The sequence below is a fragment of the Paraprevotella sp. genome (assembly GCF_986071375.1).
Genome location: NZ_CFQRNQ010000010.1, coordinates 57,672 through 115,342 on the forward strand (window position 1 = coordinate 57,672; position 57,671 = coordinate 115,342).

At 45.7% G+C, this 57,671-nt stretch carries 53 protein-coding genes and 1 pseudogene (2 of these 54 cut by a window edge); 26 read left to right on the plus strand and 28 right to left on the minus strand.

From position 1 onward, the window contains the following. Window positions 1-2,206 carry the 5' portion of a BT3233 family polysaccharide utilization protein gene (locus tag AC5RDV_RS06950; protein ID WP_282748584.1) on the minus strand. 116 nt of this gene lie to the left of the window's left edge, so only the first 2,206 of its 2,322 coding nucleotides appear in the window; the start codon lies at window positions 2,204-2,206; its stop codon lies beyond the left edge, outside the window. Window positions 2,207-2,370: 164 nt separating this feature from the next. Next, the gene (gene mnmL / locus AC5RDV_RS06955; protein ID WP_282748585.1) at window positions 2,371-3,300 is read right to left on the minus strand and encodes a tRNA modification radical SAM protein MnmL/YtqA; all 930 of its coding nucleotides are present in this window, start codon (window positions 3,298-3,300) and stop codon (window positions 2,371-2,373) included. Window positions 3,301-3,400: 100 nt separating this feature from the next. Here mnmL and AC5RDV_RS06960 point away from each other — a divergent pair, with 100 nt between their 5' ends. Next, window positions 3,401-5,608: a S9 family peptidase gene (locus tag AC5RDV_RS06960; RefSeq protein ID WP_282748586.1), complete on the plus strand. Its 2,208-nt coding sequence runs from the start codon at window positions 3,401-3,403 to the stop codon at window positions 5,606-5,608. A gap of 185 nt (window positions 5,609-5,793) precedes the next feature. Here the strand turns inward: AC5RDV_RS06960 and AC5RDV_RS06965 are convergent, their stop codons facing one another. The 8 genes from AC5RDV_RS06965 to mtaB all read right to left on the minus strand — a co-directional run bounded on the left by AC5RDV_RS06965 (window position 5,794) and on the right by mtaB (window position 16,213). Continuing rightward, window positions 5,794-5,952, minus strand: a complete 159-nt coding sequence (locus tag AC5RDV_RS06965; protein ID WP_172604675.1) for a hypothetical protein — start codon at window positions 5,950-5,952, stop codon at window positions 5,794-5,796. A gap of 1 nt (window position 5,953) precedes the next feature. Continuing rightward, entirely contained in the window at window positions 5,954-6,796 is an 843-nt protein-coding gene (locus AC5RDV_RS06970) for an InlB B-repeat-containing protein (protein WP_282748588.1), read from the minus strand. Then, window positions 6,793-10,410, minus strand: a complete 3,618-nt coding sequence (locus AC5RDV_RS06975) for a leucine-rich repeat domain-containing protein (RefSeq protein WP_282748589.1) — start codon at window positions 10,408-10,410, stop codon at window positions 6,793-6,795. The genes AC5RDV_RS06970 and AC5RDV_RS06975 overlap by 4 nt, the downstream gene beginning before the upstream one ends. A 19-nt stretch (window positions 10,411-10,429) precedes the next feature. After that, window positions 10,430-11,566 (minus strand): hypothetical protein, encoded by a 1,137-nt coding sequence (locus AC5RDV_RS06980; protein WP_282748590.1) that lies wholly within the window; start codon window positions 11,564-11,566, stop codon window positions 10,430-10,432. Between the two features lie 455 nt (window positions 11,567-12,021). Then, window positions 12,022-12,729, minus strand: coding sequence for an SAM-dependent methyltransferase (locus AC5RDV_RS06985; RefSeq protein WP_282748591.1), 708 nt, complete (start codon window positions 12,727-12,729; stop codon window positions 12,022-12,024). Beyond that, the gene (locus tag AC5RDV_RS06990; RefSeq protein ID WP_253271009.1) at window positions 12,729-13,748 is read right to left on the minus strand and encodes a gliding motility protein GldB-related protein; all 1,020 of its coding nucleotides are present in this window, start codon (window positions 13,746-13,748) and stop codon (window positions 12,729-12,731) included. Before AC5RDV_RS06990 ends, AC5RDV_RS06985 begins: the two co-directional genes overlap by 1 nt. A gap of 86 nt (window positions 13,749-13,834) precedes the next feature. Further along, the gene (locus AC5RDV_RS06995; protein WP_008625569.1) at window positions 13,835-14,851 is read right to left on the minus strand and encodes a glycosyltransferase family 2 protein; all 1,017 of its coding nucleotides are present in this window, start codon (window positions 14,849-14,851) and stop codon (window positions 13,835-13,837) included. A gap of 18 nt (window positions 14,852-14,869) precedes the next feature. Then, the gene (gene mtaB / locus AC5RDV_RS07000) at window positions 14,870-16,213 is read right to left on the minus strand and encodes a tRNA (N(6)-L-threonylcarbamoyladenosine(37)-C(2))-methylthiotransferase MtaB (protein ID WP_008625570.1); all 1,344 of its coding nucleotides are present in this window, start codon (window positions 16,211-16,213) and stop codon (window positions 14,870-14,872) included. A gap of 250 nt (window positions 16,214-16,463) precedes the next feature. Between mtaB and AC5RDV_RS07005 the strand changes: the two genes are divergently transcribed. Then, complete coding sequence (locus AC5RDV_RS07005; RefSeq protein WP_008620771.1) at window positions 16,464-16,679, plus strand: PG1828 family lipoprotein; 216 nt, start codon at window positions 16,464-16,466, stop codon at window positions 16,677-16,679. Between the two features lie 189 nt (window positions 16,680-16,868). Here the strand turns inward: AC5RDV_RS07005 and rplI are convergent, their stop codons facing one another. From rplI to rpsF, 3 genes are read right to left on the minus strand one after another with little or no spacing between them, the layout of a single operon-like run. Next, a complete protein-coding gene (gene rplI / locus AC5RDV_RS07010; RefSeq protein WP_008625573.1) occupies window positions 16,869-17,315 on the minus strand; it encodes a 50S ribosomal protein L9 in 447 nt (148 codons plus the stop codon). 18 nt (window positions 17,316-17,333) lie between these two features. Then, window positions 17,334-17,603 carry a 30S ribosomal protein S18 gene (gene rpsR / locus AC5RDV_RS07015; protein WP_172604765.1) on the minus strand — a complete coding sequence of 90 codons (270 nt, stop codon included), beginning with the start codon at window positions 17,601-17,603 and terminating at the stop codon, window positions 17,334-17,336. Beyond that, entirely contained in the window at window positions 17,604-17,945 is a 342-nt protein-coding gene (rpsF, locus tag AC5RDV_RS07020) for a 30S ribosomal protein S6 (RefSeq protein WP_008620765.1), read from the minus strand. 226 nt (window positions 17,946-18,171) lie between these two features. Here rpsF and AC5RDV_RS07025 point away from each other — a divergent pair, with 226 nt between their 5' ends. Together AC5RDV_RS07025 and AC5RDV_RS07030 are read left to right on the plus strand one after the other, a co-directional pair. Continuing rightward, a complete protein-coding gene (locus AC5RDV_RS07025) occupies window positions 18,172-18,618 on the plus strand; it encodes a MarR family winged helix-turn-helix transcriptional regulator (protein ID WP_008625574.1) in 447 nt (148 codons plus the stop codon). Window positions 18,619-18,742: 124 nt separating this feature from the next. Then, entirely contained in the window at window positions 18,743-18,898 is a 156-nt protein-coding gene (locus AC5RDV_RS07030) for a hypothetical protein (protein ID WP_276786410.1), read from the plus strand. Window positions 18,899-18,963: 65 nt separating this feature from the next. Here AC5RDV_RS07030 and rprY read toward each other — a convergent pair whose 3' ends face one another. From rprY to fusA2, 3 genes are all read right to left on the minus strand, one after another. Then, complete coding sequence (gene rprY, locus AC5RDV_RS07035; RefSeq protein WP_008620761.1) at window positions 18,964-19,668, minus strand: response regulator transcription factor RprY; 705 nt, start codon at window positions 19,666-19,668, stop codon at window positions 18,964-18,966. 5 nt (window positions 19,669-19,673) lie between these two features. Then, entirely contained in the window at window positions 19,674-21,227 is a 1,554-nt protein-coding gene (locus AC5RDV_RS07040; RefSeq protein WP_130893360.1) for a sensor histidine kinase, read from the minus strand. Window positions 21,228-21,534: 307 nt separating this feature from the next. After that, entirely contained in the window at window positions 21,535-23,694 is a 2,160-nt protein-coding gene (fusA2, locus tag AC5RDV_RS07045) for an elongation factor G2 (RefSeq protein WP_282748592.1), read from the minus strand. Window positions 23,695-23,869: 175 nt separating this feature from the next. Between fusA2 and hemW the strand changes: the two genes are divergently transcribed. Then, the gene (hemW, locus tag AC5RDV_RS07050) at window positions 23,870-25,060 is read left to right on the plus strand and encodes a radical SAM family heme chaperone HemW (protein WP_282748593.1); all 1,191 of its coding nucleotides are present in this window, start codon (window positions 23,870-23,872) and stop codon (window positions 25,058-25,060) included. On the opposite strand, the gene bamK is transcribed toward hemW, so the two are convergent. The 10 genes from bamK to nusB all read right to left on the minus strand — a co-directional run bounded on the left by bamK (window position 25,061) and on the right by nusB (window position 34,187). Next, entirely contained in the window at window positions 25,061-25,759 is a 699-nt protein-coding gene (gene bamK / locus AC5RDV_RS07055; RefSeq protein ID WP_008625581.1) for a BamK family beta-barrel-assembly machinery protein, read from the minus strand. A gap of 24 nt (window positions 25,760-25,783) precedes the next feature. Then, window positions 25,784-26,821 (minus strand): DHH family phosphoesterase, encoded by a 1,038-nt coding sequence (locus tag AC5RDV_RS07060; RefSeq protein ID WP_008625582.1) that lies wholly within the window; start codon window positions 26,819-26,821, stop codon window positions 25,784-25,786. Window positions 26,822-26,879: 58 nt separating this feature from the next. After that, the gene (locus AC5RDV_RS07065) at window positions 26,880-28,994 is read right to left on the minus strand and encodes a ComEC/Rec2 family competence protein (RefSeq protein ID WP_282748594.1); all 2,115 of its coding nucleotides are present in this window, start codon (window positions 28,992-28,994) and stop codon (window positions 26,880-26,882) included. Window positions 28,995-29,039: 45 nt separating this feature from the next. After that, window positions 29,040-29,690 carry a ribulose-phosphate 3-epimerase gene (gene rpe, locus AC5RDV_RS07070; protein WP_008625584.1) on the minus strand — a complete coding sequence of 217 codons (651 nt, stop codon included), beginning with the start codon at window positions 29,688-29,690 and terminating at the stop codon, window positions 29,040-29,042. 295 nt (window positions 29,691-29,985) lie between these two features. After that, entirely contained in the window at window positions 29,986-30,579 is a 594-nt protein-coding gene (locus AC5RDV_RS07075) for an RNA polymerase sigma factor (protein WP_282748595.1), read from the minus strand. 202 nt (window positions 30,580-30,781) lie between these two features. Next, a complete protein-coding gene (locus AC5RDV_RS07080; protein ID WP_008625587.1) occupies window positions 30,782-31,228 on the minus strand; it encodes a DUF5606 family protein in 447 nt (148 codons plus the stop codon). A gap of 85 nt (window positions 31,229-31,313) precedes the next feature. Further along, window positions 31,314-31,913 (minus strand): dephospho-CoA kinase, encoded by a 600-nt coding sequence (gene coaE / locus AC5RDV_RS07085; protein WP_008625588.1) that lies wholly within the window; start codon window positions 31,911-31,913, stop codon window positions 31,314-31,316. A gap of 1 nt (window position 31,914) precedes the next feature. Further along, on the minus strand, window positions 31,915-32,919 hold the full coding sequence (locus AC5RDV_RS07090) for a CdaR family protein (RefSeq protein WP_282748596.1): 1,005 nt from the start codon (window positions 32,917-32,919) through the stop codon (window positions 31,915-31,917). Between the two features lie 5 nt (window positions 32,920-32,924). Beyond that, window positions 32,925-33,242, minus strand: a complete 318-nt coding sequence (yajC, locus tag AC5RDV_RS07095; RefSeq protein WP_008625590.1) for a preprotein translocase subunit YajC — start codon at window positions 33,240-33,242, stop codon at window positions 32,925-32,927. 12 nt (window positions 33,243-33,254) lie between these two features. After that, complete coding sequence (gene nusB, locus AC5RDV_RS07100; protein WP_008625591.1) at window positions 33,255-34,187, minus strand: transcription antitermination factor NusB; 933 nt, start codon at window positions 34,185-34,187, stop codon at window positions 33,255-33,257. Between the two features lie 127 nt (window positions 34,188-34,314). Between nusB and AC5RDV_RS07105 the strand changes: the two genes are divergently transcribed. The 4 genes from AC5RDV_RS07105 (at window position 34,315) to AC5RDV_RS07120 (ending at window position 37,235) form a co-directional block, all read left to right on the plus strand. Next, entirely contained in the window at window positions 34,315-34,704 is a 390-nt protein-coding gene (locus AC5RDV_RS07105) for a DUF3276 family protein (RefSeq protein ID WP_232038520.1), read from the plus strand. A 914-nt stretch (window positions 34,705-35,618) separates the two neighbouring features. Further along, entirely contained in the window at window positions 35,619-36,212 is a 594-nt protein-coding gene (locus AC5RDV_RS07110; RefSeq protein WP_008625595.1) for a 50S ribosomal protein L25/general stress protein Ctc, read from the plus strand. 14 nt (window positions 36,213-36,226) lie between these two features. Next, window positions 36,227-36,790: an aminoacyl-tRNA hydrolase gene (gene pth / locus AC5RDV_RS07115; RefSeq protein ID WP_008625598.1), complete on the plus strand. Its 564-nt coding sequence runs from the start codon at window positions 36,227-36,229 to the stop codon at window positions 36,788-36,790. Between the two features lie 7 nt (window positions 36,791-36,797). After that, window positions 36,798-37,235 (plus strand): RNA-binding S4 domain-containing protein, encoded by a 438-nt coding sequence (locus tag AC5RDV_RS07120; protein ID WP_008625600.1) that lies wholly within the window; start codon window positions 36,798-36,800, stop codon window positions 37,233-37,235. On the opposite strand, the gene AC5RDV_RS07125 is transcribed toward AC5RDV_RS07120, so the two are convergent. Beyond that, window positions 37,232-39,481, minus strand: a complete 2,250-nt coding sequence (locus AC5RDV_RS07125) for a cation:proton antiporter (RefSeq protein WP_282748597.1) — start codon at window positions 39,479-39,481, stop codon at window positions 37,232-37,234. The genes AC5RDV_RS07120 and AC5RDV_RS07125 overlap by 4 nt on opposite strands. 6 nt (window positions 39,482-39,487) lie before the next feature. Next, window positions 39,488-40,711 carry a peptidase T gene (gene pepT / locus AC5RDV_RS07130; protein ID WP_130893363.1) on the minus strand — a complete coding sequence of 408 codons (1,224 nt, stop codon included), beginning with the start codon at window positions 40,709-40,711 and terminating at the stop codon, window positions 39,488-39,490. 204 nt (window positions 40,712-40,915) lie between these two features. On the opposite strand from pepT, the gene AC5RDV_RS07135 reads away from it, so the two are divergent. From AC5RDV_RS07135 to AC5RDV_RS07215, 17 genes and pseudogenes are all read left to right on the plus strand, one after another. After that, window positions 40,916-44,965 (plus strand): hypothetical protein, encoded by a 4,050-nt coding sequence (locus tag AC5RDV_RS07135; protein WP_282748598.1) that lies wholly within the window; start codon window positions 40,916-40,918, stop codon window positions 44,963-44,965. A gap of 143 nt (window positions 44,966-45,108) precedes the next feature. Further along, window positions 45,109-45,901, plus strand: a pseudogene (locus AC5RDV_RS07140) (UDP-2,3-diacylglucosamine diphosphatase). 680 nt (window positions 45,902-46,581) lie between these two features. Beyond that, complete coding sequence (locus AC5RDV_RS07145) at window positions 46,582-47,961, plus strand: site-specific integrase (RefSeq protein WP_282748599.1); 1,380 nt, start codon at window positions 46,582-46,584, stop codon at window positions 47,959-47,961. Between the two features lie 153 nt (window positions 47,962-48,114). Further along, complete coding sequence (locus tag AC5RDV_RS07150; RefSeq protein ID WP_282748600.1) at window positions 48,115-49,215, plus strand: DUF4417 domain-containing protein; 1,101 nt, start codon at window positions 48,115-48,117, stop codon at window positions 49,213-49,215. Next, on the plus strand, window positions 49,208-49,783 hold the full coding sequence (locus AC5RDV_RS07155) for a hypothetical protein (RefSeq protein ID WP_282748601.1): 576 nt from the start codon (window positions 49,208-49,210) through the stop codon (window positions 49,781-49,783). The genes AC5RDV_RS07150 and AC5RDV_RS07155 overlap by 8 nt, the downstream gene beginning before the upstream one ends. A 37-nt stretch (window positions 49,784-49,820) precedes the next feature. Then, window positions 49,821-50,021 carry a hypothetical protein gene (locus AC5RDV_RS07160; RefSeq protein WP_282748602.1) on the plus strand — a complete coding sequence of 67 codons (201 nt, stop codon included), beginning with the start codon at window positions 49,821-49,823 and terminating at the stop codon, window positions 50,019-50,021. Between the two features lie 2 nt (window positions 50,022-50,023). Then, complete coding sequence (locus tag AC5RDV_RS07165) at window positions 50,024-50,536, plus strand: hypothetical protein (protein WP_282748603.1); 513 nt, start codon at window positions 50,024-50,026, stop codon at window positions 50,534-50,536. Window positions 50,537-50,695: 159 nt separating this feature from the next. Next, window positions 50,696-51,088 (plus strand): hypothetical protein, encoded by a 393-nt coding sequence (locus AC5RDV_RS07170; protein ID WP_008626089.1) that lies wholly within the window; start codon window positions 50,696-50,698, stop codon window positions 51,086-51,088. Further along, the gene (locus AC5RDV_RS07175) at window positions 51,081-52,373 is read left to right on the plus strand and encodes a PBSX family phage terminase large subunit (protein WP_282748604.1); all 1,293 of its coding nucleotides are present in this window, start codon (window positions 51,081-51,083) and stop codon (window positions 52,371-52,373) included. Before AC5RDV_RS07170 ends, AC5RDV_RS07175 begins: the two co-directional genes overlap by 8 nt. Window positions 52,374-52,385: 12 nt before the next feature. Beyond that, window positions 52,386-53,900, plus strand: a complete 1,515-nt coding sequence (locus AC5RDV_RS07180) for a phage portal protein (protein WP_282748605.1) — start codon at window positions 52,386-52,388, stop codon at window positions 53,898-53,900. Between the two features lie 83 nt (window positions 53,901-53,983). Continuing rightward, on the plus strand, window positions 53,984-54,406 hold the full coding sequence (locus tag AC5RDV_RS07185) for a hypothetical protein (RefSeq protein WP_282748606.1): 423 nt from the start codon (window positions 53,984-53,986) through the stop codon (window positions 54,404-54,406). 172 nt (window positions 54,407-54,578) lie between these two features. Continuing rightward, window positions 54,579-55,208 carry a hypothetical protein gene (locus tag AC5RDV_RS07190; protein ID WP_282748607.1) on the plus strand — a complete coding sequence of 210 codons (630 nt, stop codon included), beginning with the start codon at window positions 54,579-54,581 and terminating at the stop codon, window positions 55,206-55,208. A 3-nt stretch (window positions 55,209-55,211) separates the two neighbouring features. Then, window positions 55,212-55,808: a head fiber protein gene (locus AC5RDV_RS07195; protein ID WP_282748608.1), complete on the plus strand. Its 597-nt coding sequence runs from the start codon at window positions 55,212-55,214 to the stop codon at window positions 55,806-55,808. A 57-nt stretch (window positions 55,809-55,865) separates the two neighbouring features. Next, window positions 55,866-56,930 carry a Z-ring associated ZapG family protein gene (locus AC5RDV_RS07200; RefSeq protein WP_282748609.1) on the plus strand — a complete coding sequence of 355 codons (1,065 nt, stop codon included), beginning with the start codon at window positions 55,866-55,868 and terminating at the stop codon, window positions 56,928-56,930. After that, entirely contained in the window at window positions 56,930-57,259 is a 330-nt protein-coding gene (locus tag AC5RDV_RS07205; protein WP_282748610.1) for a DUF6706 family protein, read from the plus strand. Before AC5RDV_RS07200 ends, AC5RDV_RS07205 begins: the two co-directional genes overlap by 1 nt. A gap of 1 nt (window position 57,260) precedes the next feature. Beyond that, a complete protein-coding gene (locus AC5RDV_RS07210) occupies window positions 57,261-57,599 on the plus strand; it encodes a hypothetical protein (protein ID WP_282748611.1) in 339 nt (112 codons plus the stop codon). Further along, window positions 57,596-57,671 carry the 5' portion of a hypothetical protein gene (locus AC5RDV_RS07215; RefSeq protein WP_232038509.1) on the plus strand. Its footprint extends 323 nt past the window's final position, so the window shows 76 of its 399 coding nt (coding positions 1-76); its start codon is at window positions 57,596-57,598; its stop codon lies beyond the right edge, outside the window. The genes AC5RDV_RS07210 and AC5RDV_RS07215 overlap by 4 nt, the downstream gene beginning before the upstream one ends.

Consider the following 57,671-nt stretch of genomic DNA (forward strand, 5'->3'; position numbering starts at 1 on the left):
AAGTAAAAGTATCCCCCGGTTCGTAGTTGCTGACTCCTACCACATGCCCCACGGCACCGGCCTCTTCTTTCGCCATCGGTACATATTCGACCGACTTCAAGCCTTCGGGGAACAAGCAAGCTATGTATATCAGCCCGTTCATCGCCTCCGGATGGTCCATCGCATCGGCATACGCCACATAACCGAGTTTTTTATTCATTACATACGCATCCGGTATACTCTTATGCACGGCAATACCGGCAGCCACCTTACGGGCTTCACTCAAATTAGCATAAGTCACTTCACATTTGTTCAGATGCGTACCCTTGTCCAATGTAATGACACGGGTTTCCACTACGTCCTTATCCTGACCGACTTGTACCGGTGCAAACGCCATACGGGCAGAAAAGCGCAACGGCCCCATGTCCAGGATTTCCACCTCCTTATAACATAAAGGATAGACAAAGTCCTTCCCTTCCATCAAAGCGGGCACACCGGCACCCATCGTCGGGCCTACCGTATAAGCATCCATTCCGTAACCGTGGTCGCGATGGTAAGTCAACGTACGATGCAAGGCGGCACACTCGCCTCCACGTCCGGCCTTGCGCAACTTGTCCTGCAGGCCGTACGAAGTCAACTCGCTATGGTAGAAAGTTTCGAGCATCGGACAAGGCACGTTCTTATTAAACACATCGAAACCATAAATGCGTTGTCCGCTTTTCTGGATGGCCGGACCGTATGTCCGCCAACCGTTCCGGTCGTTTTCCCAAGCCAAATCGTCTTCACGCGAAGCATACACACGCCCCCACGACGTGAAACGGTAGTCGGCCGGCTGTCCTTTCACAATCGTCAGTTCCGTGGAAGAAGCGGGACGCACGGAAGCCTGCAACAAGAGCTTGCCGTCATGGGTCAACTGATAAGGCACTTCCGTCCGGTCTCCGTCATACACCACGAACTGACGTCCGCCACCGATACCGAGTTTCTCAAATATCGTCTTGGCCTCCAGTTCCACCACATCATTACGGTTGTCTTTCGTCGTATTCTTTACCTCTACTTTTATAGAAGGAGAGTCCTTATCCTCCACGCTACCGTCCAGATAACGTACACGCTCACAAGCCGCCAACAGCCATGCACCGGTTCCGAAAGGAGCCTGCGACTTGGCATCCACCTTACGGGTCGGGTCGGGCTTCTCGCCAATGGGCTGCACATAACCGATGCTGCCATCCGGTTGGAGTGCCGTAGAAACCAGATAATTCCAGGCTTTTTCAATCACCGGAGCATACTCCGTCTTGTCCAGCAAACCATGGTTTACGCCCCACATCAGGCCGTAGGCAAAGAATGCCGTACCACTCGTCTCCGGTCCCGGAGCATCCTCTTCGCACAACATGCTGCGGCTCCAGTATCCTTCCGGCCTCTGGCAGCGTGCCACACCTTGTGCCAACTCCCTGAACCGCTTCAGGAAGAAAGCGCGGTGCTCATAGTCCTCCGGCATGTCGCCCAACACCTTGGCCAGACCGGCCAACACCCATCCGTCGCCACGCGCCCAGAAACTCTTTCCGCCACTGGCTGTCTTCACTTTGGGATAAATATACTTCGCGTCGCGGTAATACAACTGGGCCTCCGCATCATACATCAGGCTGTCGCTCCACAAGTAATTCTCATACATGCGGTCCAGGAACATGCGGTCGCCCGTCAACTTGTACATCTTCGTCATCAACGGCATCACCATGTAGAGTGCATCTGCCCACCACCAGAACTTGTTCTCATCCAAATGACAGGCGTACGTCATAACCTCCTTCGCACGGGCTACCTTATAATCGGCCGGGTTCAGGTTATACATGTCAATGTAGGTCTGGAAACAAATCTGCCAGTCGCCGAAGAGCACGAAATCCTGGCCCTCCCCGTAAGTCTTGTACTTCCAGTTCCGCTTGTCATCGCTGTTTGCGCCCCGCCAACGGTTATGTTCGCACCACTGTTGGCTGTAATTGTAATATGCCGCCTTGCCTGTCAGGCGGTAGGCTTCCATGTTTCCGGTGTAATAAGCGGCATTGTCCCAGAACGCACGCACCTTGGGCGAATTGTTCGCCTGCCAATAATCGTTTACTTTCTCTATCAGCTGCAAGACTTCAGCCGACCCCGCGCCGCCCTGTGCCGCCACCGGGAGAAGCACTCCCACGCACCACAAGACCATCCACACGCGCAAAAACTTGAAATCAAAGTGTTTCATGTAGAATGATATTAATAATTAATGATTTGGTTCTGCATGCTTCGCATGTTCCGCAAAAGTAAATAAAAAAAACATAACCACGAAGCTTTTTAAGGATTACCTTATTAAAAACGCTATATTTTGTGTCCGCAAACAAAAACCGCGCACGGGCGTTTCCCGCAGGTTTACCTACCGTCTGCAAACTTTCCTTGCCACGTGTTCCGCTCCCTCATCCTACGTTTCAGCCGTTCTGTAAACTCATAATTTTTCAGTCCCCAGTCGGGAGCTATCAAAAGTTCCTTGGGGGATTGCGAAACAAAACGCTCCAACACCAAATCGCCCCGCAAACGTTCGATGTAGTCGATGACCAGATCTATGTACTCATCCACCGTGTACAGATGGAACCACTCCGGATGCAATCCATACTCATGCGCCATCCGCGTCCCTTTTATCAATTGGAGTTGATGGATTTTCAAAGTTGTCAAAGGTAAACGGGATACCAATGCAGCCTGCCCGACCAGTTCCTCACGCTTTTCGCCGGGCAGCCCGAGGATGATATGCCCGCCGGTACGTATGCCTGCACCCGCCGTGCGCCGGAGGGCCTCTTCCGTCTCGGCAAATGTGTGCCCACGATTGATACGGACAAGCGTACCGTCATCCACGCTCTCTATCCCGTACTCCACCATCAGGAACGTGCGGCTGTTCAGTCCGGCCAGATAGTCCAGCAACGCCTGCGGCATGCAGTCGGGGCGCGTGCCGATGACGATTCCCACCACATCCGGCACAGCCAAAGCTTCTTCATACTTACGGATAACCTCCCCCACTTCCCCATACGTGTTCGTATAGGCTTGGAAATAAGCCAGAAACTTCATCTCCGGATACTTGCGTCCGAAAAAGCGTTTGCCTTCCTCCAACTGCTCCGTAATCGTTTTCTCCGTGCGGCAATAAGCCGGGTTAAACGTCTGGTTGTTGCAGTAAGTGCATCCGCCCCACCCTTTTTCCCCATTACGGTTAGGACAAGTGAAACCGGCATTGATGGAAATCTTCTGTACTTTGAAAGGAAACTCGCGGCGCAGGAAATCCCCGTAGTCCGTATATAAATAAGGTATAGCCATACTTTTTAAACCGTTATTGCCTCGCAAAGATAGAAAAAAAACTTATCTTTGCGACAAAATAGTTATAGGTTAAGATATTATCCATTACATCTGAAATAAAATGAAAAAGATTGCAACCTTTTTGGCCGGCTGCCTTTTAGCAGCCATTCCCGTACACTCGAATGCGGCGGGACTTTCATTAAAAGAGTTGTGCGCAGGCGAATATGCCGCCAAACGCATCTATGGCGTGAACCCGCTCAACGACGGGGAGAGCTATTCCCGGCTGAGCGACGACCACAAGCAAATCATCACCTATTCCTTCAAGGACGGACGGCAGAAAGACGTGCTGTTCGACGTGGCTACGGCAAGAGACGTGAAACTGGAAAAGATAGACGGTTACATCATGTCGCCGGATGAAAAGAAAATGCTGATACAAACGGAAACGAAACCCATCTACCGCCATTCCTTCACCGCCGTCTACTACTTGTACGACATTGCCAACCGCACCCTCACCCCCTTGTCGGACAACGGCCCTCAACAGTCGCCCAAGTTCTCGCCGGACGGGAACCTCGTGGGTTTCGTGCGCGACAATAATCTGTTCTTGGTCAAACTGCTGTTCAACAACAGCGAAAGCCAAATCACCAAAGACGGGAATTTCAACGAAGTCATCAACGGCATCCCCGATTGGGTGAACGAAGAGGAGTTCGGCACAAGCCGCTCTTTCGACTTCAATGCCGACAACACGATGATAGCCTGGATCCGCTACGATGAAAGCAAAGTGAATACGTTCTCATTCCCATGGTACAAAGGCAGCCATCCGGCCAAAGAACAATATGCGGAATATCCGGGCCGCTACGAATACAAGTACCCCATGGCCGGTACGACCAACTCTACTGTCAGCGTGCAGACGTTCGACATCAAGGCACGTGTCATCCGCACGATGAAACTTCCCCTTGAAGCCGACAGCTATATCCCGCGCATCCGTTTCACCAACGACCCGGCCAAACTGGCCGTCTTTACGTTGAACCGCCATCAGGACTGCCTGGAAGTGTACATGGCCAACCCGCGTTCCACGGAGTGCAAGAAAATCCTGCGCGACAACGTGGACAAGTACGTCAGTGAAAACGTCTTTAAGAATCTGGCATTCTACCCCAACCGTTTCGTGCTGACCAGCGAGCGTGACGGATACAACCACCTCTATCTCTACGACTTGAACGGCAGCCTGATAAAGAAGGCCGTAGACGGGAAGCTCATCGTCAAGAGCTTCTATGGATACGACACGGCGGACGGCAGCTTCTATTTTTCCGCCAACCCGGCAGACGACCCGATGCACACGGCCGTTTACAGGAGCGACAGCAAGGGCAAGATAGAAAAACTCTCCGCAGAAGAAGGCGACAACAGTGCCATATTCAGCAAAAACATGAAGTATTACATGAACGTCTATTCCAACATCCGTACTCCGTACGTGACCACCCTCTGCAACCGCAACGGCAAGACGCTGAAAGTGCTCGAAGACAACCAAGCATTGGTGGCCAAACTCGACGGACAGGATTTAGGAACGTGCGAGTTTTTCCAATTCACTACGGGAGAAGGCATAAAGCTGAACGGCTACATGGTCAAACCAGCCGACTTCGACGCGAACAAGAAATACCCCGTCGTCATGTTCCAATACAGCGGTCCCGGCTCGCAGCAAGTCCTCGACTCTTGGGGAACCGGCAGCATGGGCGGCACTTTGTATGAACAATACTTGGCCCAACAAGGATTCATCTGTGTCTGCGTGGACGGACGCGGCACGGGCGGACGTGGTGCAGAGTTCGAGAAATGCACCTACCTGAACTTAGGTTATTTAGAAGCGAAAGACCAAGTGGAAACCGCCCTTTATCTGGGCACGTTGCCCTACGTGGACAGTAAACGCATCGGCATCTGGGGTTGGAGCTACGGAGGCTTCAACACGCTGATGAGCATGAGCGAAGGCCGTCCCGTCTTCGCCGCCGGAGTGGCCGTTGCCCCTCCTACCTGTTGGCGTTACTACGACACGGTCTACACGGAACGCTTCATGCGCACCCCGAAGGAAAACGCCGCCGGATACGACCGCGGCCCGATAAGCCAAGCCGGCAAGCTACATGGCAAGCTCCTGATTTGCCACGGTACGGCCGACGACAACGTCCACTTCCGCAACTCCATGGAGTATGCCGAAGCACTGGTGCAAGCCGGCAAGCCGTTCATGATGCTTCCCTATAACAACCGCAACCATAACATCACCGGCGGCAACACCCGCAACCATCTTTATACGAGCATCACGAATTTCTTCATCGAAAACATGAAATAAGGAAACGAAACTGCCCAATGGGCTTTTCATGAAAGAACTTTACACTATATAATTCACATTATCAACATATTACAATCTGCGCCAAACGAAAAATCATTCTCTTGAGAGTAATTTTCCGTTTGGCGCAGATTGATTTTTCATTCTCTAAAGAATGATTTTACGGCTTCTGCAACATAGAATTATCTTCACAAGTTCCAAATATTCTTGTTGCACAAGGCTTCAAACTCCATGTCGGCTTCCACCGCATCATCAACAGGAATTCCCCTTCCCGGAGATTGGGCTATCAAGCCAGACAACTCCACATCGGCAATTTCCACCGAAGGACAAACATACTTCTTTTTCATCTCAGTTCTTTTTTATATACCAATTTACCACTTCTACGGCATCGCTCACGTCCACCTCGCCGTCACGGTTCATATCGGCCTTGTCAAGCGGCACTTCGGGCATCTTGCCCAAATACGCCCCCACAATGGCTACTGCGTCCGTCACATCGGCCAGCTTGTCTCCGTTCACATCGCCTTCCTCCCCGGTATCCACGTCGGGCTGTCCGCCTCCGGCCGGTTCGTCCGGGTTGTCCGGGGCGAATACATAACGCGCTTCCACCGTCACATCCTCCGTAGGCATGGAAAAATTAAACCCTTCCGCATCGCTCAGTTTCCGCCCTTCGCTGTACCATCCCCGGAAAACAAAACCTTGGTTGGCATAAGCTTGGAGATAGACCCACTCGCCTTCTCCCACCTTGCCCCCGCTCTCGCGGTTGAACGAGCAGGCTTCCTTAGGCGTGCAGTCCAACCACAAACGGTGCCGGAGCACCAAAGACGGTTCGGACGGATTAGTGGGGTCATAAGCATACAGGGCCACAAAATGTGCATCTTCTTCGCCTACGGTATAAGCGAATCCCATCTCAGCAGAATAGTCCGCACCGTCTTTCTGCCATCCCACGAAACGGAACGTGGAGGAGGCCGCAGAAGTGTTGACATATACCCCTGCGCCCTTTTCATACTTTCCCCCGCCGGACACGTAACCGGCCTCTGCCGGACGGGCTTCCACCGTCACCCGGTAGAGCGTGTTCGGTTCGGGAGGATTGGACGGATTGAACTCGTCCTGCCCACAGACGGGCAGGATGCCGGCCATGCAAAAGGCCGACACCGTGCACCACGTCCGTAAGAAAACTGCCACCGTCCTCATCGTACCACGACTTTACGGGCTTGTCCGCCCACATTGACCACATAGACTCCGGGACGCACGTCCAGACTGCCGTTGCCGTCGATGATACCCATCAAAATTCCGGAAAGGGCAGTCACCGTCGTACGAAGCCCGGCGGCCCCGCTCACTGCAATCGTGCCGTTTTCCACATCCACCACAGCCTCGCCTGCGGCAAACACCCCGTTCACCCCAGTAGCCGAAGCAGACTTCACCAAAAGGAAGCGGTCGTGGAACGTGCCTGCCTCGGAAGAGAACACGTAATCCCCTTCGGAGAAGTCATGGCTTGCGCCCGTCAACTTGTCTTTCAGCATTACCCCCACGTCAGCACGGGTCAAGCCGATGGTATAATTCCCGGCGGCCTGCACCTCATAGCCCAAGGACACCACACCGTTACCCTCCGGACGTTCGTTGATGGCATATTTCACGCCTTGGCCGTCCAACGAATACAGTTGCGGCACACCTTCCGCCATGAACTTGGCTGCGTCGCAACCCACCTCATACGTTTCGCGCTTCCGGGCATTGAACACCACACGCGTCTTGTCCGTCACCTTCCCGTCGGAAAGGGTAAGGTTCACCAACCGGCGTTCCACGCCTGCCGCACGGCGCATCCGTCGCGGTGCCACATTGGCCCGCCGGGCAGCCTCGGATTGCAACTTCGTCTTACGGTGTGCGGCATGGAACGTGATACCGTCCTCGGCATTGGGCTTCTGCACAAAGAAAGCCTGGTAAGGATAGAGCACGTAGTCGTCATCCTGAGGATTATAAGCCTCATACGACCACCCGTTCCATATCGTGACGGGATAGTCATACCCCAAATCCTGCAAGTCGAAATAAGAAGTATAGGGATTGCCCACGAAATTCCATCCGGCATCCTGTACCTCGTCTGCCCCATGGCTCTGCAAGAGAATGTCGCGGTTCTCGCCATCGAACTTCGCATCCGGGACTTGGAAAGTCAACGTTCCGGATTGGCTACCTTGGAAAATATACCCCACACCGGCGGTCAGCTTGCCTGCCGCCCAGTCTTTCCAACCTCCCCGTCCATGTTGGGCACGTTCCGCCCCATCGTACCACCGCAGGACGTAACTTCCATCATACTTGATGTTCTTCTTGTCGATGGGGTATGGGAAGCAGAAGAAATACCAACGGTTGGCTTCCACCTGTATGTCGATATGCAGGTTCTTGGCATTGATGTTGCAATGCCCGTCCTTGTCGCCTTGCCCGATGACCGAAGCCCCGTTCCCATTGCCGTCGTCCTTAAGGTGCACGTCACCCAAGTCCTGGCTCTCGCTCCCCTCGACCACCAGTCCCGAACCGGGATTGAGGTCGGCATCCGGGCCTTGCACTTCGCCGGTCCCGGAAATGGTGTCACCCTCCAAACGGGGTGTCTCCTCGTCAATCACCAAGTCTTTGTTGAGGTAGAAGTACTCATAGGGTTCGTTGAACGTCACAAGTCTCCCTTGGAACTGCGACCATTGGGTGTTCCAATAATAATTGTCCTGAGCCGTTTCAGGCACATGAAGCGTGGCTTTCAGGAACACACCCGCTGTGAACGTATTTTGATCCAAATCAAAAGGGTCTATTATATAGGTATAGACATCCTTGATGTTGTCACACATCACAAAGGCATCACTCCCCACACTTAACACAGAAGCCGGAAACCGCACTTCGGACAACCCACTGCAATTATTAAAAGCACTACCTTCTATAGATTCCAATCCAACTGGAAACTTAACGGCCTTCAAGCTACCATTCATAGCAAAAGCATTATAAGATATATGCTTTAAAGTTTGCGGAAAAACAATGGTGTCTTGCAACGCACAATTAGAAAAAGCATCATCACCTATCCTTTCAAGTCCTTCGTGAAACTCTACTTCTTTTAAGCTATTGCACCCTGTAAAAGCAGCATAACCTATCTCTTGAACTTTTTCAGGAATATCCATGCCCGTCAATTTACGGCATTCGCTAAAAGCACTCTGCCCAATATAGGTAATACTTTGGGGAAGCTTGCATACCCTCAAGTCTTTCCGATAAAAAGCATAATCAGGCAAGGAATCATTCCAACTGTGATAACCCTGATAATGTTCATACGGATTATACACGACATGCGCATCCGTCAAATCCAACTCGCGGAGAGAAGTCATCTTGTTCCTCATCACCATGAAATCGTAACTGTTAACCGTTCCACTCACTTTCAAACGAACCACATTCCGGGCCGCCTCATTATCCGACACGCCCCCCACGGCTTGCAAAACCGCAGACGACTTTTCTTCCGCCTCTACCGTCACATCCCAATCATGTTGCCGTTCCAAACAAAGGATGTCATTCACCTTATCGCTCCAAGCCGTACGGTAGGCTTCAATACCTTCTTCCGGAACATATAATAAATTGTCTTCATCTCCTAACGGATTCATACCTTCGATTGTAGGAGGAACAATAGAAGCAAACTCAAATCCTACATTACATTGATTAAAAGCACAATCACCTATAAAACGTAGAGTAGATGGTAATTTCACAGAAGTCAAACTAATACAATTTTGAAACGCACAGGATTCAATACTCTTCAAACCTTCGGGCAAAACAACAGATTGCAATGACTTGCAACTTTCAAAAGCACCATAAGCTATATTTTCCAATTTATTCGGAAAAGAGACGGAAATCAATTCTGTACAACTTCCAAAAGCCATCATTCCAATATACTTTAATTCTTGAGGGAGATGCATGTCCTTCAACCTTTTGCATCCAGAAAAGGCAGAACTTTTTATACTATCTAAACCCTGTGGCAATTCTAAGTTTTCAATCCCCGTACAATTACTGAAAGCACAATCATCTATCACTTTCAGGTTCTTGGGAAAGACAACAGAACGCAGTGTTTTGCATCCATAGAACAAAGCCGGTCTTATCCGAGTCATAGTATCAGGAAGTACGACTTCTGTCAACAAATCTCCATTGACATACAAATCCGCATACGGAGCAGTCACATGGTGATTCCTCTCCGTAAAACGATTGGAATTGAACCACGTTGCAATATCCATTACCTCAATACGCCTAATACTGTCGCATGTACATTCTCCCCCATACTCATTTTCATGCGACTCACAAAATACCCCCCAATCAATCGACTTCATCGTGCTTGGGAAAAAAAGTGTTTCCAACCTTCCACACCTTTGAAAAGCACCATCACCAATCTGAGTCATTCCTTCAGGAAAAGATAAGGAAGTCAAACCATCACAGTTTTGAAAAGCGCCATCGCCAATAACCTTCAAACTTGCAGGGAATGATATAGAAGTCAAACCATAACAATCCACAAAAGCAAGCCTTCCGATTACCCTTAATTTTTCTGGTAATTTCACGGACATCACTCCGGAACAGGCATTAAAAGCCCATTCACCAATACTGTCCACCACATAATGCTGACCACCAAACTCCACCGTCTCGGGAATCACCACATCACCCGAATACATGACACTACCTCCACTCACAACCACCGCCTTACCATTGACGATGTCATAATAAATACCATTTTTCTCGAACTCATAGGCTTGCACCTTGGAAAGCCCGAGAAGAACGAACCATAAAAGTAAAAATATCTTTTTCATCTTGTTTTTGTTTTAAGTCCTACTTGGATTGTAAAAAAACACCACGACGGGCAGAAAGATATACACGTCCCGGAACCAGATGTTCCACGCGCCGCCCTAAAAGGTCATAACAGGTGTCGTCCGGCAAGGCCACGTCCGTCCGGCTGTCCGTAATGCCGGTGGCGTTACACTCCATCCTGAGATTCACTCCGGCCGACACGGAAGCCGAAAGGTAGCACCGTCCGGCAGGCAAAGCAAAAGGCACGTCCCCCACACGGTAGAACCGCACGCCATCCCCTTGGTTTTGCAGGATATACCCCTCGGTGACCTCCTGCGGCGTGACAATCCCCGTCAGCCCGTTCACCGTGACCGAGCGCGTGTCTTCGGGATAAAGCGAAGCGTCCACCGTACCCTCCAACACACCGCTGAAACCGTTCGCCGCATACAGCACATAGGGCGTATAGGCCTGTAAAGCCGTCACGGGGTCGAGATTCAAAACCCCGTCGCTGACGGATGCAACCGTATAAGCTTCCAAACCGGCAGGCAGTGCCTCCAAGCCAAAAGGCAGGATACAAGTACCGTAACGGTTGGCGGCAGAAATGGATACGGGAACAGACGCATGATTGCCCACCTCGATTTCTCCCGTGTTCAAATCTCCCTCGGGGATATACTTTTGGGCATTCTCGGCCACCGTAAGATTCAAACCGAACATCCGGATTTCCCCCATACCGGGCTTGGCGTACGGAGATGCCTTGACCGACACCCGGAACAACCGCCCGGAAAATGACGTGAAGTCCTCGTTCAGAGATGAGAAACAAGCCACACGCAGGTTGCCGTTCACCTGCAACCCACTGGCAAAAATATGCGTGAACTGCGGAAACCCCATACTGTCGTCATACGGATACATCCCGTCCAAGCCACACATCATGGCACAATTTCCCTTGTCGTTGGGAACGAAAACCAAATCCTCGGGCAAAGCGATTTCCATGTTGTAGGCCGTGTAAAAACGGGAACCTTCCACGCCCACAATGAAATCAACGGTTTCCCCTCCGGGTTGTACCACCGCCGGAGCCTCCACCACAAAATGGTCTGAAGTCGTAATAGGAAGTTTGGCCTGGCCAAACACCCGGGGCGGGAACAAACACAACACCCACACCCATCTGATAAAAGCTTTCATAACAGCTTCCTCCTTAAACCACCGGAGACTCCCGAAATCCGGCACTTTTAAACAAGACTTGCGTGGCATATACAAAAAAAGCGCGGGAATCTGTACCCGTTGCCCGTTCATTTTATCAAGGCCTTCGCATGCCCAATCACTCCAAACGAACAACTCCAGAAGCCCACGCCGATATGTATACCAATCCCCTAAGTCAGCACCCCGCGACAGGGTGCTGACAAGAAAGGGATGTATATAACACACCCACAGGACATCTACTGTTACCTTGCTCTTGGAGTAATTACCGAAGTTGCGAAGTTCTGATAAGCATAAGAGCAGAGCGCCAAGTAAACGCCTTTTCCATATATGGTATTCCCCTCACCCGCCTTACGAACAAGGCACCGGCGTGGAAACACATTGCAAATGTAACACTTTCTTTATAATAAAAGAAATAATAAAGGAGAAATCAACCTCCCTCACTTGTAAATCAAAAATATAGCCGGCACTTTGGACAAATCCGGAAGAGGATGCTTCTTCCATTCCTGCACCGTGCGAGTCTTGATATACTCTTCCTTGCAGGTTATGCCTGCCGCCACACAAAGACGGGTCTGTGGACGGCATGCCCGAAGAACCTCCTCGAACATCTTGGCATTACGGTAAGGGGTTTCGATGAACAGTTGGGTCTGATGTTCCGAATATACCCGCTGTTCCAACATTTTAATGCGCTTGGCCCGTTCTGCCGGGTCTATCGGAAGATAACCGTTGAAAGCAAAACTCTGTCCGTTGAAGCCGGACGCCATCACGGCCAAAATCATGGAAGACGGACCCACTAAAGGTATGACTCGCAGTCCCTTGCGTTGGGCTATGGCCACCACATCGGCTCCAGGGTCGGCCACTGCCGGACAACCGGCCTCGGAAATCACGCCGACCGGCATGCCTTGCTCCAATGGACGCAGATAGGACGCAAACGCCTCTGAAGAAGCATGCTTGCCCATGGCAAAAAAAGTCAACTCGTCTATATTGATGTCCCGGTCCACCTTTTTCAGAAAACGGCGGACCGAACGCAAATCTTCCACGATGAAAAACTTGATGTTCCGGATAATCTCTGTATTATAATCCGGCAAGACCTGCGAATGGGGCGTATCCCCCAACGTGACAGGTATCAAATAAAGTGCTGGTTCCATTATTTTTTGTTTGCAGACGGATGATACCCCGACTCGCGGAGAATCTTTCCATAATCGTTCTCACGAAGCAATTCACCAATCGTTACCCGGGGATGTGATTTCATATAATGGTCTATGATTTGCAAGCCCAACCACAAACCTATCTGGTCCGGGCTGTCTTTCCCGATATAAGGCGTGGTTCCACGAGGCTCCATAAAAAGCCTGATCATCGTCAAGTCGGCGGAAGTCAGGGCACCATGCCCCATCAACCAATTCCACACATTGGTTTCGTTATCCTTGTACCAAAGCACGCGTTCTTCTTCAAAACCGGCCTCTTGCTCCAAAGAAATATTCCGGCAATGCGCAATCACCCAATGTATCTTCCCGTAATCTGAGATGTAATCCAACAACGTATGCACCTTACCGTCCGGCAAAGGATATTCATGGGACAGATAATAGAACAAAGCATCCGACACCAACCAACTCCGGTCCATTACCCGACGCTGATAATCATGATAATATTTGCGGTACAAAGGATAGTCACGCCCCAAATACTTGTCCAAGCTAATGCCCAACAAGCTATCGCCCACCACTATGCTTTGGTTCAAACCGGATATCTGAGTATACATGAACGGTATACGGAAACTGGGATCAGCATCCTTGACCTGTTCGAATACCGAAGAGATTTCAGTTTCCTCCGCATTCAAATCCGCATACTCATCATGCACGTCTTCCAACAACACCTGCATGGTAGAGTCGAGATAATACTCCCGCAAACGTTGTTCGATGCGTGGATCCTCTACGGAGCCGATTGTCAACACCTCTTCTATAAGTAACCGTGTCGCAGCCGGATATTCCGTATTCATACGTTGGAGCGAAGTGAAACTATTCAAGGAAACGAACTCATCAACCAAACGGTCATAACGGAATATCTTTTCTCCTTTATCCGATTGGCTATCCGTCCACCAGGGAACGGAACTCCACCGACAAGAAGAAAAAAACATAGTCAGGCCTACCAATATCAATAAAGCTCGTTTCAAAACTTATTATTCGTTAAATACGCATACAAATATACAAACAAATACATTAACCACAAACTATTTTACTAAAAAAAGCAAAAACAAAACTATATATGGGGCAAATCGGAGTATTTATGACGATTTTGGAAATAGTAAGCCCACAAAATACTGAACCGAGCTTGTTCCGGAACCGGGTTCACGACCATACGGGACAGGTTTTCTTTCCGGGCAGCCCGAAAATCTTCCTTTTGCTTTCTGAAATCGGCCCTCGCCTGAAACACAGCCAGAAAAGACCGCCGCTCCCCTTTCAGCAAAAATTGGAGGGCAGCCAACCTGTCCAACCAAAAACGACAACGCATGACCGTACTCAGACGTTCATCCGGCAGATTCTTATAAAGCATATAAAGGTTATTCCGGAAATTCAAATAGGTCTTATGCGGGTTTTCCTTGGACAACGTGCCTCCCCCTACATGATAAACCACAGCCGACGGCACACAGACAATGCCGTATCCGCGACTGCGTAACCGCCAACAAAAGTCAATTTCCTCCATGTGGGCAAAAAAGCGGGCATCCAAACCTCCGGCTTCGCGATAAACGGCACTACGTACCATCAAAGCGGCTCCGGTGGCCCAAAAAACAGGGGCCACTGTATCATATTGCCCCTCATCGGTTTCCACCGTATTCATGACACGCCCCCTGCAATACGGATAACCCCAAGCATCCATATACCCTCCTGCCGCTCCCGCATACTCGAACTTATCCGGTGCATGCCAACTTAGGATTTTAGGTTGGCAGGCTGCTACCTCCGGATGGGTATCCAAATACTGCGACATGGGAGAAATCCAATCGTCTTTCACCTCCACGTCCGAATTCAGCAAAACAAAATATTCGGCCTCAATCTGTGCCAAAGCCCGGTTATACCCTTCGGCAAAGCCGTAATTCCGTTCCAATAAGATTGTTTTCACAGCAGGAAAATCTACCGAAAGAAGCTCCAACGACTTATCCGTAGAAGCATTGTCGGCCACATATACCTCTGCCGATGTATGAGCCAACACACCAGGCAAAAAGCGACGAAGCATTTCTTCTCCGTTCCAATTCAAAATGACTACGGCCACCTTGTCCATATCCGTCCTCTCCTATTATTATAATAAGGTGGCACGTAAAGCCGACCTGCCTGCATTAAAATCTCCCAAACGTACACGGACAATCTGATTGTCCAGATTCCCTTCGACAGGCAATTCCACCCGGATATAGTTGGCTGTAAAGCCATGCATCACTCCTTCCGTCCGGGACTTTTCCAACAGGACCTCGGCCTCGGTTCCGATGTAACGCCGATAAAATGCCTCCCATTTTACATCGGACAACTCCAATAGCCGTTGGCTGCGCCGATGTTTCTCCTCTGGCGAAACGGAATGTCCTATTTTCAGAGCCATCGTTCCGGGGCGCTCCGAATAACTGAACACATGCAACTGGCTCACATCCAACGAACGAATGAAACCGAATGCTTCTTCAAAACATCCATCCGTCTCGCCCCGCGTACCTACAATCACATCCACACCGATAAAGGCATCAGGCATCAGCTCTTTCACACGTGATATCTTCTCGGCAAAAAAATTTGTAGTATAACGGCGACGCATAAGTTTCAGCACTTCATCGCTACCGCTTTGTAACGGTATATGAAAATGGGGCATAAACGCACGCGACTCCGCACAAAAAGCCAACACGTCCTCTGTCAGCAAATTAGGTTCGATGGAAGATATACGGTAACGGGCTATACCTTCCACCCGGTCAAGCGCTTTCACCAAATCCAAAAAGCTTTCACCGGTAGTCTTACCGAAATCTCCGATATTCACTCCAGTCAACACTATTTCACGCCCCCCCTCCGATGCTGCTTGTTCTGCTTGACGAACCAATGAGGCTATGCTACCGTTACGGCTACGCCCACGAGCATACGGAATCGTACAATACGTACAATAATAATCGCACCCGTCTTGCACTTTCAAGAAATAACGTGTCCGGTCGCCACATGAACAGGAAGGGACAAATGTATGTATATCTTTCGTAGGCACAGTATAAGCGGCGTGCTCCGCATCAGCTGATTTACGCTCTGCCGGCAACAAAGGCAAACGTTCCTCTAAATAACGCAATATATCCCCTTTCTGCTCTGCCCCCAAAACTAAATCCACTCCGTCAATAGCAGAAACTTGCTCCGGTTTAAGTTGGGCATAACAGCCCGTTACCACCACAAAAGCTCCGGGATGCTGTTTCACCAACTTATGAATAGCTTGCCGGCATTTATGATCGGCAACCTCCGTTACCGAACAAGTATTCACCACACAAATATCGGCACGTTCTCCGGCTCGCACCGTCCTCACTCCCATCTCCTTCAACAAACGCCCTATTGTAGAAGTCTCTGCAAAATTCAACTTACAGCCTAACGTAAAATATACGGCTTTCTTCCCCTCAAAAACGGATGCTTCTGTCATATCATCTATAGTATAATCCAATCTTAATCACTGTTCCAACCGCAAAGTTACATAATTCTATGGAATAGCACATAGAGAACCTCGAAAAATTAACAGTACATAAAATATTGATTCATTGCAACTTATATATATCCTTAAAAATATGTATCAAAAAAAAGAGGGCAAAGTGTACAACATATCAAAAAAGTATATACCTTTGCAATGTTTTAATAAGCAATTGATTGTTTTACAGATTTAAAAAAGCAAAAAAATGAAAAAGTTAGCATTTTTGTTCGTAGCTTTCGCAGCTATTTCTTTCGCATCTTGCGGTAACAAAACTTCTCAGGCTGAAACTGCAGCTGATACTGACACTGTAGCTGTAGAAGAAGAAATCGTAGAAGTTGATTCTGTAGTTGCCGATAGCGCTGCCGCTGATGCTGCTGTAGTTGCTGATAGCGCTGCTGCCGAAGCTCCTGCTGCTGAATAATTCAGTACAGATACGAACTAAAAGGAACAAGAGATCATACGCGAGTATGGTCTCTATTTTTTTTATACCAATCCCTTCTTTTCGGAATCCATCTCTTTTGGCACGATAAATCTGATTAATAAAAAAGGGGAACACCCTTCATTGGATATTCCCCCTATAAATAACACACAATATAAATAGCCCTTATAATTAAGCTTCTTCCGCTACAACCTCAAAAGGTATCTCAACAGAAACTTCCTTATGCAATTTTACAGTAGCATGATATGAACCCACTGCTTTCACATCTTTCACTACAATAATCTTACGGTCAATATCAAAACCAAGCTTCTTCAACTCGTCTGCAATCTGCAAACTGTTTACCGAGCCATAGATGACACCCGTAGCACTCACCTTAGTAGGAATAGTCAGAGCAACCTCAGCCAACTTATCAGCCAATGCCTGAGCCTCATTCTTGATTTTCTCCAACTTATGAGCACGCTGCTTCAAATCCTCAGCCAACATTTTCTTGGCAGAATCTGAAGCAATCACAGCCTTACCGGTAGGAATAAGGTAGTTACGACCGTAACCTGACTTTACGTCTACAATATCATTCTTGTAGCCCAAGCCTATAATATCTTCTTTCAATATAATTTCCATGCTTACTCCTCCTTATTATTATTTCATCATATCTGTTACAAATGGAAGAAGTGCCAAATGACGGGCTCTCTTGACAGCCTGTGCTACACGACGCTGATACTTCAAAGAAGTACCTGTAATGCGACGGGGCAAAATCTTACCCTGCTCATTCAAGAATTTCTTCAAGAATTCGGGATCCTTATAATCAATGTACTTAATACCGCTTTTCTTGAAACGGCAGTACTTTTTCTTCTTCACGTCTACGGTCGGCGGAGTCAAATATCTGATTTCTGATTGCTGTGCCATGATTTAATCCTCCTTTTTTGATTTGTTATTTCTTCTCTTCTCAGCGTATTCTGCTGCATACTTCTCCATTTTGATAGTCAAAAAGCGAAGTACTTTCTCATCACGACGGAAATTGACTTCCAAAGTTTTAATCACTTCAGGCTGCGCCTTGAACTCCATAAGGATATAAAATCCCGTGGACTTCTTTTCAATGGCGTAAGCCAATTTCTTCAGGCCCCAGTTCTCTTCATTGATAATCTCTGCACCGTTGTCAGTGAGGATACCCCTGAACTTGTTGACCGCTTCCTTCATCTGGTCGTCAGATAAAACGGGAGTTAAAATGAAAACGGTTTCGTATTGATTCATAATCCGTTAAATAAATAATTAATAATGTTTTTGCAAAAATGCGGTGCAAAATTACGTGTTTTTCCGCTATTATGCAAATTTTCTAAGCTTTAAATCCAATCAAAGCTTCAGAAAAAGAGAGGTTGGAAAAGTAGCTGCCTAAAGCTTTAAAGAAATTTAAGAAGCTCACACGGCCACAATCTGTAATAAATATCATACCTTTGTATGGTCGAACAATCTGAAGGACATGAGCGAACAATTCAATTTCGATATAAAATTAATCTTTGCCATCCTGAACGGGAAGGTGTCGGCAGCAATCAACCGCAAGCTCTACCGTAACTTCCGGCTATACAATGTGGACATTACTCCGGAACAATGGACGGTGTTGTTATATCTATGGGAAAAAGACGGTGTCACGCAACAAGAATTGTGTAACGCGACTTTCAAGGACAAACCGAGTATGACACGGCTGATCGACAATATGGAGCGCCTGAACCTCGTTGTCAGAATATCCGGGAAAACAGACCGGAGAATCAACCTGATTCATCTGACCAAGACTGGACGGGATTTGGAAGAGAAATCGAGATTTATCGCCAACAAGACCCTGAAAGAGGCCCTGCGTGGCCTTAGTGTGGAAGAATTAAGCATAAGCCAGGAAGTTTTAAGAAAAGTGTTTTTAAACACAAAGGATTAAAATGCTCCTTTTCCGTCTTTTTTTCTATGAAAAGTTTCGGAGTTTAAATAATTATGCTTTAATTTGTAGGCTGAATGGAGAAAAACATAAAAAGAAACATACAATGAATAATTTTTTAAAGAATTTGGGTATTCTCTTAATCGTTCTGGGAACTGCGGTATTGGTTCTGAGTTATGTATGCAACTGGCTTGATTATAACTGGCCTAACGGTATAGCCTTATTGGCTATTGTGGTCGGTATTATCGTCCACATTGTCATGAACAAGAAAATACAAGATTAAGAGGTAAAAGAATGGCCCCGGATGTTCCTCAAGGAAATCCGGGGCCATTCTTACGTTATCTGTTCTTATTCCTCTTCTGTTGTGGGGATAATCAAACGATAACCTTTTCCATGGACGTTGTTAATCTCAATGGAAGGGTCGTCTTTCAGATGCTTGCGCAATTTTGTGATATACACATCCATGCTCCGTGCATTGAAGTAATTGTCATCAATCCAAATCGTCTTCAATGCCAGTTCACGTTGTAATACATCATTGGCATGCGCACAAAGCAATGAAAGCAACTCACTTTCCTTGGTTGTCAACTTGGTTTGCTTGTCACCGATAGCCAAAATCTGCCGTTGCGTATCGAAAGTAAAACGACCCAGTTTATACATGTTCGTCTCCTTTACTTTCTTACCCCTCACACGGCGCAAGATGGCCTCCATACGGAATACCAGTTCTTCCATCGAGAAAGGTTTAGTGATATAGTCATCAGCCCCTATTTTAAATCCGTCGAAAATATCCTCCTTCAGGTTTTTGGCCGTCAGGAATATGATAGGTATTTCAGCATTGACCTGTCGGATTTCCTGTGCCAACTGGAATCCATCCTTCTTTGGCATCATAACGTCCAACACACACATTTCGTAACGGTTCTTCAAAAATGCCTTGTAACCGGCATCTCCGTCCGGAAACAGTTCCGCCTCATAACCCTTGGCCTGTAAATACTCTCTCAGCAACATGCCCAGGCTCTCATCGTCCTCGCATAATAATATTCGCAATTTTTCTTCCATAATTCTTATTTTTTTATTGTTGGTAATGTGATTATAAATTTCGTTCCATGACCGTATTCGCTTTCTGCATGTATCACGCCATTCTGTAACCCCACGATTTTCTTGACGTAGGCCAGTCCTAAGCCGAAACCTTTGACATCATGTTTATTGCCAGTATGCACACGATAAAACTTATCGAAAATCCTCTTCAAGTCATCTTTCTGTATGCCTATGCCGTTATCTTCTATTGAAATATTGATCTTGTCCCCCGTATTCCATGTCCGAAGAGTCAAATGCAGTTCCACATCATCACGCTTGTATTTGACCGCATTATCCATCAAATTGAATATCACATTCGTAAAGTGCATCTCATCCACATAAATCTCCGCCTGTTCGGCTTTGAAATCAGACGATATACTTCCTCCATTCTGCGACACTTTCAAAGTAAACGTCTTAATGACTCCCGCCAACAACTGATGTGCATCCAACTCTTTCTGCTTGAACGCAATGTTATCTCTGTCGTACAAAGACATTTGCAGTACTTTTTCCACCTGAAAACGTAAACGCTTGGTCTCGTCGTTAATGACCCGCGAAAGATTCTCGTACATCGCCTCGCTCTTCTTTATCGACTGGTCGCTCAGCATCTGGGCGGCCAATGAAATAGACGAAATCGGAGTCTTGAATTCATGCGTCATATTGTTGATGAAGTCATTTTTCATCTCCGTCACCTTTTTCTGACGGAATATCACATATATCGTAAAGACAAAAGTGACAAACAGAATGATGGTAAAGGCCAATGCCGGAATCATCATCCGTGCCGTTTCCAACAAATAGGAATTCATATCCGGAAAATGAATCCTCACAATGCCGATTTTACCCGCAGGGTCATTACGGAACAACACCTGGGAGTATGAATAGTCTTTTCCTTTCTCCTCGTAATCCGGGCATCGGTATACCTCCCGTCCGTCATTGGTAGCCACCGTGAAATGATAAGGAATACTGATTCCGTTATTTTCAAGCGCATTACGGATGTCCTGATCCAGCAATTTGAAATTAATCCGCTCTTCCAGGGGTTTCTCACTCGCTTTATACAAGATAGTGTATATTACTTCGTCAAGCAAACCCTTATGATATACATACGCATTCTTCACATACTCCTGAAACGACCTGGTGGCCTCGTCAATCGAATTATTACGCTCGATACGCAACACTTTCGGCATAGTGGAAGGATGCTTCACTATCGTATGCAATTCGAAATCGGAATATATCTTTTCTCCCCCGTGTGCAACTCCTACACCGTTGCTCGCATCTACAGTACCGACTATCCCGCCCATATAAAGTTTAGGCAAAGAATCCGAACTCGGGCTTAAATTGTCCCGCGTAAAGTTCTCCAGATAACGAAACGTCTCGTTCTGCTCCAAATTGCGGGATGCCTGATTCAGACTACGAACTACGGATTCGTCAAATTGTTCCTTCCGCATCTTCACCATCTGCTCGATGTAGCGCATCTGCAACAAAAGAAGTCCCAAAAACGAAACTCCGATAATTACACTTACTATCCAGATTGTAGACCTTTTCATATCAGCAAATATACATATCGAAAACGGGCATTAAGCTCATAAAAACTTATTCCTTCATTGAGTTTAACGTTATTAACAACAAAGTAATACAAAATGATTTATACAAGCAAACAAGGAATGCTTTATCTTAAAAATAAGTATTCAGTCGCCGAGAAAAAATATCTGCATGTATCCCTCAAGCAGTGCCTCCCACCTGTTCCTAAGATACGTTTTTATTGTGCAGCAAACGAAAAAATCCCGCCCTTCAACTTACTTGCATACTCAAGCAAAAAGTCGAAAAGCGGGATACCTCCAGTAGCTTAGTTTATTATTCTTCTTTACCTTGTTTAGCCTCAAAATCCTTAACCAGTTTCTCTTGCACGTCTGCCGGTACCAGTTCGTAGCTGGCAAACGACATGATGAAAGAAGCACGACCACCGGTAATGGAACTTAAAGAGGTACAATAATTGGACATCTCCTTCAACGGCACTTTGGCCACAAGTTTCTCATAACCGTTCTCGCTAGTCATCCCCATAATCATGCCTCGGCGTCCTTGCAAATCGCTCATCACATCACCCATCTTGTCACTGGGAACAAAGACCTCCACGTCGTAAATAGGCTCCAGAATCTTCGGCCCGGCCTCTTTAAACGCCATACTGAAAGCATTACGCCCGGCCAACATGAAAGAAATTTCATTGGAATCTACGGGATGCATCTTTCCGTCGTACACGATGACACGGACATCGCGGGCGTAACTACCCGTCAACGGGCCTTGTTCCATACGCTGCATCACACCTTTCAGAATAGCCGGCATGAAACGGGCATCAATGGCACCACCCACCACAGAGTTGATAAAGACGAGCTTGCCGCCCCACTCTAAGGGTACTTCTTCCTTGCTGCGCGCATTAATCCGGAACTCTTGTCCGTTGAAACGATATACTTCCGGATCGGGCATACCTTCATAATAGGGTTCCACAATCAAATGTACTTCGCCGAACTGCCCCGCTCCTCCCGACTGTTTCTTATGACGGTAGTCGGCACGCGCAGCCTTCGTAATGGTCTCACGATAAGGAATGCGAGGTTCTTCGAACTTAATGGCAATCTTTTCATTATTTTCCATACGCCACTTCAACGTACGCAAATGGAATTCCCCTTGTCCGTGTACCAGTATCTGACGCAATTCTTTGCTCTGCTCCACTACCCACGTGGGATCTTCCTCACGCATACGGTTCAAGGCATTCATCATCTTCTCGGTCTCTGCCTCGTTCACCGCCTTTACCGCACGGGTATACTTCGGATTGGGATATTTGATGAAATTGAAACGGTTCTCGCTATTTTTATCATTCAACGTATTCCCCGTCTTCACATCCTTCAGCTTCACCGTGCAACCGATATCTCCGGCCACCAATTCTTCCACCTTAATACGGTTGGCACCCGCACAAACGAACAACTGCGACATGCGTTCTTTCGACCCGCGGTCGGCATTGTTCAAATCATCACCTTCATGTACCTTGCCACTCATCACCTTGAAGTACTGCACCTCGCCGATATGAGGTTCTACGCCGGTCTTGAAGAAATAAAGCGAAGTCGGGCCGTCTACATCGGGAGTCACCTCCATACCTCTGGTATTATGCACTTTGGGCATCTCGCTGACGAAAGGCACGACATTGCCCAAAAATTCCATCAAGCGCCGTACACCCATATCCTTTCCCGCACAAACACAGAACACCGGGAACATCCCCCGTGCTGCCAATCCCTTGCGGATACCCTCACGCATCTCGTCTTCGGTCAGCGTTTCGCTCTCAAAGAATTTCTCCATCAATGTTTCGTCGTTCTCGGCAGCGGCCTCAACCAATACCTTGTGCATCTCCATGGCCTTCTCTTTCTGGTCTTCCGGGATTTCTTCTATCGTCGGTTCTCCACCTTCAGGCCCCCAGGAGTATTTCTTCATCAGCAACACGTCAATCAAGGCATTGAAGTCCGGCCCTGTTTTTATCGGATACTGCACCGGAACGACCTTGTTGCCGTAAATGGAAGTCAACTGCTCCAATATGGCATCGTAATCGCACTTTTCATCATCCAACTGGTTTACCAGAAAAATCACGGGCTTCCCTAACTTTTCCGTATATCTGAAATGATTCTGCGTCCCGACTTCCGCACCGTATTGCCCGTTCAACAGCAACACGGCCGTATCCGTCACATTCAGTGCCGTCAACGCCGCACCCACAAAATCATCCGAACCCGGACAGTCTATGATATTCAGTTTCTTATTGTTCCATTCCACATGATACACTGTGGAAAAAACCGAATAACCGTATTCCTGTTCCACCGGAAAATAGTCACTCACCGTGTTCTTGGCCGTAATTCTTCCGCGGCGCTTAATCAATCCGGCCTCATAAAGCAAGGCTTCCGTGAGTGTTGTTTTACCGGAACCATCATTTCCCAACAGGGCTATGTTTTTAATCTCGTTTGTTTGATATACTTTCATCGTGTAACATTTAATTTAAAGGTAACAACTAAACGGCACGAAATTTAGCAATAAAATCCCATACAGCCAACGATTCCGTGATTTTGTTCATTATGTTTTTAAACATAGTCTGCCTTTTCGGGTTCTTTTTCCTTCTTTCACTACCTTTGCACCACAGTTTTACACCTTATTATATATGGCCGGAATTTACATCCATATTCCTTTTTGCACAAGCCGTTGTGTATATTGCGACTTTTATTCCACAACATGTGGGGAAAAAGACAAGGCTTACATAAGTGCCCTGACGAACGAATTGCGTTTAAGGGCGAATTACTTGCAACAAGACGGACAAATGCCCGTAATTGAAACGATATATATAGGAGGCGGGACCCCTTCCACGCTCGACACGTCTTTACTCGAACCAATCTTCGAAGCATTATTCCAAACCTACAACGTGTCCGACCGGGCAGAAGTTACCATCGAGGCCAATCCGGACGACCTCACTCCACGAAAAATCAAATCACTCCATACTCTGCCCGTCAATAGGCTAAGCATGGGGGTACAGACATTCGACGATGGTAAACTACGTCTGCTCCACCGCCGACATAGTGGAGAGCAAGCCATCCGCGCAGTACATGACTGTCAGGACACCGGATTCGACAACATCAGCATCGACTTGATTTACGGCCTACCGGCACAATCCCTTCGCGAATGGGAAACGGACGTGGACACAGCACTTTCCTTGAACGTACAACATATTTCGGCATACGCGCTCATCTACGAAGAAGGCACTCCACTTTGGAAAATGCGCAAACGGCATGTAGTGGAAGAAGCTGACGAAGAACTAAGCCTGGAAATGTTCAGTCTTTTAATGTACCGACTCGAAAATGCCGGTTTCGAGCATTATGAAATTTCCAACTTTGCCCGCCCGGGCTTCCGTTCCCGACATAATTCCAGTTACTGGAAAGGCATTCCTTATTTAGGATGCGGCCCTTCGGCCCATTCTTTCGACGGACGTAACCGACAATGGAACCATCCGGATCTGAACGTCTATATAGACAAAGTGGGGAAATGCTTCTCCTCTGAAGACTTCAACCGCGCACCATGGATAGAGCAGGAAGAGCTGAACCTATACGAAAGATACAATGATTGCATCATTACTTCCTTACGCACGTCCGACGGACTAAACCTGAGCGAATTGAAACGAAAATTCGGCCAACCATTAACGGATTACTGCCTGCAAGCTGCCGCCGTCCACCTGAGAAACGGACAGCTCGAAATTATGGAAAAAAAAGAGCAAGCCCCCGAAGGCTTGCTCAAACTGACACGCCGGGGAATCTTTCTTTCCGACGGCATTATGAGTGATTTGCTTTACGTTCCAGACTGACTAATTCCTCATCTCCTGATAAGTGATTTCATAAAAACAAGGGTACACATTAGAAGAAGCATCACTATGCCCCTGTGAATGTGGTACAATGAGACGAACTTTGGCTATCTCTTCATCTGCATTGATTTGACGACCGATATTGATATAGGTTAAAGGAACCAACCACCCGGCAGGCACTGCTTTCGAACCGTAATACTGATACATCGCCCCACCCCCATTCACTGATGTATTGAATGAAGCGGTAAAGGTTCCGTAAGTATCCGTCACGTCCATGATGTCAGGGTTCGTCTGCCAGTAAGCCGAATTGTTCGTAGTCTGCACGGAATCCCTTAAAATATTGAACTCCGTATAACGGCAAATGATGCGCTTCTGTTGGCCGTTCTTCATCTTTTCACCTGCCCCTTTACGTACAATCTGCATATACACACCGGTATTCTCAAAGACAACGTATTCGTTTCTTTCGAGATTGGTCGTACTGTCCTGGGCATAAAACTCCCCTTCGGAAATCGTATTGATTTTACCGACATGAATCAATTCTTCCCCGTCACTCAAACGGATTACAACATCACGGTTCAGAAAAGCCGAAATGGCATCACGCTCTTTCTCCCGTTGCTCGGCGTATGTTTCCCCGTCGTCACAACTCTGCAATCCCCCTCCAACACCTAACACGGCAAACAAAATATAAATAATCTTTCTCATATTTAGTTTTTTATAAATCACATTTCATCTATCTGTCAATAGAGAAGTATATTTCTTCAAAGCCTTGCGGACAATCTGTACGGCCTCATCCATCGTACAAGAAAGTTCCCCGCCCGAAGCATTCAAATGGCCCCCGCCATTGAAGAACTCTGCCGCCATCCGGTTACAGGGAAAATCATCCACAGAACGCAAGGACACGCGAATTGCATGGCGTTCGGTATCTTCACGCAGAAATACCGAAAGACGGGATTTCCCGATTTGGAGCGGTATATTCACGAACCCCTCCGTATCGCCTTTCCTATGCGAAAACCGCTTCTGTTCTTCTCTTGTTAAAGTCATCAATGAAGCATGATATTCCGGAAAATACTCCAGTTTGACATATAGCATATACCCCATCAACCGAAAACGCTCAGCTGAGTAATTGAAAAATACATTGCGGTATATCTTGTCTTTGTCGATGCCTTTTGTCAGCAGGCGGCCTATAATATAATAAATATCGCTGCGATTGGAATTATAGGAAAAACAACCAGTATCCGTCATCATCCCTGTGTAAAGACATACCGCTTCCTCATACGTCATCGGCTCCACGCCTTCCAACTGCACCAATATACGATAAAGTAATTCACACGTCGAACTCATCTCTTGCCGAGAAACAGCCCAATCACAAAAATCTACTGGATCAAGATGATGGTCTATCATAATCTTAGGAGTTCGGGAATCCATCACGGGTTTCTGTAATCCCTGCAAACGATCGGGGGCGTTGAAATCCAAACAAATAATCAAGTCAGCCGCCGCCACCAAAGGAGCTACTTCATTTTCATGTTTCTCATGAATGCGGACACGTTCCACTCCGGGCATCCATTTCAAGAAATCAGGAAAGATATTCGGAACCACGGGTTGGGCATTTTTGCCTTTTCGCCATAGGAAATGGGAAAAGGCCAAAACAGCACCCATGGCATCTCCATCGGGAGACACATGACATGTAATGATGATATTGTGCGCCTTATCCAGTAACGTACGCAAACGCTGCACGTCTACTTCGGACAAGAGATTATCCAACATATAAAAATTGTATTACGGTTTATAATTTACAAATATACTATAAAAAGTCTGCTGTTCCTCAATTTAAAGCAACTTTTAACGCTCCTTTGGCTTCCATATCATGGAAACTCCAACCTAATCTGTCACATTCTTGAATATAACGCCTCCTTTCATTTCGCCACAAAGAAGCATCCAACACCACACAACGGGGATTGAACAAACGAGACAGCTCATGCATACTGCCATGATAGCCGCGACAAACATAAAGATAATCGACCTCAGCCTGACACATTCCTTTTATCCCATCCCAACGGTCATCCGTAAGCATCAAAAAGGAGATGCCGTTCCTACCCGCCACCAAACCATGTACGGAAGAAATATAGTCATCCCTGAAATCAGCGGTCACGACCACAGGTACGTCCGAAAGCTTCTTTGCCCAAAAGGATTCTGCAATATAAGACATACGCTCCCTCACACTATCCTCTTCAGTCGAGAACAAATAAGAGCGTTCCGGTGAATAAATCACGTGGACAGACGGACATGAAGAGTGATTATAAAACACGATTTCCGGTCGGATCCTGCAAAACTGCCTGTTTACAGCAAAGGCACACAAAGTCAATATCACACTCATAAGTCCGAACTGTACCCGTCGGGCATAAGACCGGCAGAAAGGCATCAGCCAAGCACACAATACTACATAGCACCACAGCGTAAACCATAGTGACCAATCCGTATGGACCACAGCATACGGCCACTCCATCATCGCACGCAGACTGTCATTTTGCCACGTGCCCACCCGGGCAATCCACCACGCACAAACTGTTGTACCGATACCAGTAATCCCAGATAATAATATCAGAGGCATCCCATAAATCAATAGTGCCGTTAAAGGAGATACTACCAAAGTCGCCCATGCCGAATAAAACGAAAATGTACCGAAACGATAAGCCACCAAAGGAACGGTGAATAACTGCGCTGCGAATGACACCAACAAACTTTGAAAAATCCACCTCACATAACGCCATTGCATCAACGGCAACTCCTGAAACCGGGGACATATCGTCAGAATACCGAACATGGCTAAAAAAGATAGTTGAAAGCCCACATCATAGAACCATAAAGGATTGATGCACAACATCAACACCGCACTCATGGCTAAAGAATTAACTGAAAACCCCGAACGACCGACCAAAGAACCGGACAACATCAAGGAATACATCAGTGCCGCCCTCACAAGAGAAGGAGGCAAACCGGCCAAAAAGGTATACCCCCAAACCAGTACCGTAGCAAGCATCGCCCCCAGTAGCCGCAAATAGTGCCTCCTACAATAGCTCAGTATAAATAAATTCAACATCGCTACCAAAAAGCCAAGATGCATGCCAGACAAAGCCAACACATGACTGACACCGACTCCCGCATAAATATCCTTCAACTCATCCGACAGTCCCGACTTTTCCCCTAAAGTCAAAGCTGCAAACAAGTCCAAAGCCTCACCCTGCAAACCGGTATTTCGATATACCTCCAATATTCTATCTCGCCATAACAGAGCTTTGATGCGCAAATCTATCCCCAAAGAAAGATGCCGCTCCTTATCCTCATATCCATGGATTCGTTTCCAACGCTCCTTTCCGATGAATACACGGCCCGATATGCCTTTCACGGCCAAATATTCCGCATAATCGAACTCTTCCGGATTACCTTTGTTTTTCGGTCTCCGGATACGCCCCTTAAAAAACAACTCATCTCCCGTCCGCAAAGTTTCCGCCAAAGAATCCCTCGAAAAGGTCAACCATAATTTGCTGGTTTGCCTCATAGCGAGACCGTTTCCGGACATCAACATAGCCTCTGCCCCTACCGTACGGGGCGAAATTTGAGGAGTATTCAACAATATGGCATGATACTCACGTTCCTCGTCCGTCCAAACCCGACGTAAGTTCTCCCACACATAAAAGGAACGCCACAATCCGAAGAAAAAAAACAGGAAACAAACAGAAATACCGAAAGACACGTAGCTTCTCAACTCACCATGACAAGCACGCCGATGCAATGAATATATACCAACACACAAGCACCACCCTCCAATTAGCAGCACTCCTATGGACAGAAAAATACCCGCCTGGCTACCGCCTCCCGCATATTGCCACAACAACCGTCCCAGCCACAAACCGGGAAGAAGCGGAACAGCCAACCTCACAAAAGGGTATTTCCGCCAAGATTCCGAACATATTCCAACCAGCGTCTACAAATTTTTCAGAACACGAATCTCTTCTATGGCATCTGCCGCATGAAAAACAGCACTCCCGGCTACCAACACATCCGCACCGGCCTCGACCAACAACCGTCCCGTATCACGGTTCACCCCACCATCAACCTCTATTAAGGCTTTCGACCGGCTTCCGTCTATCATACGGCGCAATTCCCGCACTTTATCTAATGTATGGGGAATAAAGGCCTGGCCTCCGAAGCCCGGATTGACGGCCATCAACATGACGATGTCCACATCCTCGATGATATCCGTCAAAGACGAAACGGGCGTGGCCGGATTCAATGTCACTCCGGCTTTCATACCGGCTTCCTTGATCTGCTGTACTACACGATGCAAATGCGGACAAGCCTCTACATGCACATTCATGGAATAAGCTCCCAAAGCTCTCACCTCATTCAGAAACTTTTCCGGTTGCACAATCATCAGATGCACATCCAACGGCTTCTCACACAAACGAGCCACATACTTCAAAACAGGAAAACCGAAAGATATATTGGGGACAAACACACCATCCATGATGTCGATATGCAACCAATCGCATTCACTACGATTAATCATGTCCATTTCCGGTTTCAGGTTTCCGAAATCGGCGGACAACAGGGAAGGAGCCACAAAATGCTTCATAGTACATATATTTTTAAATACATATATATGTACAAAGTTATATTAAATATCCTATATGCGCAAGCAAGCACACTGTAAAATATGCCACCTTACTTCAAAATCATTCTGGCAAACTCACCGTCTGCAAATTCAAGTTCTTTATAACTGCGTGCGAATAGCTTCAGAAAAGCAATAGTCCGCCGCGACGGTCGCTGCATTCCATTAGGTATAGTTATATCCATAAGCTGTCAGGTTACTTAAATCTGCTATTATAACGCTCTGACCGCTTATTTAGTATATCGCAGGATAGTTATTTTTAAGAAATAGCCAAATGAAGTTCCTTTTTCACCGCCATCTTACGTAAGTTCAACAAAGCATAACGCATACGCCCTAAAGCCGTATTGATACTTACCCCTTTTATATCTGCAATTTCCTTAAAAGACAATTCTTGGTAATACCTCATGAAAACCACTTCTTTCTGGTTTTGGGGCAAGTGTTCTACCAACAGTTTCACATCGTCAAGCACCTGTTCCCGCACCATTTTAGATTCCACAGTCGTTTCAGCCAATTTGATGTCATTGAACAAATCATACTCCACTTCATCGTTAGACACACAATTCTCATTGCGGGTCTGCCTGAAATAATCAATAATCAAATTATGGGCAATGCGGGTTATCCATGCCTGAAACTTGCCATTTTCCACATAACGTCCCTGCTGAATGGTCACCACAGCTTTCATAAACGTTTCCTGGAATATATCATCAGCCACATCTTGATTGTGTACAACAAAAAAGATATAAGAAAAAATCTTCTCTTCATATCTCTCCAACAAGATGTCAAAAGCACCATTATTACCTCCGGCATACAGTTTAACCAACATTTCGTCAGTCAAATTTGCAAAACTCTCCATCCTTATTTATTTTATAGTTAAGTAAGAGTATTCCAATAGGCAATAAACGTTTAATAATTAATAAATGAATTAACAGGATGCAAATAAAAGAAGAATTTTGGAATTACACAAATTTACGGGCAAAAATTATTCTCTGCTTAAAGAAACACAGGGAGAACACATGCATGCCCTCCCTGTTCTTTGACATTATATACTTTCAGGCTTATTCCTGTTCTGCCCTGTCTGTAATGTGCTCTCCCTCCGTAGGAGCCAAGACCTCGTCAAAATCCGTCATGCCGGCCTTGACCAACAAATTATACCAACTTACCAACTTCTTGATATCGGCAGGATAAACGCGGTCACGATCATAATTAGGCAATATCTCTGCAAGATAAGAAGCCAGTTCCTCACGTGAAGCCTTTTTATAATCAAAAGCAGAAAGCTGAGCCTTCTCTTTTTTCTTCAGGCTATTCAAAACTTCCCTCAAAGGCACTTCACCTTCATCCGTATACATGGCTATATCTGCCAAGGAAATGACCTTATCGGTAGCAAAAGCCGGCATACGTTTTTTCACCTCGTCCAACGTTTCTACAATCAAACTACGGTTTCCACGCGAAACCAACTTATACAAACCGGGTTTACCGGAAATAGCCAAAATCGTTTCTAACATATTCAGGTTTATATTTTATTTTTTAAAACAAATGCAAAGATAGTCCTTCACCTACTTTTTTTCAAAATCTTCTTTCTAAAAAAGCTTAATCTTCATGCAACCTTCCCCCACCGATCTTCATCCACATATCTCTTAAGATACCCTCCACGTCTGAGTTTCCATCATTATTTATAATATAATGCGCCCGCTTGCAACGCTCTTCGTCCGACATCTGGGCTGCCATACGCGCCCTTACCTGAGTTTCGGAAGCCCCGTCGCGTTTCATGACACGCTCTATGCAAACTCTTTCCGGAGCACGTACCAACAAGACTTCATCTACCAGACGGTCGAAACCGGACTCGTAAAGAATGGCACATTCCATAACGACCAACGATCCGTTCTGCTTATCCACCCATTGCAGGAAATCATCTTGCACCACCGGATGTACAAGCCGGTTGATACGCTCTGCATGGAGCGGAGAGGCAAATAAATATGAAGCTATCAGTTCACGGTTCAATGCTCCATCCGGCGTATAAGCCCGCTCTCCGATCCTATCCACCAATCCCTGGCGAATGGTTGCAGATTCCATCATCAAACGCTTTGCCTCCTTATCCGTATCATACACGGAAATATGCTGACGACGTAATAAATCCGCCACATAACTTTTCCCGCAACCAATGCCTCCCGTAAGACCAACCTTAATCATATCACTCGTTTTCTTCCTGTACTTGTTCTATCAAATAATCCACTTCTGAAGGGTCTATACGCACATTCGATACTCCGGACGGCATCGACTTTAGATAAAGCTGAATTTTCGAACTGTGATTCTTCATTAGTTCTTCGTACGTGACAGCCAATACAAAATCGTCCGCCGTAATTTCCTTAAACTGGCTCATTCCCACACGAAAAGTAACTTTTACTTTTGAAGGAAATGTACGCAAGTCCTTACTGCCAGGAAAATTAACACCGAACACAGGAACTTCCACCGTTTTCTCCGTATATAAGTCTATCATCACATTCATTTCCACCTGATCGGGGATGAACTTCGCCCCTCTCACTGGGCGCAACATGCTTATTGTTTTTTCGTTTGCAGACAAATCCAAAAAATAAACCGGAGTGATAAAAGCTTCGGTTATGGTATCCAAAATGGCAGAAGGTGCCAACACTTCCACCGAATCAGGTGTAAACTCCACCCTTTGCAGGTAATACTCCGGAGAGGTTTCCACGACCCCAACCAACTTGACCGGCACTTTCTTACGGGCACCCTTATTAAAAAAATATTCCAACGTATCTGGCTTTAAAGACACAATACGAGTGGAAGACAACAACTGTGCCTGTACTTTCTTTTGGACATCCAAAAGCGTAACGGAAACACGTCCGGAAGCGTTTCCCTTGTCATAATCCTTATAGTCCACTCGCACGGGAACTTGTTCCGTACCATAAATATAACGAACCAAAACCGTACCTTTATCTCTTATCACTACATTTAAATCAGAAGGCAAATCCGATGTAATGACCACATCTGACGGCACATTTTCCAATTTTAAAGGTATTTTCAATTCTACATCAAATGTTTCATTCAAAGATTGCAACAGCCAGAAAGCCGCAGAGACGAAGAAAAAAAACAAAAAAATCAAGAACTCCTTGTTTTTAGGACCTAACAAGAAGTTCTTGACTGTTGTATAGTATTTTTTGAACTGAACTGAATCCATTACGGTTATTTACCTGCGGCCGTGTCGGTCGGCGCACCGGCATACACTGAATTCTTAGCGATTTTAATTTTTACGCCGGAGGCTATCTCCACCATCAATGTATTATCGAGTTCATTCACTTCTTTCACTTTTCCATAAATTCCGCCTGCCGTTACCACATCAGTACCCGGAACGATGCTGTTTCTGAATTTCTGGATTTCTTTTTGTTTCTTATTCTGAGGACGAATCATAAAGAAATACATGATGGCGAAAATAGCGACCATCATAATAATCATAGACATGCCTCCGCCTTGTTGCTGCAATAAAATTGTCAATAAATTCATGGTTGTATTATTTTAATTGTTTGTCTTCTCTAATTTTTTCTCTGCTATTAATTTTTTGGAAACGGCATCCAACAATCCATTCACGTATGCCCCACTACGCGGCGTACTGTAGATCTTGGCTATATCTACATACTCGTTCAATGAGACATTCAACGGAATATTGGGAAAAGTCAGAATCTCTGCCAATGCAATTTGCATAATCAACAAATCCATAAGGGCAATCCGATTGAATTCCCAGTTCTTTGTATTATCGCTTATCAGCTTACGGTAATACTCCGCATTCAACAACGTGTTACGGAACAAACGATGGGCGAATTCCCGATCTTCTTCATCCTTGAATTCCGGCAAAAGCTCCTGTCCGGCTCCTTTAGCCTCGTCAAAACGCTTGATGGTCTTCAGCACAAACGTATCCACGATATATTTGTCGTCGTTCCAATATAGGCTCATATCTTCAAGCAAGGAGTCCAACTCTTCATTATTAGAAATGACATTCTTATATATCTTGCGCCATAACTCACGATCCTGTGCATAAGAAGACTCGGATGATGCCATATACTCTTTGTAGTAATCCGTCTCTATGATTTGTTTGTACAACGAACGCACAAACCCTTCTTCGTTCACCCAACTTTTTTTCTGGTTTTCACGAAAATCCAACAGTTGTTTGTTTACTTCCAACTGCATGATAAAACGATTGTCAATAAACTTTGTACTGGGCGGTTCACCCACCTTGATACGGTTATACCTGCTCTGTGCCGTCTCTACGGCACGTTCTGCTATCCGGTTGATTTCTACCATCAGGGCCAATAGGTAATTATACAAATCATAAGCCTTGGCCAAACTGAAGAAAAGTTCTTTTTCCGCCGTATCTATGTTCTTTCCCCCGTTTTGGTAATAAGCATAAGTAATCTGAACAACCTTTAAGCGTATAATCTCTCTGTTTATCATATAATATTATATATTGCAGTGCAAAAGTACGTATTTTATAGATAAAAAGGCCATCTTTCCCTCATTTTTTTTGGATGTTTTAAAAAATATTCTCAATTTTGAAGTAGTTATTTATAAACCGCAAAATATGGAAGATTTCAAAAAGAACCAGGAAAGAGATAAAGACATCGTCTTTTCCAAATCCGTAAAGGCAGGAAAACGCATTTATTATGTGGATGTGAAGAAAAACAGGAAAGGTGAATTATTCATAGCCCTCACAGAAAGCAAAAAAGTCATATCGGGAGATACGGAATCTCCATCCATAAATTTTGAAAAGCATAAGATATTCCTTTACCAGGAGGATTTCGAGCACTTTATGTCCGGGTTGGAAGAAGCTGTGAACTTCGTCCGCAAGGAACAGCCAGGAATAGAACCGCGACAAAGTCACAATACAACAGGTGATGAAAGTAACATAAGTTCAGATTTGAAAATTAACATGGACTTAAACGTGGAAGATATCGGATTAAATGTAGAATAACGCTAACATATAAAGGATAGGTTTGGGGTCACATGATTCTAAACCTATCCTTTAATAGCTCCAATATTTGCTTCCGGAAAGATTAACCTAATATTCCTAACTCATGAAACAAGCTATACTTTTTTCCCGGAATATCTCTATGCAGGATTCACTTTATTGGCACTCCTGTCCTAAATATTCAACAAAAGCCTTGATTGGCAGTCGGATGTGCCCGTACAATCTGCGCCAAACGATTTTCCGTTCTAAGCCAAACAATTTTTCAATCTGCTGAGAACGATTTTCAGGTATGCCTACACCTGTTTTACGGGCTTTGCTGTGCCAAACGCCCTGCCCCACCTCCCACAAACGGTTTTTCGTGCGAAAGGGTTCGCATCCTTCAGACGCCCTCTGTACCAATGCTTTAAGGTGAACTTTCTGCCTTTACATCCTTCACCGGGATTTCACCGGGAAATGATACACAGCATACAGGTTCCGATTTACAAATGTAAACAGACTGGTAATCAACAGGGTTATGGTGAAGGGTTTGACAAGAGCTTTTTCATGTCGTATATTTGCGGGCAGAAAACAGACCCTAAACACGGCTACTATGGATTTCAAAAGGATTGCACATCATGCCGTAAGGAGGTGGAACAAAAAACGAAAGGCAGAAAAAGCTGCGAACACGCCACGCACCGCTGTACCGCAAGAGGAAACGCTACCGAAAGCCGCCAACCTCAAATCCGCCCTCGGCAGTTTCCTCGCCGGACTACACTGCGTGATGGAAATATGAAAAAAACACCCGCAACATTTGGCCATGCCAATGAAAAGCCGTAATTTTGCACCGCTTTTCAGCATCATCGAAAGATGCACACATCGTGTGATGGTGAGATTAAGCATAAATCACTTAATTTAGAGTAACACAAAAAATTAATGCAATGAAAGAAATTAATGTAAAAGGTACAGTAAGAACTGTATTCGGCAAGAAAGCTGCCCGTGACATCCGTAGAGCCAATGCTGTTCCCTGCAATTTGTACGGAGAAGCAAAAGATGAAAACGGCGCACCAGTCGCATTGGCATTCACCACGACAAACGATGAACTGCGCAACCTGATTTACTCCCCGGATATCTATGTTGTAAATTTGAACATTGACGGTAAGGAATACAAAGCAGTATTGAAAGAGCTTCAATTCCATCCGGTAAAAGACAACGTATTGCATGTGGATTTCTACGAAATCACTGAAACCAAACCCATCATAATGGAAGTGCCCATCAAACTGAACGGTTTGGCAGAAGGTGTGAAAGCCGGTGGACGTTTGGCCGCATCCGTACGTAAATTGAAAGTAAAATCTGTTTATACTCAAATCCCCGAACGCCTGAACATCGACGTGACGAGCTTGGGATTGGGTAAGACCATCAAAGTCGGTGAATTGCATTTTGATGGTTTGGAGTTGGTTACTAGCAAAGAGGTTGTCGTTTGCCAAGTTAAGATGACGCGTAGCGCAAGATCTGCCGCATCTGCTGACAATTAATCCATAGACAGCGAATGAAATACTTAATTGTCGGTTTGGGCAATATCGGAAACGAATACGCCGGAACCCGTCACAATATAGGTTTTAGAGTATTGGATGCCTTGGCCAAGGCATCCAATCTTGTTTTTGAGGACAAACGCTACGGCGCTGTGGCTTCCCTCTCGCTGAAAGGGCAGCAATTGGTGCTTTTGAAACCGTCCACCTACATGAACTTGAGCGGAAACGCCGTCAGGTACTGGATGAACAAAGAGAACGTTCCCCTTGAACGTATCCTGGTGGTCGTAGACGATTTGGCCCTTCCATTCGGTGCCCTACGCATGAAGCCAAGCGGAAGTGATGCCGGTCATAACGGATTGAAAAACATAGCCTCTGTCTTAGGTACACAGGCATACGCCCGACTTAGGTTCGGCATCGGTAACGATTTTCCCCGGGGTGGACAAATTGGCTTTGTACTGGGACAATTCACGGAAGAGGACTTGGAAACCATGGACGAACGGGTGGGACTGGCTTGCGAAATGATAAAAAGCTTCTGCCTGGCCGGTATCCAGATTACCATGAACCAATTCAACAAGAAGTAGAAGGAGTATGAACGAAGCGAGAATTGACAAGTGGCTGTGGGCCGCCCGTATCTTCAAGACACGTTCGATGGCCGCTGCAGCCTGCAAGAAAGGACAGGTTTCCATGAAGGGAGCGCAACTGAAACCTTCACGCACCGTCAAGCCTGGTGATGTCATTGAAGTGCGCAAACCTCCTGTCACTTATTCTTTTAAGGTCAAGCAGACCATAGAAAAACGGGTCGGGGCCAAACTGATTCCGGAAATACTGGAGAATGTCACTCCACCAGAACAATACGAACTTTTGGAGATGAGTCGCCTGAGCGGTTTCGTCGGTCGCGCCCGTGGAACCGGACGCCCAACGAAGAAAGACCGTAGGAGCTTGGAGGAATTCACCACACCCGAATATTTGGACGACCTGTTGTTCGACTTCGATGTCGAAGACGAAGAAGGCGGGGAAGACGATTAAGGTTTACCCACAAAAAGCCGTGACAGGGCTTCTTTCTCCCCTACTAGCCAAATGATGTCTCCGACACGGAAAACCCTCTCGGCTTCAGGTTTCTCCAACATACCGTCGGAGGTCTCAATGCCAACAATCATACAGTGGTACCGGTCGCGGATGCCACTGTTTTTTATTTTTACCCCTACGAATCCGGACACCTCGGTAATCAGGAACTGTTTCAACTGCATCTCACGGTCCTGAAGTTCCGCCTCTACGATGACCGTATTCGCCAATGCACCGGAAAAACGTTCTATCTGCTCGTCCGTACCTATCACCTGGATATGGTCACGAGGATAAATACGGTCATTGCCGTTGGGTATATTCATATAGTGCGTTCCGCGAATGATGGAAACGACGTTGACCTCATAACGTTGCCCCAATTTTAAATCACCCAACAACCGGCCTCCCCAAATAGACTCTTCCGGAATTTCAAAGTCAGCCAGATGCAAATCCTTAGACAATAAACGTTGTGCATAACCGGGCTGCACCTTACCATCGCGACGCGCCAACATGTCCCGACTATGCAAGTTGTCCATAAAGACTTTCTCCATCCGGATGGAATTCCGTCGCAACGGACGGGACAAGGAGATTCCCCCTACAATCAACAGGGTAAACAACAACAACAAGGGGTCGGCAAACGGCACTAAAAAGCGGATGATATAGAAAATGAGCATACAAACCACCACCGACCTCACAATAAGCGTAAAGACCAACGGCAAACGGTTGTAACGACTTTCCTTCCACAAGGCCTGAAACAAAGACGAACGTCGGCCGCGTGCCATGACACCCCGCAAAAAAGGAGCGATGCAAAGCAGCGTGACGACTCCGCAAAGCGCATTCGCCCACCAATGGGGCAATATCTCGCGGGTAAAGGGTAACAGAAAACGGAAAGACAGGGCAATGACCGTCACGGAAAGAATCGTAAAGACCACAACCTGCCTCAACATGGCAGAAATCAGTTTCTTCCAATTTCCGGAATGGCTCTGCACCACCGCGCCCGGCGTATAGCGTTCCAACCACGCCACCCAACCGTGGGGCAACACGCGGCACAACCAGGAATAAGCCGGACCAGAGGCTTTCAGCATATAAGGCGTAGTGAAAGTCGTCACTACGGAAACGGCTACCACAATAGGATAGAGGTAATGGCTCGTCACGCCAAGCGACATCCCCAAAGAAGCGATGATAAAAGCAAACTCCCCTATTTGCGACATGCTAAAGCCGCACTTCATCGCCTCTTTCAACGGCTGCCCGGCCAATACGAAACCGAACGTCCCGAAAAAAGCCTGCCCTGCGATGATAGTCAAGGTCAAGGCTACTATCGGCCAGGCATACTCAACCAATACTTCCGGGTCCACCAACATCCCTACGGACACAAAGAAGATGGCACCGAACAAATCCTTCACCGGAGCCACCAACCTTTCTATCCGCTCGGCTTCTACCGTTTCGGCCAAGATGGAACCTACCACAAAGGCGCCGAACGCAGCACTAAAACCAGACTCCACAGCAACCACCGCCATGACGAAGCAAAGCGCCAACGATACGATTAACAAGGTCTCGCTGTTCAAGAACTTTTGGTTTTTCCTTAATATAATAGGTATGAGATATAACCCAACTACAAACCAAAGTATCAAGAAAAAGCCTAATCGGAGCAATCCCGCTATCAACTCTTCTCCTTCTATATTATGGCTTACAGCCAAAGTGGATAGCATCACCATCAACACAATGGCCAGTATGTCCTCCAGAATCAGTACACTGAGCACGATTCCCGCGAACTTTTTCTGTAAAACACCCAGATCCTGAAAAGCCTTGTATATAATGGTAGTGGAAGACATGGCCAACATTCCGCCCAGATAGATGCAATCCATGCTCTTCCATCCGAACAGATGCCCGACAGACGTGCCTAAAAACATCATGCAGAATATAATGGTAAGGGCGGCAATGACCGGTGCCGCCCCCATCTTGAGTATTTTCTTGAAACTGAACTCCAGTCCCAACGTAAACAACAAGATAACGACACCTATCTGCGCCCAAATATCTATGCTGCCCACATCCCGTACCGATGGCGTATAAACAAAATGAGGCCCTGCAATGAATCCTGCTACTATGTAACCTAGCACAACCGGTTGCTTGAGCCACTTAAACAATAGGGATACCCCGGCGGCGACTAACAATATCCACGCCAAATCCTGAATCAATGCCGGAAGATGTTCCATTCTCTGCTATTTTACTGCCGTCAACTCTGCTATCTTCACAATGGTCATCATCGCCTTTTCCATGCTCTGCACCGGAACAAACTCATGGCGCCCATGAAAATTCAGTCCTCCTGCAAAAATGTTAGGACACGGCAATCCTTTAAATGAAAGCTGCGCCCCATCCGTTCCCCCACGGATAGCCCTCACCCGGCACTCTACCCCGCATGCCTCCATGGCCTCTTTCGCTATGTCGATGATATGCATCACCGGCTCCACCTTCTCGCGCATGTTGTAATATTGGTCACGCACCTCGACCGTCACCGTACCCTCCACGGTTTCCTCATTCAGTTCTTCAGCCAATTGCCGCACGAACGCTTTACGGGCTTCAAACTTCTGCCGGTCATGGTCGCGTATGATATAAGACAAGATGGTTTCCTCCACCGTACCTTTCATACCTGTCAGGTGGTAAAAACCTTCATAGCCTTCCGTGGTTTGCGGGGTTTCGTCCGAAGGCATCCTGCGGATGAACTCAGCGGCTGTCAGCATGGCATTCCGCATCTTGTCTTTGGCATACCCGGGATGCACGTTCAGTCCTTTCACCGTCACTTTGGCTGCCGCTGCATTGAAGTTTTCAAACTCCAATTCGCCTACTTCTCCGCCATCCATAGTATAAGCCCACTCACAACCGAACTTCTCCACATCAAAAAGATGCGCCCCCATACCGATTTCTTCGTCGGGATTGAAGCCCACACGGATTTTACCGTGCTTGATTTCCGGGTGTTCCCGAAGGTAAACCATGGCCTGTACGATTTCCGCAATACCGGCCTTGTCATCAGCTCCCAACAGGGTATGGCCGTCCGTGACAATCAAATCCTCACCCACATGATCCGACAATTCGGGAAATTGTTTCGGCGACGTAACAATCCTCTCTTCAGCGCACAATACAATGTCCCCTCCATCGTATTGCTCCACGATTCGCGGTTTCACATCCTTGCCCGAGCAATCCGGCGAAGTGTCGATATGGGCTATAAAACCGATTGTAGGCACGTCACGCTCCGTGTTCGCAGGCAACGTAGCATACAAATATCCATGTTCGTCCAACGATACGTCCTCAAGTCCTATCGCTTTCAATTCGTTCTCCAAATATCGTGCAAACACCATCTGCTTGTCAGTACTCGGACAACCCTCTCCTTCTTCATTCGACTGCGTGTCAAAACTCACGTATTTCAAAAATCGTTCTATCAGTTCCATAATTCATCATTCGTTTAATCTAAGTTGTAAAATTAATCAATCCTATAGTTTTTCGCAACAAAGGACTGCTTTTTTGTCCTTTTTTTATGTTATAAAACATGATAAGGTGGTTTTATTTAAAATAATTCCATTTATTTTTTGTAAGCGCACTCTTTTATTGTATATTTGACACCAAATAATATTAATCCTAACAATAATGAAACCATGAAAAGACCTATACTGGTATTTTACAGCATGTTACTTGGTTGTACGGCTACATACGGACAACAGGATGTCACATCCATTTATCTGGCTAATCCCTCTTTCGAAGAGGACGCAAAGGCTTGTACACAGGATTCCCCCGACGCACTTTATGAAGGCACCGAAGGGTTGCGAGGATGGAACTTGTCGCCCAAAGGATGGCAAATTACCAGTCCTGGAAAAGCCCTCCTTATTAACAAGGAATGTGCCACAGACAATGGATTCGGCAAGACGGAAGCAGCCAACGGGGATTTTGCCTACTACCAACGTTTCGGTTGGGGCAGTGCAAATTCGGAAATGAGGCAAACCACATCCACCCCTTTGCCGGCCGGGGAATACGAACTGAAATTTTTCAGCAAAGCTTTTGCCGCCAACAATGCCGCGACCAGTGCGACTGTCACGGTCAGCGACAGAGAACTGAAATCGTTGGACAAACTGACAATTACCTGCGTGAACGGAAACGCAGGTATTATGGCAACTTCTTCATGGACGGAAAATTCCCTGAAATTCAAGTTGGAGGAGGAATCCGCCATTACCCTATCGGCACAAATGAGTTGGGGCAACGGGGGAAGCTGCATTGCATACGACCATTTTACGCTGACACAACTGCCGGAGGGCAGCCTCGATCCCGACGCACCGAGCATTGAAGGCGGCACGGAAGACCAAGTGGACTCCCCCACCGAAGGAGTCATATCCCATGAGTTCGTAGAAGAATCAGCCATGCAACAGGATCTGTTGCAAATGTTGGCCAACTCCCTGACATACGCCCATAATATATGGTACGACTGCGCGGCTCCCAACAGTAAGGACGAAGCCTGCGGATATTTTAAAGCCAACAGTGCCGGACAAAGCAACGAGGACGGCGTGCGCACAAATGCCGACTTTTCCATGATTTGCGCTTTCCTTTATAAATATGGCAAAGGTAAAGTAAACCTTCCGGAAGGCATCACTTGGGACATGGTAAAAGACATGGCCGCGAAGTCACTCGTCTTCGGTTATTCCACCCATAAAGCCAATAAATTCAAAATAACCTCGGACAACAAGTATTGGGGTTCCGTCAGCAATGCCGACCACGTATGGGAAAGTTCGCTTTGGGCCACGTCATTGGCATACGCCTCTTACTTCCTGAACGAAGAATTGGACGAGAACCAAAAGACTTATATTTACAACATGATCAAGGCGGAATGCAATTACGAACTCGAACGCAGCATTCCCACGGGTTACAACGGCGACACGAAAGCCGAAGAAAACGGTTGGGAAACCAACATCTTGTCCTGTGCTTTGGGACTCTACCCCGACGATGCACTGGCCCACAAATGGTTCGACCGCCTGCGTGCGTTTGCCATCAATTGCTATTCGCACGCCGATGATGCCCAAAACACTACGGTCATCGACCCCGAATATGACGAGACCACCGTACAGGACCTGTACATCGGCAAAAACCTGTATGACGACTATACATTGCAAAACCACAATTACTTCCATACTTCTTACCAGAATGTCGTGATGCAGGAACTGGGCGAATCCCATCTGGCCCTCCATCTGTTCCAGGGCGAGAATCCGAAATGGAAGACCAATGCCTTGATGCACAACAACCAGAAAGTCATGGACGAGGTGCTCTGCCGTCTGGCGTTGGCCGACGGAGAACTGGCTATGCCGAACGGCAATGACTGGAGCATGTTCCTCTACGACCAAATCACCAGCTACACCACGGCTGCCTGCTTCCTGCGCGACCCGAATGCCCTGATGCTGGAAAATCTGGCTTACAAACATATCAAGGCCCGCCAAAGCACGACACAGGATGGAAGTTGGTTGCTCAACAGCGACATCGGCCCACGACGTATGGGTGTGGAAGGACACCGCGTCATGATGACCTACCTGATGCATGAACTGGCTTCCACGGCAGACATGCAGGCCACATCTTGGAAAGATTTCAGCCAATCGCAGGAACAAGCCTACATCTTCACTCCACAAAATATCGTACGGGCCAACACGCCCGACCGTTTCAGCGTGTTCTCGTGGAGTAACGGGCTCAAGAGCTATACCGGATATATCGCGTCCAACAAGCCTGACAAAAACAAAATCATCGTGCCCTACAAGAAGAACAACACGGGAAACATCTTGGGTTGGTACACCGTAAACGGCAAGGCCACAGATGCCTCACCCGTCATCAGCGGCATCTACGACCTGAACGGGAACAGTTACACCATGAACGGCAAGTTGATGACCAACGGGAACAGTCTGGAAAACAACTTCACCCTCTTCTCCACCCCGGGCAACGCTTTCATCTACATGGATTACGTGGTGGGCAAAACCAACGGAACCATAACTGAAGAGAAAGGCGGCCTGATGGCTATCAGCACCGACCCGTTCACCAAAGAAAAACGTACGCTCTACCATAGCAAAGGACGATTGCAAACCGATGGCAGCCAGTTGAAATCATTCGAGGGAAACTGGGTCAACATCGACAATGAAGTAGGAATCGTGAGCACGGCTACCGACAAATCCATCGCCTTCGGAGACCGTGAACTGAACAGTTCCATCTTCCTGTCCAAGATTTACCCAGTTTACTCGACCGACGGACGTAGCTTCAGCAACGGAAGCATCGTAGACCGCCGACACATTATATATTATAGCAATGTGGACTCGGCCGACACGGAACAGTTGGCTGCCGACGTACTGCCCCTGACAGCACAAGTGGCCGAAGGTTGGAACGGCATCATCGTCAGCGACCCTGACAGTGCGCGCTATCTGCTGCTCGGCAACTATCTCGGAGAAACGGCCTGCACCCTGAAAGACATCCTTTTGCCTGACGGAGCACCGGTCTTCACGGAGATGACCGCCGTCAACGGACGAGGCTCCACTGCCACATTCCGTTGCGACGTGAACCACAGCGTGGCCAATACGCTCCGCGTGTTCATCCAAGGCGACGGACTTTCCGCCCGACAGATGGAAAACGACTCTTGCGGTGCCTACCTCTATAATCATAGCGGACAAAAGCAACAAGCCCAAGTCACGATTTGGGCTGACGGAAATAAACTGACCGCAACAGTCACTGTGGAACAAGAATCTTGTGTATCCGTCAAAGCTGTCGGGAACGAAATCCTTACCGAAACCGTGGACCTCAAAGAAGAACAGGAAGAATTTTTCGATGTCACTGCACAATTTCTCTCCAATCCCGGTTTTGAAGAAGACCAGACCTACGGAACAGAAAGCAAAGTGACATTGAACGGAGTGGTCTACGATCCTTGCTACGTCAATACGGTCAAAGCATCCGACAGCAAATGGCCGCAAGTCCTGCCCATCCAAGGTTGGACACCCGGCAACAGACTGAAAGGCGGCTCCAACTTCGCCGTACTGTATTCCATGCCTTACAGCACCACCATGTATTGCGTATCTCCGTCCAACGTGGGCAACTCGGCCAGTATCATGGCAGCTCCCGCCACGGATGATGCCTGCGGCAAACGCTGCCTGAGCATCCTGAACTCCTGGGACAGCGGCAATAACAGCATCTCACAAACCTTCACCTTGCCCAAAGGCGAATACAAATTGAGTTTTCTGGCACAATACGTATGCGCCAACGAAATGCGGCACATCAACGATTACACCATCGCCACGACCGGCGACAACCTCAATTATTCCCGTTGCGGAATCCGTTTCGGCGACACGGAAATATACAAATATCCCCGGTTAGCCAACCATTGGGAAACTGTGGAATGCCCTTTTTCGCTTGAAACGGAAACTCAAGTGACCGTCAGCATGGGACTCGAAACCACAGCCGGAGTCGGAGCAGCCTACAATACCCGCTTATACATCGATCAGGTAAAACTTTACAGTAAGGACGAAATCATAGATGACATCTCAGGAATCCTCGGTGGAGCGGACACAGAAAATGTCGATGTGTACAATCTGCAAGGCATGAAATTGCGCAGCAACGTCCCTGCCGGGCAAGCCACAAGCGGATTGTCTAAAGGCATTTACATCGTAGGAAATAAAAAGACAATCCAACATTGACCTCAATATTCAACTGTTCGCAAGAGAGACTCGTTCCCGATGGAATAAGTCTCTTTTCGCTTTGTTACCGTATTCTCACCGAAAAGAAACCGGGTTGTCATATCCTACGCCTAACTTTGTAGCGTCCTAAAAAACAGAAGCACATGGAACGAAGAAGGCATTACCGCACGCTCGTGCTCTCCGACATTCATTTGGGTACCTCGCATTCCAAAACAGAAGAAGTCAGCCATTTCCTGAGCCACGTCGATTGCGACCGCCTGATTCTCAACGGCGACATCATAGACGGATGGCATCTGAAAAAATTTCCTGGACAATAATCTGGCTCCTCTCACGTTCGCCAACCTCTGCATCGTGAAAGACTATGAACTGGAAAGCGGCGGCAAACGTTACTTCGTCACTCACGGTGATATATTTGACCGGGGCACGACGCAAATGAAATGGCTCGCCCTTTTGGGTGACCTCGGCTATACTATCCTGTTGGCTTTCAACAGTTTCTACAACCGTTACCGCGTACGGCACGGCAAACCTTATTATTCGCTTTCGCAGCATGTAAAACAAAAAGTGAAGTCCGCCGTCAACTATATTTCGGACTTTGAACACACCTTGGCCGAATTTGCCCGTGCCCGCAAATACGACGGAATCATTTGCGGACACATCCATCATCCGGATAATACCGAATACGAAGGCATACATTACCTCAATTCCGGCGACTGGGTGGAGACCCTTTCTGCATTGGCCGAAGATGAAAACGGACATTGGAACATCATTTTCTATACTGACATCACCGACAGCCTCCCGCAATTTTCTGAACCCATAATGTCAACTTACTTATCGAGCATCTCACCCGGGAACCGGAGCCCGCACCCCAGTCTTTATATACAGAGAAAATACTACAACTTTTCAGGCGTTACAAACCGGTTTTATATAAATACCTAAACACCTAACCCTGTCTTTCATATCAAACAAAAACAAACAGGTATCAAAGAAATACAAAATACTCTCTATCAGGGAGAAAAAAATATATCTCTTAGTAAGAGATATACAAGTGGAATAAAAAACCTTCTTCATCGGCAAAATTAAGCAAAATCAGCGAATCTGCAAAATATAGGATTGTTTTTTTTCGTTCACAAACGGTTCCAAATGTTGATGAAATCGTTCCATCCGAAAACATAAATCCCTATAAATTAGCGCAATGAAAATACTCATTGCTCTCTTACTAAGAGAGCAATCATGCAAGCGAGCATGAACGGAATAAGAATTGTTTTTCATTATTGAAATTAGGTTAATGTAAAGGTAGCTGTCTTGTGAAAGACGGCTATCTTTTTTAGTCTGAATCCGTTGGAAAGCAGAAAACGAAAACACAAAAAAGACCCTAATACAAAACATAAAAAAGTCCTCCACAATCCATAGATTGTTAAGGACTTTCCTCTCGTGACCCCGGAGGGAATATAACAATAATTATTGTTTAAAAACATATAGAATAAATAAATACATTAAATACTGATAAACAATAGAATATAGAACTTTGCAATTTCATACACTATTATTCGACTTCATTTATTTGCATTTTTGTAGGCAAATTAGTAGGCAATTTTATACCTTTGCAAAAAACAACAATGAAAATACTATTAAGATTGTCTTCCAAAATAAATATGGGTGGAATGAGTGAGATAATGCTTTCCGCTAATAATAGAATTGGAGATAAAGTCGTAACGTTGCGTGCAAAATCAGAGGTGTATATTATACCTGTATTCTTTTCTCCCGAAAAAGGAGTGGATATGTCTCGGAAAAAGATTATTGCTCCTGATGTCAGAAAATGGCATAATGAAGCAAAAGAAAAACTTGATAGGATATTATCTGCCATTGCACACGAGGAAGAAACAGTGAGAAAGGAAGACATGACAGGTGATTGGTTGAAAAAGGTGGTAGAAAAACATCTTCATCCCGAACGTTACCAACAAGAATCCTCAGGAAAAAGCGTGTATGACCTTTGGGAAGAATATCTGTTAAAAAAGAACCTCAGTAACGGACGCATAAGGGGAATCCGTGTGCTAATTCGTGCTATAGCCAGGTATGAAGGGTTTATCAACGCGACAGAGAAAGAACGAAAGGATTTTGTTTTTGATATAAATAAAGTTACAAAAGAAGATATTGGTGACTTCATGGACTATTTAAGAAATGAAGAAAACCTTGCAAATGAGTATAGGCAGACATTTAAAGTACTATTGGAACGTTATCCCTCAAACATAGAAAAAGGTAAAAGCGAAATTAAAGGAAGGGGAGAGAATACAGTCATCACATTAATGAAAAAATTAAAGGCGTTTTTCAACTGGCTTTATGAAAGTGACAAGACATCAAACAGGCCATTTGACGGTTTTAAAATCGGAACAGAGAAATATGGTACGCCTTATTATATAAGCGTGGACGAACGCAACTTGATAGCTCGTACCCCTATGCCGACCAGACATCTTGAAATACAACGTGACATTTTCATATTCCATTGTTTCGTAGGATGCCGTGTCAGCGATTTGGTGAAGCTTACGGAAGCGAACATTACTGATGGAATATTGACTTATACACCACATAAAACGAAAGATGAAGGTGAACAGGCAGTTGTTGCACGTGTTCCCCTTCATGAAAACGCCATTAAACTTATAGGCAAATACCGTGGTACTGACAAAAAATGCCGCTTGTTCCCTTTCATCTCTCCACAAAAATACAATGATGCCATAAAGGAGATTTTTACCATTTCAGGAATAACACGTAATGTTGAAATACGCAATGCAAGGACTGGAGAAATTGAGGTGCGTCCAATAAATGAAATTGCAAGTAGTCATATAGCCCGGCGTACTTTCGTTGGAAATGCTTATAGAAAAGTGAGTGACCCTAATATCATAGGCAAGATGTCCGGCCATGTCGAAGGAAGCAAAGCTTTCAGCCGTTACCGAAACATTGAAGATGAAACATTGAAAAATGTTATTGACCTAATAGGTTAAGTTTGAAACGTTATCAATATACCTCTTTTTTGTGTATCAAAAACAAGTATTTTACAACAACGCAGTGATTGTCACAAATAAGATTTTAATTTATTCCATTGTATTTTATAGTATTAGTACCTTTGGGAATACCATTTTCTCAAAGGTATTTTCATGCAAAGAACCAAGATAGATATACAGAAAGTTTTACCTAATGAAGGACAAATAGAAGGACTTCCGAGAAATCCACGTCTCATTAAAGGCGAGAAGTTCCGGAAGTTATGCCGTTCTATCCAGTCTCTTCCTGAAATGACGGAAGCAAGAGATATTCTTGTCTACCCCTATCAAGGAAATTATGTTGTTATCGGTGGTAACATGCGGCTTCAAGCCTACAAACACTTGGGATGGAAAGAAGTACCCTGTTGCGTGCTGCCCGAAGACATGCCTGTGGACAGACTCCGTCAAATGCTTATACAGGACAATAACCCGTTTGGCGAGAATGATTGGGACGCTTTAGCAAATGAATGGGACAGCAAAGAACTGGACGATTGGGGATTTGATGTATGGCAAGAACCCCAAAAGGAGAAGAAAGCCCAACCAACCAAAGATGCACGGAACGAAATGGAGGCAGAAAAGCCCGACTTCTTTGCCGCCATGTTGGGAGACCGTATCTATGACAGCGATAACGAGTTTGACATCCCTACACTAAGATTGGACAGACAGCCCACAAGCGGCTTGCTTCTGCCATTTTCCGGATGGGGAGCGGACACAAGAGCAAAGAAAGGCATATCCACCTATCATTTCTACGTAAAGGATTACCGCTTCACAAACATCTGGAACAATCCCGTATCGGTATTGGATAGTGGATGCACTGAAATGGTAGAGCCTAACCTCTCCTTGTTCGACACCACGCCGATAGCCTACGGTTTGCAGTTCATCTACATGAAGCGTTGGATAGCCCGTTTTTGGCAGGAGTGCGGTGCAAAAGTGTATGCAGATTTAAACGTGTCGCAGAAGTTCTACAAGTACAACCGCTTGGGCATCCCCGACGGTTACAACGCTTTCGCTACACGCGGTTACGCCGACCGTCAGGAATACTTGAAGATGGAAATACAAACCGCCCGTGAAATATCAGGGCTTGACAAGCCGAACATGATAGTTTACGGCGGCGGTGAAAAAATACGTGAACTGTGCTTGCAGAACAATGTGCTTTATGTGGAGCAGTTCATAGCGAACAGGGTGAAACAAATCAAGAAAGGAGGTAAAAATGGCTAAGACATCAGGAGGAGTAAGAGGCGGTGGCAGTAAGTCTAACAGTAAACAAAGTAGAGCAATAGCGGTAGCGGAGGCAACCATAAGGAATAATAAATATGAAACGGCGGTTGCATACGATAGTAAAGGGAATTTGTTGCTAAATAAGAAAGGCGGCTCTCGTTCTGTAAGAATGACTAGCAACGAAATTTCAAAGTTGAAAGATTCCGTATTTACACACAATCACCCAAGTGCATTAGGGAAAACAGGCATTAGGGCTATTGGTACATCTTTTAGCCATCAAGATTTGAGATTCGCAGTTGGCGCGAATCTCAAAGAAATAAGGGCTGTTACACCTACATATACATTCTCTGTAAAACGACCTAAAAATGGTTGGGGTGTATCACCGAATCAGGTAAAAAGGGCTTATGATAAAGCAGAAAAAGAAGTAAGGAGAGAGATGGATAAATATCTTGATAGAGTTGGTCGCACAAAAACGTCATACGATAGAGCTAACGCAAGTTATTATAATCAAATAAATAAACGTGTAGCAGAGAAATTTGGATGGAAATACTCGCATAAAAGGAAATGATTCTTATCTTTATATTTTAATTTAAATGAATTGCAATATGGAAAAATCAGTAGTAGAAAAGAAAATCAAGGAGAAACTTGATGAATATGGATTTATAGAAAGTGATTTAACTCCATCCGAACTTGAAGAACTCAAAGATGAAGTAGAAGCAGAATTGAAAGGGGAAACCATACTCGACGGTGTGTTATTTAATATCCCATATTATGAGCGTATAGCGGAAAGAGAAAATAAGCAGTGATTATGGCAAAGACTTCGGGCGGTGTGCGTACATATCGACAAGGAACTTCCACCTATCGTAAAAGGCAAGCGGAAGTAGCCGCCATGCGTGCCAGTGGCAAGTATTCCAGTGTGGAAATGGGTAAAGGCGGCGGCTACGTAGCTATCGAGAAAAGTACGGCACGCCACAAGCCCGAAGAACTGGAGGCAGCCCGCATCCTTGCAGACAAAGGATATAAGGTAACGTTGAAGAATGAAAGCGGAATGAGCAAGACACCGGACGGTTACTTGTTCACCGCCTCTTTTGAACAGAGAACACCTACTGGTAATTCCGCTAAAAACATTCGTGCTTCCTTGTATCATGGTAGAGATAAAAAAGCTGATATTCCAATACTATACATGAAAGGTAACGGGCATACAAGGAAAAGCGTAGAGGATGGAATAAAGTATTTTGAGAGTTCAAGTAAATACCGTTTCAAAGAGATAATAGTAGTAACAAAAGATGGAAGAATACATCGGCATAAACATAACTCTTAAAAAGAAGCGGTCACTGACTTACGCTTCGACCTTACCCGATAGGAAATGTCCTACTAAGCAACCGGGGGGCTGCCAGTTCCCGACCCGGACTATAAGTATGATACAAAAGTAGCAATAATAATTGAGAAAGCATAGAAATCGGCTTGAAAACGGCTTGAAATGGCAAATAAGAGAATAGTTGAAGATGGGATAAAGACTCGTTTCACGAGCGAACGTCAGCCGCCCAAAAGTGGCCGAAAGCCCAAACTATACACCGTTGCCAAGAAAGCCTACAACGTGTCACGTGAGGAATGGAACGAAGTAAAATTATACCTCCTTCAATGTACCCCGCAGGAGATTGACACGATTATCGGCAAGGACGATACCCCGATGTGGGTGCTTATCCTTGCGCGTGGCTTAAAAAGAAATGCGGCAAAAGGAGTGACCGATGTCTTGAACGACATGGAAGACCGTTTGTTTGGACGTGCTGTGTCTTCCCCGGACAGCGAACAGACAATGGAACATGGAAGTATCAGTATTGATAAATGGATAAAAAAGAATAGTGATGATTGAATCAGTCCCTCAAATAGATCCACAAAACGTTTATATTCCGCTTTATGAAGACACGGAACACTTTATCATTCTCATAACTGGAGGTAGAGGTAGTGGAAAATCGTTCAATGCGGCTACTTTTATTGAGCGGCTTACATTTGAACAGTCAAGAGACCGCACGTTCGCCCACAGTATTTTGTATTGTCGCTATACAATGGTGTCAGCCAACCTATCTATTATACCGGAGATACAAGAGAAGATAGACATAGACGGTGGAAGCAAATATTTTAAAACTACTCGTTCGGATATAGTAAACATGTTCAGCGGCGGACGCATTATGTTCCGTGGTATCAAGACTTCTTCCGGCAATCAGACGGCAAAGTTGAAATCCATTCACGGCATTACGACTTTTGTCTGCGATGAAGCGGAAGAATGGACGAACGAGCAAGACTTTGACAAAATCATGCTTTCCATTCGCCAAAAAGGGATTCAGAACCGGATTATCATCATTATGAATCCGACTGATTCCAATCATTTCATCTATAAAAAATACATCGAGAACTCGCATAAGTTAGTGGAAATTGACGGGGTGCCGGTGCAGATTTCCACTCATCCGAACGTGCTCCACATCCATACGACCTACTTCGACAACATCGACAATCTTTCTCCCCAATTCATCAAAGAAGTGGAACAGATGAAAGCGGAGAATCCCGAAAAGTATGCTCATACGGTTATCGGACGTTGGGCTGATGTGGCAGAGGGGGCAATTTATAAAAAGTGGGGTGTCGTAAAGTCTATTCCTCAATGGTGCAAGAAGATTGCATTAGGGTTAGACTTCGGATTTACCCATGATGAAACAGCAATCGTAATGTGTGGGGTGATGGATAATGATTTGTACATTGACGAGATATGTTATAAAACACAGATGCTCACAAAGGATATTATCCAGACGCTTAGACCCTATCAAGGGATGAAAGTCATTGCCGATAGCGCCGACCCTCGTCTGATTCAAGAAATACATAATGCAGGAATACGTATATATCCGGTTGAAAAAGGAAAAGGCTCTGTCATTGCAGGTATTGAAAAGGCTAAGGAGTTTAACATATTCGTCACCGAACGCTCGTACAATCTGATGAACGAATTACGAAACTATGTTTGGGACAAGGATAAAGACGGGCATTATGTAAACCAACCGGCAGACGAACAGGATGACCACTTATGTGATAGTTTCCGCTATTATGTATATGGCATGATATTAGGTAAGATTCAGAAACCACGGGATAATTCAGGAATATTCGCACACTAAAAATATTGATATATGAGAACGATAGACGAAGTTTTAAGAATTGAGGATATAGACCAAAAGATAGCCTATTTGAAAAAAGGCCGCAAGACGGAGCTTCCCGATGCGGTGAAGCTGTACAACGACTGGAATCCTAACCGCCATGAGATAATCACGGACACGGAAAAATACCCAAAGATTAAAATCACGGTCGAAAAGGAGAAGGAGGTCTATGATGAAAAGACAGGCAAGACAACCACTATCCCGAAAAAAACAAAGGATGTGGAGCCTAACCGCATCGCTCTGCCTATTGAACAGGACATTGTGAATATTCAGACCGCTTTCACTGTGGGCACGGAGCCGAAGATGAACTGCGAACCGGAAGAAAACGAACAAGGATTGTTTTCTGCCCTGAGAAAGGTGTTGGAAAAGAACAAAATCAAGTATCAGAACAAGCGAATCGTGCGCTCGTGGCTTTCCGAACAGGAGTGTGCCGAATATTGGTACGTGGTGAAAGACGACGGCTTTTGGGCAAAGCTGAAACGGAAAATTGCTAATCTTTTCGGCGCATCTGCTCCTGAATATCGCCTGAAAAGTGTGATATGGTCGCCTTTCAGAGGAGATAAGCTCTATCCCTTCTTCGACGATAGCAATAACTTAGTGGCTTTCTCCCGCGAGTATAAAAAGAAGGATTTGGATGACATGGAGATTACTTGTTTTATGACCATCACGGCGGATTCCGTTTACCAATGGGAGCTTTCCGATGGTTGGAAACTCGTTTCCTCGTTCAAACACGGGTTTAAGAAGTTACCTATTCTATATTGCTATCGTCCGGAAGCCTATTGCGAGAAGATAAAAACACTTCGTGTACGGTTGGAGAAACTGTTATCCAATTATGCCGACTGTATAGACTATCATTTCTTCCCGATTCTGATGCTGTTCGGCGATGTGCAAAACTTTTCGGGAGAGTTCAAGAGCCGTGTCGTGGAACTGACAGGGCAAGGGGCAAATGCACAGTATTTGACGTGGAATCAAGTTCCTACGACAGTCCAATACGAAGCTGAAACGTTAATAAACCAAATGTATGCGCTCACAAATACCCCGCGAATATCTTTTGATGCAATAAAAGGTAGCGGGAACGTTCTTTCTGGTGTGGCTTTTGATTATGTATTTCTTTCCACCCACCTGAATGTGGAGAACTTGGCGGAAGTAATCGGCGAGTTCATGCAAAGGCGTGTTAATTTCCTCGTGTCCGCGCTTGGTTCTGTCAATTCCAGTCTTGAAAAAGCAGCCGAAACGATAGACATCAACGTGGAAATAGAACCTTACCGATTGGAAAACCTTTCAGAAAAGATAGACACAGCATTGAAAGCCAAGAACGGAGAATTATGGTCACAGCAGCGCGCTATCACTTTCGTTGGAAATATAGATAATGTGTTGGATGAGGTCGAGCAGATAAAGGAGGAGCAAGCCGAGAAACAGCAAAATGAAATCTCCAAGCAGGAAAAACTATCAAAGTTCAGTAGTAAAAGCAACCAACCTGTAAAATAGGACTACTGACATTTTGAATAATATTTGAGATACTTTTCCGGTTTACCAATATTATTCATATATTTGCGATAAAATAAGCTACTATGGTGGATATTAAAGAATTAAGAATAGGGAATTATTTAAACTTAAATTCTCAATTATTTAAGGTTAAAAAGCTGTCTTTAAATGGCAATTTTTATTCTTATGAAATTGATAAAAATCTTGTATGCGGATGTTATTGCAATCCATTGCCTTGTTATAGAGAAGTAGAATGTGTTTCTACTAAAGATTTGTCTCCTATCCCTTTGACATCAGAGCTTTTGGAGAAATGCGGCTTTGTTTATGAAAATGTATTTGATTCGTATTGGTCGCCTGATTTACGCTATTTAAAGGAAACTAAAGAAGGATTTTACTTGTATGACAATGAAAATTGTTGTTGCCGCATAAGTAAATCCATTCATTTCTTACATCAGTTACAGAATATGTATTACTGTTTGACTAATCAAGAATTGAATGTAAAGCTATAGACATCTTATCCATCTACGTATTGTCGGCGCGATTCCACCCGGTTTCGCGCTTTCTTTGTATTTAATTCATGACAATCCCGCTATTGTCACGTATTATTCTTCCCTAAATTTCTTTTTTCTCTTCCACATCTGTAATTTTACCGTAGGATTTTATTAATCAAGCTCATACGGTATGACAATATTTGAAATGATTTTGGCAGGACTGCAAACGAAGTTTCCGGGTACGGACACTGCCACTTTGACCCGAATCGCCACCAAAAAGGCAGAGGGTGTAACGGACGAAACAAAGGTAAACTCCATTGTTGAGGGTATCTCTATTCAGGACGTGATGCAAAACTATGGTGATTTCCGTGCAGGACAAGCACAGACTTCCGCTGTTTCCAACTACGAGAAGAAGCATGGACTGAAAGACGGTAAACCAATCGAGAATCCAGAAGAAAAGAAAGACGAAAAAAAGGATGATGTCCCTTCTTGGGCACAAGCTTTGATTGATTCCAACAAAACTCTTTCTGAAAAACTTGCCGGTTACGAACAGGAGCGCGCACAAGCACAGCGTAATGCGCAGGTTTCTGCAAAGGCAAAGGAATATGGCATTCCCGAAACACTTGTACCCATGTTGAACATTCCGAGCGATGCGGACTTAGACACTTACATGAAGGACGCAAAACAGACGTTTGTCAATGCAGGACTACAAAGTGTACTTCCCGACACTGGAGACCCGAAGCCGAATGATGATATTGATTCGTTGGTGGCTTCCATAGATAAGGGAACAAAAGAATTTGTTGAACAAGCTAAAAAATAGTTTATGTCAGGAAAAATTAAATGGAATGAAGATATGCCACCCATTGAACATGAAGTGTGCGATGAAAGTACCATTTATCGCTTGAATGATGGCGGTATGGACTTGGATAAATCCAATCTTCCGTCACAAGGATGGTTGCCCGAACTTGCACCGCTCTATCGCGACAAGGTTGAGAGAAAAGCTCGTGTTTGCCTTCGTGTGAAAGTTTTGGAGAAAGCCGAAACGACAGGTGCGACAATAAAAATCAAAAAGAATAAGTTTTGCCAGTTCGTCAAAGCCGGAATATTTTTGTCCGACGGAACGAATGTCATCACAGTCAAGAGTGTAGATACCTCTAATGAGGAGTATGATGTAATTACTGCATCGAAAAATTTAACGGCTGCTATCGAGGCAGGAACAGTCCTTCCCGAAGCAAAAGGGGCAAGTGATGCAAAAGCCAAATATACAGCAAACTTCGCTTCTTTTGGTTGGCGCAAGATGGATGATGAGGATACGATAGCTTTTGTAGGTCGTGTGTTCGGCATTGAAGAAGATAACCTTTACATTCCTTTCACAGAGGAAGATAAGGTGTCTTTGGGTGACAGATTCATGTTTATTTAACGAAAGGAGGTCTAAATGTTACTAACGATTGATATGCTTCTCGGGAGTTCCCGAATTATGAAGTCGGTAATTGACCGTACCATCGTTTCCATGCTTGACATGGATAAAGTCTTTTGGAAGGACTACCTTGTATATGACAAGGCAAATCCTGATGGTACGTTTAAAACCTATATGGGAACTGTTGTCGGTGTCATTGCCGGTACGGTTATTGACCGGTATGCAAACAAGCCTTTGAGAAAGCGTCATGCGCTGTCTAAAGGTTATGGCGAAGTGACTTGCTTGGGTGACGCGTACCAAATGGATAATACCCGTTTGGAACGTTTGCAAATTCTTATTGACGAGTTCAACGAGGCACGTTCGGCAGAAGCACGAGATATTAAGCTGAATGAAATCGTCAATTTCTTGGTTGATGATGTCCGCCAGTGCTTGTTGGCTCCGATGAAACGCTTCGACTTGATGCTGGGAAGTTTGCGCTTTACCGGCAAATGCAAGGTTGATGGCAAGGAAAACAAGAAGGGTGTTTCTATTGCGGATATTACTTTGCCTATCTATACGAAGAAAGCCACTTCAGGTGATAAGAATAATATCATCACTTGGATGAATACAGAGTTTGTAGATAAACTCCGTACTAAAGGTTATGCGTTCGCGATTGCTGAGATGAACCGCAACACGTTCAACAAGCGTATTGCCGCTTCTACGGAGTTCTTGGGCAAATACACGATGAAATTCGGTGATATGGAGTTTAATTCGGGTAATATGGTGACTACCGAAATGGTAAACCGTTATTTGGGTGCCGTTGATATTCCGTTCCGAATCCGAATCAAGGAAGAATGGATTCAAACGTCAGAGGATGAAATGGTAAATGCCGTTCCTGACGATAAGATTTCATTCCTCCCTGCTATTGACCCACGCAAGAAGTTGGGAACAATGAAGTGGAAACGTCCTTATGAAATGATTGACCGCATTCCGGGTAGAACTTATACCGAAGCGGAGGACGGAAAGATGTTTATTTCATCCTACCGCAACTCGGAAGGTCGTTTTATGGAATATGGAATGGAAGCGATTCCGAATATTGAGATTCCTAACAAGATGGCGATTGCCGATTTGAGTGCATTAGGATAATGAAAGTATCTGACTACATAAAGCAGACCTTCAGGGACTTTGGCGTTGCTTTGAGCGATGCCAATCTCCTTACAATCCTTTTGCCCACGAAGATAAGCGGGGAGGATGAGGTAAACGAAGACAATATCCAACCGATTTCGGTAGGTATGACAAAGTTTATCCCTACCCTTTTACTTCGTGGTAGTTCCAAGTCCGTATCGGAAAACGGGCACTCCAAATCGCAATCATGGGACATTCAAGGTATCAAAGATTACTATTTCCTGATGTGCAAGCGATATGGATTGAAAGATGAACTGAATACGGACAAACCTAAAGTAATTTTCTTATAAAATGTTAGACGAAGCACCTCACATATTAGTGGTAAGGACGGTGACACCACCGGATAATGATGAGTACGGGCGATCGATATCTGGTACTGGCGGTGAATCGTGGGATGAACTGGCCGAATGCTTTTGCCATGACAATTCCCAACAGCAGGAAGTGTCGGTAAACGGCAAACTGTGGGTTTATTCCTACCATGTGGTATATGAGGGAAAGAAACTGGCATTAGACACAAAGGTAAGATGTTTGAATAAGGAAACAAAAGAGGTTGTAGGAGAAGGCAAGGTAATCAAGAATGCCGAGTGCTATTCTGAAGAACTGAAAGGACGTTGTGATATTTGGATATGATAGTGACGGGTGACATATACAAAATACTCTATGAGAAAATTCAAGAGTTTGGAATAAAAACTATTTATAACA

Coding starts and splice junctions, on each gene's coding strand:
- AC5RDV_RS06965 (WP_172604675.1), bottom strand. CDS start 5,952: ATGAAAAAGAAGTATGTTTGTCCTTCGGTGGAAATTGCCGATGTGGAG.
- pepT (WP_130893363.1), bottom strand. CDS start 40,711: ATGGAACTGATAGAACGATTTTTGAAATACGTGAGTTTTGACACGCAG.
- AC5RDV_RS07185 (WP_282748606.1), top strand. CDS start 53,984: ATGGTGGATATTAAAGAATTAAGAATAGGGAATTATTTAAACTTAAAT.
- AC5RDV_RS07125 (WP_282748597.1), bottom strand. CDS start 39,481: ATGGAACATCTTCCGGCATTGATTCAGGATTTGGCGTGGATATTGTTA.
- pth (WP_008625598.1), top strand. CDS start 36,227: ATGAAATACTTAATTGTCGGTTTGGGCAATATCGGAAACGAATACGCC.
- AC5RDV_RS07160 (WP_282748602.1), top strand. CDS start 49,821: ATGGAAAAATCAGTAGTAGAAAAGAAAATCAAGGAGAAACTTGATGAA.
- AC5RDV_RS06985 (WP_282748591.1), bottom strand. CDS start 12,729: ATGGAACCAGCACTTTATTTGATACCTGTCACGTTGGGGGATACGCCC.
- fusA2 (WP_282748592.1), bottom strand. CDS start 23,694: ATGAAAGTATATCAAACAAACGAGATTAAAAACATAGCCCTGTTGGGA.
- AC5RDV_RS06960 (WP_282748586.1), top strand. CDS start 3,401: ATGAAAAAGATTGCAACCTTTTTGGCCGGCTGCCTTTTAGCAGCCATT.
- coaE (WP_008625588.1), bottom strand. CDS start 31,913: ATGATTAAGGTTGGTCTTACGGGAGGCATTGGTTGCGGGAAAAGTTAT.
- AC5RDV_RS07170 (WP_008626089.1), top strand. CDS start 50,696: ATGGCAAATAAGAGAATAGTTGAAGATGGGATAAAGACTCGTTTCACG.
- bamK (WP_008625581.1), bottom strand. CDS start 25,759: ATGAGAAAGATTATTTATATTTTGTTTGCCGTGTTAGGTGTTGGAGGG.
- rprY (WP_008620761.1), bottom strand. CDS start 19,668: ATGGAAGAAAAATTGCGAATATTATTATGCGAGGACGATGAGAGCCTG.
- AC5RDV_RS07200 (WP_282748609.1), top strand. CDS start 55,866: ATGAAGTCGGTAATTGACCGTACCATCGTTTCCATGCTTGACATGGAT.
- AC5RDV_RS06970 (WP_282748588.1), bottom strand. CDS start 6,796: ATGAGGACGGTGGCAGTTTTCTTACGGACGTGGTGCACGGTGTCGGCC.
- AC5RDV_RS07075 (WP_282748595.1), bottom strand. CDS start 30,579: ATGGAGAGTTTTGCAAATTTGACTGACGAAATGTTGGTTAAACTGTAT.
- AC5RDV_RS07135 (WP_282748598.1), top strand. CDS start 40,916: ATGAAAAGACCTATACTGGTATTTTACAGCATGTTACTTGGTTGTACG.
- AC5RDV_RS07210 (WP_282748611.1), top strand. CDS start 57,261: ATGTTAGACGAAGCACCTCACATATTAGTGGTAAGGACGGTGACACCA.
- AC5RDV_RS06995 (WP_008625569.1), bottom strand. CDS start 14,851: ATGGACAAGGTGGCCGTAGTCATTTTGAATTGGAACGGAGAAGAAATG.
- AC5RDV_RS07005 (WP_008620771.1), top strand. CDS start 16,464: ATGAAAAAGTTAGCATTTTTGTTCGTAGCTTTCGCAGCTATTTCTTTC.
- mtaB (WP_008625570.1), bottom strand. CDS start 16,213: ATGACAGAAGCATCCGTTTTTGAGGGGAAGAAAGCCGTATATTTTACG.
- AC5RDV_RS07040 (WP_130893360.1), bottom strand. CDS start 21,227: ATGAAAAGGTCTACAATCTGGATAGTAAGTGTAATTATCGGAGTTTCG.
- rpsF (WP_008620765.1), bottom strand. CDS start 17,945: ATGAATCAATACGAAACCGTTTTCATTTTAACTCCCGTTTTATCTGAC.
- AC5RDV_RS07080 (WP_008625587.1), bottom strand. CDS start 31,228: ATGTTAGAAACGATTTTGGCTATTTCCGGTAAACCCGGTTTGTATAAG.
- AC5RDV_RS07145 (WP_282748599.1), top strand. CDS start 46,582: ATGAAAATACTATTAAGATTGTCTTCCAAAATAAATATGGGTGGAATG.
- AC5RDV_RS07110 (WP_008625595.1), top strand. CDS start 35,619: ATGAAAGAAATTAATGTAAAAGGTACAGTAAGAACTGTATTCGGCAAG.
- AC5RDV_RS07180 (WP_282748605.1), top strand. CDS start 52,386: ATGAGAACGATAGACGAAGTTTTAAGAATTGAGGATATAGACCAAAAG.
- AC5RDV_RS06975 (WP_282748589.1), bottom strand. CDS start 10,410: ATGAAAAAGATATTTTTACTTTTATGGTTCGTTCTTCTCGGGCTTTCC.
- AC5RDV_RS07165 (WP_282748603.1), top strand. CDS start 50,024: ATGGCAAAGACTTCGGGCGGTGTGCGTACATATCGACAAGGAACTTCC.
- yajC (WP_008625590.1), bottom strand. CDS start 33,242: ATGAATTTATTGACAATTTTATTGCAGCAACAAGGCGGAGGCATGTCT.
- hemW (WP_282748593.1), top strand. CDS start 23,870: ATGGCCGGAATTTACATCCATATTCCTTTTTGCACAAGCCGTTGTGTA.
- AC5RDV_RS07155 (WP_282748601.1), top strand. CDS start 49,208: ATGGCTAAGACATCAGGAGGAGTAAGAGGCGGTGGCAGTAAGTCTAAC.
- AC5RDV_RS07190 (WP_282748607.1), top strand. CDS start 54,579: ATGACAATATTTGAAATGATTTTGGCAGGACTGCAAACGAAGTTTCCG.
- AC5RDV_RS07175 (WP_282748604.1), top strand. CDS start 51,081: ATGATTGAATCAGTCCCTCAAATAGATCCACAAAACGTTTATATTCCG.
- AC5RDV_RS07025 (WP_008625574.1), top strand. CDS start 18,172: ATGAGCGAACAATTCAATTTCGATATAAAATTAATCTTTGCCATCCTG.
- nusB (WP_008625591.1), bottom strand. CDS start 34,187: ATGATAAACAGAGAGATTATACGCTTAAAGGTTGTTCAGATTACTTAT.
- AC5RDV_RS07150 (WP_282748600.1), top strand. CDS start 48,115: ATGCAAAGAACCAAGATAGATATACAGAAAGTTTTACCTAATGAAGGA.
- AC5RDV_RS06980 (WP_282748590.1), bottom strand. CDS start 11,566: ATGAAAGCTTTTATCAGATGGGTGTGGGTGTTGTGTTTGTTCCCGCCC.
- rpe (WP_008625584.1), bottom strand. CDS start 29,690: ATGAAGCATTTTGTGGCTCCTTCCCTGTTGTCCGCCGATTTCGGAAAC.
- AC5RDV_RS07105 (WP_232038520.1), top strand. CDS start 34,315: ATGGAAGATTTCAAAAAGAACCAGGAAAGAGATAAAGACATCGTCTTT.
- AC5RDV_RS07060 (WP_008625582.1), bottom strand. CDS start 26,821: ATGTTGGATAATCTCTTGTCCGAAGTAGACGTGCAGCGTTTGCGTACG.
- AC5RDV_RS07090 (WP_282748596.1), bottom strand. CDS start 32,919: ATGGATTCAGTTCAGTTCAAAAAATACTATACAACAGTCAAGAACTTC.
- AC5RDV_RS07120 (WP_008625600.1), top strand. CDS start 36,798: ATGAACGAAGCGAGAATTGACAAGTGGCTGTGGGCCGCCCGTATCTTC.
- mnmL (WP_282748585.1), bottom strand. CDS start 3,300: ATGGCTATACCTTATTTATATACGGACTACGGGGATTTCCTGCGCCGC.
- rplI (WP_008625573.1), bottom strand. CDS start 17,315: ATGGAAATTATATTGAAAGAAGATATTATAGGCTTGGGCTACAAGAAT.
- AC5RDV_RS07195 (WP_282748608.1), top strand. CDS start 55,212: ATGTCAGGAAAAATTAAATGGAATGAAGATATGCCACCCATTGAACAT.
- AC5RDV_RS07205 (WP_282748610.1), top strand. CDS start 56,930: ATGAAAGTATCTGACTACATAAAGCAGACCTTCAGGGACTTTGGCGTT.